This is a genomic window from Halomonas sp. V046 (genome assembly GCF_052645355.1).
Genome location: NZ_JBQXYF010000016.1, coordinates 57,672 through 105,190, shown reverse-complemented (window position 1 = coordinate 105,190; position 47,519 = coordinate 57,672). Strand labels below are relative to the sequence as shown.

Genomic DNA, 47,519 nt, shown 5'->3' with positions numbered 1-47,519 from the left:
GCAGCCTGACCATCACCGGCTTCGATGCCCAGAGCGGCACCTTCCAGTACAGCTACACCGAGACCGGTGGTGCGGCGAGCCACAACGCCGCGGATGACAATGTCGTCGACAGCTTTGCGATCGTGGTCACCGACAACGAAGGTGACACCGCCAGCGACAGCCTGGACATCCAGATCCTGGATACCGCCCCGACGGCAGTCGACGACAGCATCGGCGTTCAGTCTGGACAGACGCTGACGGTCGCAGCCGACGAAGGCTTGCTGGCCAACGATAGCGAGGGGGCCGATGGCGCCACCGTGACGTCTGTCGATGCCAGCGGTATTCAAGGCACCTTCACGTGGAATGCCGACGGCAGCTATAGCTATACCGCCGACCCCAATGCCACCTACAGCGATACGCTGACCTATACCATCACCGACGCCGATGGCGACACAAGCACGGCGACGCTGACGCTGAATGTTGTCGAGGGTGTGCCGACGGCACCGACCGCCCAGCTGCAGGTTCTGGAGTCTGCCCTGGCCGAGGGCAGCAATCCGGACTCCACAGAGGAGGTGGTCAACGGGCAGCTCAATGCCACCGACCCCGACGGGGATGCGTTGACCTACACGGCAGGCACCTATCAGGGCGAGTACGGCACTCTCGATGTTCGCGCCGATGGCAGCTTCACCTACACGCTGACCAAGCCCGTCGATAGTCCCGATGCGAATAACGGCGGCCACTCGGTAACGGATGCAGAGAACTTTACCTACACGGTGACCGATGCCAATGGCAACGTGGCGACAGGGTCGGTGACGGTCAAGATTATCGACGACGTGCCCCAGGCCCAGCATGATTCGGCTTCGCTGGAGTCAGGCGCAACCCTATCGGTCGATGCCGCCACTGGTCTGCTTGCCAATGACATCACCGGGGCCGACGGTGCCACGGTTACTGCAGTCGATAGCAGCGGCCTGCAGGGCACCCTGACCTGGCACGCCGATGGCAGCTATACCTACACCGCCAAGGCCAATGCCAGCTATGAGGAGTCGTTGACCTACACCATCACCGATGGTGACGGTGATGTTAGCCAGGCGACCCTGAAATTCGTCGTGACCGATGGCTCGCCGAGCGCCGAGACCGCGACCGCGAGTGTCAGTGAGGCTGGTCTTGCCAGTGGTAGCGATGCCGCCACCGATAGTGAAGTGACAACCGGCCAATTGGCGGCGACGGACGCCAGTGGCGGCGAACTGACCTACAGTGCCGGTACCTTCCACGGCACGTTTGGCACCTTGGTGGTCAGCGCCGATGGCAGCTTTACCTACACGCTGACGTCGGCTGTCGCGGGGGGCCAAGCCAATGACGGTAACAATACCGTCAACGGTGCGGAGGTCTTCGACTACACGGTGACCGATGCCAACGGCAATACGGCGACGGCTCAGCTGAACATCGACATCGTCGATGACGTCCCGACGGCGGTCGATGACGCCACCGAGACCGCCGAAGACACCGCGGTGACCTATGACGTTCTCGCCAACGACGAAGTCGGTGCCGATGGCGCGAGCCTGACCAGCGCCACCTTACGGGACTCGAGCCAGGGCAGCGTGACGGTCAATGTCGCCACCGGCGAGGTCACCTTCACCCCGGCCCCCGGATTCGAAGGTGCGGCGGTGATCGACTACACCATCACCGATGGCGACGGCGATACCTCGTCCGCGACCTTGACGGTGGAGGTGGCCGCCGATTCGACGCCGACCGTGACCCACCAGAGTGTGGTGGTCGACGAAGATGGCCTCGACGGTGGCATCGCGGGTGGTCCGGGGGATGCCTCGGGCGAAGCCACCGTGGTAACCGGCCAGCTTGGCTACAGCTTTGGCAACGATGGTGCCGGCAGCTTCAGCTGGAGCAGTGCCGGCTTGCCGACGCTGACCGCCAGCGGCGAGGCGGTCAACTACAGCGTTAGCGCCGACGGCCTGACACTGATCGGCAGCGATAGTACCGGTGCGCCGGTCATCACCGTTGCGCTGACCGATGTGGCGACCGGGGCCTACAAGGTGACCTTGAGCCAGGCGCTGGATCACGGTACTGCCGGTACTGAGGACGATATTTCGCTGGAAGTCGGCTACACCATCATCGATGGCGACGGCAGCGAAGCCCAAGGTTCTCTGACGGTCAACGTCGATGACGACAGCCCAGATGGCTTCGTGGCCGATGACTCCGTTCTCGAGCAGGGCGCGACCGGGTCGCTCAACTTCGGCGACGCCTCCGGTGCGGATGGGGTCGAGGATGTCTCCTTCCGTGGTCTCGATGGACAGGGAGCGGTGGACGTCACCGGCAGCCCGCTGTACTTCGATGGTCAGGCGCTGACCTATCGTCAGACCAGCGACGGCAAGGTGCTCGAGGCCGTCACCGAGGGTGGCGAGGTCGCTTTCACCGTGACCCTGGATCCGGCCCACGACAGTTTCCGGGTCGAGGTCTCTGATCAAGGGGAGATCACTAATGGCCGGTCTGGGACGTCGGATGTCTCCGAGGGCACTCAGGGGGCCAAGCTCCAATACTTCGCGGTGAATACCGGCGATGCCGATGCCGGCAACGATGTGTTGTACTCGACGCCAAACGGGTTCGCGATCAATGCACTCGATGGCTCCATCGGCGTGCTCGACTCCGACATCGATACCAACGAATTGCTGCGCATCGACTTCATGAATTCGCTGAGCTTCTCCACGCTCGGTGACCCGTCGTGGGCGGGGCATGAGTCGGTTGGCCTGGTGAGCCAGACGATCAACGTCGCCGGGGTCGATGCGGCGGCTAGCCTGACGGTGCGCGCGGTGAATTACGCCGATAACGCGACAGGCAGTGGTTCTCCGTCGCATACCGCGAATACCTACGTATCTCTGTCGGCTGCGGACGTTCGCGTGCTCGATGGCAACGGCGTCGATGTGACCAACCGGGTTACCATCACAGAGACGAGTGAAGGTGGGCTGTCGCTGGTCGGGGTGAAGGATGGCTGGACCTTCGAGCTGAGCTCTGATGAGAGCTTTGCTGGCGTGGAAATTCTCGGTGGCGTCGGCGCGCCCTTTACCCTCGGGGATATGGACTATCGTCTCGGTGACTCGAACCAGGAGTTCGATGTGCAACTGGGCCTGACGGGTACCGACGGCGACGGAGACACCGCCGAGGGCAGTCTGTCACTGAACCTCGGTGCACCCGGCCAGCTTTATGTCTGTGACAACACCGGCAGCAGTGTGACGGGATCGGACGGTAGCGATGTGATCGTCGGCGATGCCGGTGGCAAGTTCACCGTGATCAACCCGGCGCAGAACTACAACGTGTCGTTGATCCTCGACTCCTCCGGCAGCATGAGCTACGCCTCCGGCACTGGAAATCTGTCGCGCATGGCGCTGGCCAAACAGGCCCTGGTCAATTTGGTCAATCAGTTGTCCGAGTTTGACGGGGTGATCAATTTGCAGGTAGTCGATTTCGACACCGGCGCTCGTTACACCGCGGCGCTCGACCTGGGCTCTTCTGCCAGCGAAGTGGATCGCATCATCGACTATATCAACGGGGTCGACGGTTCGTACTACACCGGTGGTGGCACCAACTACGAGGCGGCCTTCGAGGCGTCCAGGGAGTGGTTGCAGGAGCAGTCGACCAACCAGTACGAGAACCTGACATTCTTCCTGACGGACGGTGATCCGACCTATTACCTCGATGATAATAATGTCGTCCGAGGGAGTGGCAGCAGCACAGGCTTCAACGAGGTCAACAACGCCATCGAGGCTTTCGAGGGGCTCTCCGACATCAGCCGCGTCGAAGCGATCGGCATCGGGTCCGGCATCAACGAGGACGTGCTGAAGTTCTTCGATAATACCGATGTCGTGGACGATAGTGCGGCCATTCCCTACTCGTCGGGCACGCAATCCGGCTCGAGCACTCTGGCGGACTTTACCGGCAGCGACCACACCCTCGATTCGCGACTCGCATGGACCAGGTCGGGTGACTCGAAGGGGATTCTGGATATTTCCGGAGGGACTTTGACCCTGACGGATCGCTCATCGTCCGATGGTCGTGCGGTCGCCACCAGCGATGCCTTTACCCTCGATGTGCCCGATGACGGCTACTCAACGATCGAGTTCCGCTACCAGACCGATGCTTACGGCACCAGCGACAATTTCCGTTGGGATGTGCAGCAAGACGATGGCAAGGGGGGATGGACCAGCATCCGCTCGGGGACAGTAGACAACAGCCAAACGTCCTGGTCGACGATCGAAACCGGTGCACTCCAGAGCGGCACCTACCGCCTGGTGTTCGATGTGATCAATGGTGGTGGTCAACAGGATCTGGTCGAGATCGATAGCATCACGGTCAATGACTACGTCTATCCCACCGCGCCGACGGGGCAGGCGACCATCGTCAACACCGCCGAGGACCTGGAAGCTGCGCTCCAAGGTGGCTCGTCCTTCGACAAGCTGGCCGCGCTGGGTGATGACGTGCTGGAGGGGACCGGTCGAGGCGACCTGATCTTCGGCGACACGGTGAATTCCGATGCGCTGGCCTGGACCAACGGCAAGGGGCAGACCTTCGAGGCCGGCGAGCACGATGGACTTGGGTTCGGTGGTCTGTTCGAGTACCTCAAGTGGTCGGTCAACGGCGGCGAGGATCCCGGTGAGACCCAGGTGCTCGAGTACATCCGCGACAACCAGGAGTCACTGATCGACACCGAGCGTCAGGACGGTGGAACGGATCGTATCGACGGTGGCGCAGGGGACGACACCCTGATCGCCGGTGGTGGCAACGATATCCTGATCGGCGGTGAAGGCAGCGATACCATGCTCGGCGGGTTCGGCGCGGACACCTTCATCTGGAACTTGAATGATGAGGGCACCGTCAATGCGCCGGCTCAGGATGTGGTGAAGGACTTCCACCTCGGAGAGTACGGCGTGGATCTGGAGGCCGATAAGCTCTCCCTCGGGGATTTGCTACAGGGTTACGATCCCGGTAGCGACACGGACCAGCAGGCGCTTGATGGCTTTATCCACGCCGAGCAAGAAGGCGCGGATACGGTGCTTTACATCAAGAGCGATGGTGGCCTCGACGGTGACAACACCAATGCCGATCAGAAGATTACTCTGGAGAACGTGAGCATGGGATCGGATCAGTCTCATGACTTCATCGGGCAGATGATCAGCCAGGGGCAACTCGATGTGGAGTAGGTCTGCCTTGCGTAGGGCAAGGGAGTAACGCGATGAGCGCATCCCCGGGAGGTTTTCCCTTTCGGGGCTACTCCATCAATGATCCATGATTTATGCTGTTCGTTCGACGATTGCGGAGTCTTGACATGTATGTTCAGCGTGATTCACAGGCGAAAATCGTCTGTGTGAGCCGTGAGCCCACCTCGATGTGTGACGAGTTCATGGCCGCCGATGATTCGGAGTTGCTGTTCTTCCTCTCCGATGGCAAGGCCCAGGCGGATGTGTCGCAGTTTCAGGCATCGGACTTGGCCTTCGTGCGCGTACTCGAGGACGTGCTGGACCTGTTGATGGACAAGGGCGTGATCAGCTTCATGGATCTGCCCGATGCCGCCCGCAACAAGATCATGGAGAGGCAGTCGTTGCGGCGTCGCTATAACGACGTCAACCTGGTCGGGGATGATGACGACCTGATCTGATCCGCTCCCAACGCCACCGGCCGCCCTCAGAGGCGGCCGGTGGCGTTAGGAGCGAGTCGGTTCGTGAGTCGGTATGGCGACTGTGCGCCGTGAGCACTCGCTGTTGTCGGGCGAGTGCCGGTGTCCAGTCGCAGGCCTGTCACGGGGCTATCGCAGGCTTGTCACGGGGGTCACGGGACCCCGTTCGACGGTGAATCGGCACCCTTTGTGATGCCGCGTGCCGTGACCGCGGGTCCGGTGACGCCGTCCAGGCCGAGCTCGAACAGGGTGTCGATATCACGCTCATCGACCACACCCTCGGCAATCGCCTGGATCGCGAGCGAATGACACAGCGTCGCCATGCCACGCAGGATCGTCTGCTGTTCTGGCCGGTCGCTGACATTCTGGATCAGGGTGGCATCCAGTTTGACGTAGGACAGCCCGAGATCCTGAAGCGCGCTGAGCTGGCGGAAGGCCGCGCCGACGTGCTCCATGCCGAGATGGCTGCCGTAAGGCTGCAGCACCTTGCACAGATGGCGGAAGCTATCGAGATCGCTGCGCGCCACCGATTCGGGCACCTCCAGCCAGAGCAGGTGGGCAACATCGGCATTCGCGGCCAGGCGCTGTTGCAGTGCCAGGGTCATGTTTGGCTGGGTGACCGCGGCATGAGAGAGGTTGATGCCGACGGGCTCGCCGTGATCACGAATGGCCATGAGCGCCGCCTCGACGACCTTGAGATCGAGGCTGTCGTGGAGCTTGAGGCGTGCGATCCAGGGCAGGAAGACCCCGGCCTGACGCCACTCGCCCCTGAGCAACAGACGCACCGGTGCTTCGTGGTGCAACAAGTGGCCAGCCGCGTCGATGACCGGATATTGGCCCAGCAGCACGCCTTCCGCCATGGCCGAGGTCAGCGCTTCGCGCCACTCGGGGCGGGTCTGGTACAGCGTCTCGCGGCAGCTGCCTTCGCAGACCACCACGGCCTGTTGGCCCTTGCCCTCGGCGGCCGATAGCGCGCCGTCCAGGCCCGCCAGCAGCGCCCCTCGTTCATCGCCTTGCTGGTAGGGCGAAAGGGCCGCCGGCAGACTCAGCAACGGGGCATGATCGGCGACAAGTGCGCCGAGATTGGCATCCAGCCGCTGGCTCAGCCACTGAGGGTCGACCTCGCCGCATAGCAGCAGGGCGAAATCGCTGCCGTTGAGCCGCCCGACCTGGCCCTCGCCGTGGGCGTGCGCGATGTCTGCCAGGCGTTGGCTCAGGGCCTGGAGCAGGGCATCGGTCTGCGGGTGTCCGATTCGCTCATTGAGGCGGGCCAGGCCGTTGGCACGCACCAGTGCCAACGTGCCATAGCTGCTTTCGTCATCCTGGGACAGGTTGTAGCGCAGGCGGTCGAGGAAGGCCTCACGGGTCAGGGCGCCGGTGACCTGGTCTTCGAGCAGCTGGCGGCGCAGGCGATCGATCTGCTCGCTCTCTTTTTCGAGCATGTCCTTGACGCTGGCCGACAGGCGGTTCATCGCCTCGGAAACCGCGCGAAGCTCCCGGGTTCTGGGCAGTGGCGCCGTGGTGAAGCGGCGCTGGCCGATGTCGTGGGCCTGCTGGGTCACCGTGTTCAGTGGCCCGCGGATATGACGCACGATGAGGTAGGCGATCAGCAGGCTGATCATGCCGGCGGCAGCGAACCATGCCGTCATCGTGAGCGTGCTTCGCCACAGCGAGTGATAGGCGAAGGCATGCTGGCTCTGCAGTTCGAGTTGACCGAATTGCCGCCAGCGATCCTGCACCACCGCAGTCCCCGGAGGCACATCGAAGTCGACCAGGTCCACGAACCACCCCGGGACATCGGTGGCGGCTTCGCTATCCTCGCGGCTGACTACCGGCTCGCCGGTCGGTGTCAGAAAGCGGATCACTCGGTAGTGGCCGGTATCGAACTGCGCCGAAAGGAGCAACTCAACGGTGGTGTCGTCCTTCGGCAACTGGGTCATGGCAAGCGCCAGGGCGTTGGCGTTGTCCGCATTCTTGATACGGATCTCCTGCTCGATGTAGGCCCGGCTACTGGTCACGGCCACTGTCAGGCTGCCGACGAAGGCGAGCAACAGGACGGTGATGATGGCCAGCCAGAGTTGCTTGATGAGCGACATGATGGAGTCCCTTGTAGTTGCTCGGCCGTGTGCCGCTGAGTCGGTTGAGGCGTGCTGCAAAGCGGCGGAATCTTTAGCGTATTTGACGATCTTGTCGAGGGCTAGTTGATGCCCTGTTGACGCATGCGTTCGAGCACGCTGCGCCAACGCGAGAGTCGCGCCAGTGGGTCGGCACGCGAGCGCGTCGAGCCACCGGCCCACAGGCCGCTGCCATTGAAGCTGAACAGCGGGTCGAGATCGGTGCGCTGGCTGGCCGGTGAGATGCCGGCGGCAATGTTGTCGAGGATCAGGGGCTCGGCTCCGGGTGTCGCATAGTAGCCGAGGACCATATGGGCCTGGGTGATCTGGCTGCGTCCGAGCCTGGCGCGCACGTAGATCATCCGCAGCCGCTCTACCGGGATGCCGAGCTCCTTGAGCGTGACGTACTTGCCGATGGAATAGTCTTCACAGTCGCCGGCGCCGCGCCCCAATGCCTCGACCGGGGTCGCCCAGTAGTCTTCCTGGCCCCAGATGGTCCGGTCCTCGAGCCAGCGCAGGTGGCGGTTGAAAAAGTCGTTCACGTCACGCAGTTGCGTCGACAGAGGGGCACCGCGCAGGCGATCCACCAGGGTGAGCCACTGGTTGATCACCGAGACGCCGGCGCTGCCGAACTGGCCGTTGGCCGCCGCCCGCAATCGAGACGCGTCGAGGCCGGCGCGGCTGGGCGACGACAGGAGCCCGGCTCCGGCGCCAACCACCAGGCCCGCGGCCAGCGTCAGAAAACGCCGACGCGCGGTATCGGGGGACCTCTGGCTAGCGGAGCGTCGACTCATGGCACCGAACGTCTGGGAAGAGAAGGACACCTCGAACGCGCTACCCCTTGCCAGGGCCCTGCCAGACCCTTAGACGGCCGAGCCAGGGCAGGTGGGCGGCGGCGTCATGCAGCGCCGTCGCGGCGTCACTCAGGTATGCGCATTCAAGACTAGTATCAACGTACAACGACACGTCGATGCGGTCACCTAAATAGTGCAGGTTGAGCGCCAGACGATGCTGCCAGGCCGGGTGACGGGCCCACAGTTGGTTGAGCAAGGCCTCGACGTCTTCCCTCAGCGGTAGTCCTGGACGCAGGCTATGCTCGGTCTCGCCTTCGTCGTCTTCGGGATCGATATGGAAGGTCACGTCGACCAGTCGTGGGAAGGCGTCGCGTAGGCTACGGCTGACCGCATTGCCGATTTCATGAGCCTCGGACACGGTCACCCTCGGCGGCACCACGATGTGAAGATCGAGCACCACGTCGCTGCCGAGCCGCCTTGTGCGCAGGTCGTGGATGCCATGCACGCCGGGAACCTGCTCCCCGAGGCGGCGCATTTCGCGTTGCTCCTCGGCCGGCAGGGCGGTGTCGATCAGCTCGCGAGAGGACTCCCACATCAAGCGACCGCCGACCTGGCCGACCATCAGGCCCACCACGATGGCGGCCGCGGCGTCCATCCAGTCGATGCCGACCTGGGTGCCGGCAAGGCCGATGATCACCACCAGCGTCGACATGGCGTCCGAGCGTGAGTGCCAGGCATTGGCCTCGAGCAGCTTGGAGTTCAGGCGCTTGGCCACGCTCAGGGTGTAGCGGAAGATCCATTCCTTGGCCACCAGCGACACCGCGGCGATACCGATCGCCGCCAGACCCGGGGGCGCGGCGACGTCGTGGTCGAGCAGGCGCTCCACGCTGGACCAGGCGATACCACCGGCGACAAAGATCAGCACGCTGCCGAGCCACAGGGTGGCGAGGGTCTCGATGCGACCATGGCCATAGGGATGATCGCTGTCCGGCGCCTGACGGCCATAATGGGTGGCTGCCAGGACGAAGACGTCGGTCAGAATGTCGGAGAAGGAGTGGATGCCGTCGGCGATCAGGGCCGCGGAGCCGACCATCATGCCGGCGATCATCTTGGCCACGCCGACGATGAAGTCGACCAGGGCGCCGATCAGGGTGACGCGGTTGGCCTCACGCGCCGAATCATCGCGGAGAAACCGGCCGGCGGCGGTACCGGCCGAGGGGGACTCGCCGTCCCGCCGTGGTGGCTGGGGGCGGCTCATCGAGTCAGTCGCTCCTGGCGCAGTGCAGAACGGGGTTGGCGTACTGCCTCAGCCACCAGCTGCGCAGGTCGTCCGGCACCTCCGCCAGACGGGCGCTGAAGCGGGCACGGTCGGCCTCGGTCACTTCGCCAAGATCGAGAAGCTCCGGCGACTCGCCGAGGGCCTCGAGCGCCAGATAGTGGCTCGGGAACAGGTGGTAGCCGCTCAGCACCTGACGATCGATCTCGTCGGCGACCGCGTCCGGGGTGTCGAAGCTGGCGTCCAGCGGTGTGCCGAAGCGCAGGTGGACGCGGCCCTTGTGGCCGGTGATGCCGGCAACGATGGAACTGATGTCCTCGAATTCGCTCTTCTCGTAGCCGCCGTCTTCCTTGAGCGCCTTCAGTTCACGTGCCTTCTGGACATCACACGGATCGTACTCATAGCTGATCGATACCGGCACCAGGCGCAGCTCGGTGATGGCCTCGCCCAGCGGCGCCTTACGGTTCTCCGCGCGGTGGGCCATGGTCATCATCTTGATGATCGCCGGGTCCGTGACGTCGATGCCGTCCTTGGCCCGGCCTTCGCGCTGGGCCATCCAGATCGAATGGTTGTCGCCCTGGATGGAGTGGCGAATGTAGCTCGAGAGGTTCTGGTAGGCCGCCAGCATGGCGCGTTTGCCCCGGGCGCTGCGCGGCACGATGAAGCTCTTGTTGAGGCGCATCAGGTCGGTGACGTAGGGCTTTTTCAGCAGATTGTCGCCGATGGCGATGCGCACCGTATCGCGACCGGACAGATACAGCGCGTAGTTGACGAACGCCGGGTCCAGCGAGATATCCCGGTGGTTGCCGATGAACAGGTACGCGGTGTCCTTGTCCAGCGCATCCAGGCCGTCGACGCGAAAGTCGTCGGTGGAGGTGCGCAGCATGCGTTGCATGTAGGCGGCGATGCGCTGCTGGAAATCGCGCACCGTGGTCACGCCACGGGTTTCGCGCTTGATCACCAGGCTCGCCAGGCTGCGCGACAGCCGCGGCATCAGCCGCGACATGCGTGGCAGCCGGTACCGGGTCAGGGCGCCCAGCAGCTCCTTGTCTTCCGACAGGCGAGCCAGAGTGGCGGCGACCTCATCATCCTGATACGGACGAATGTCATGCCAGGGGTCTTGGCTCGCGGTGTCGCTTGCGGTGTCGATGGTCGGTGTCATGAGGATGTCGCAAAGGCAGCGGTGGCCGGGTCGGAGGCGCTCTGGGCCTCGCCGCCGAGCCATTCGATCAAACGATCAACGCTCTCGCCGAGGCTCTGGGCCATGAGCAGGAAGTCGGTTTCCAGGCGCACGATGGCGTCGTCACCATCCTCGGTCTGGTTGGCTTCCTCAATCAAGGCATCATCGAAGGACAGGGATTTCACGGCGAGATCGTCGTGGAGCACGAACGTGAGGCGGCCCTCGAGGCCGAGGGCCAGCTTGCTCGCCTGGCGTCCACTCTCGAGCAGGCGCTGGATGTCGTCGCTGTCCAGATCAACCTGGCGGGCGCGCAGCACGCCATCGTCGCCCTTGGCCTTGAGCTCGACCTGATCCCCCATCAGCATGTCGGCGGGACGCGAAGCCTCGTCGTTCAACCAGGTGGTCATGGCGCGCATCGGCAGCGTCTGGGCCGCCAATGGCGTCACCTTGAGGCTGCCGAGGGTTTCACGTAGCAGGTCCAGCAGCTCCTCGGCGCGCTTGCGGCTGGAGCTGTTGATGGCGATCAGGTTGCGCCGGCTGTCCCACCACAGATCGGTCTTCTGACTGCGCACGAAAGCGCGCGGCAGCAGCTCCTCGTAGACCTGCTCCTTGATCGCCTGCTTTTCCTGGCGACGCAGCTTGCGGCCTTCCGTGGCTTCGATGGTCTCGGCGCGCTCCTCGACTTCTTCGCGCACCACCGAGGCGGGCAGGATGCGCTCCTGGCGCAACGCCGTCATCAGGCGCTGGCCTTGAAGCTCGTGCAGGTATTGGGTCCCGGCACGCCCGGCCGGCGTCGTCCAGCCGATGCGGCGCGCCTCGGCGCCGCCGAGGGGGCGAAACGCCTGTTCGGCCAGGGCGCTCTCCAGGCTTCCGGCGTCGATGTCACTGCCGCCGTGCAGTCGATAGAGGTGCAAGTGCTTGAACCACATGAAGCATTTCCCGGGTCTGAAAGGACGCACATTATGGACAATGGGCGTCGCAGGTGCCAGTCGGTGCGCGTGGTTTATGACCCTTTCTCAACGCTATATCGGCGGAAAGTGGCATAAGACAAGTTCAAACACTAGTTTGAATGTGGTTGACTGGGTCGGTCAGGATCATCACACCTGGTGTTTTTTGCGACGGACGGCGAGGGCCCGCGGGGCACAATCTGGCGCCTTGTCGGGGCCCGGGGGTTCGCCTTGCGCTGCGCCAGCACGGGGTCTTGTACATAACGATGGGTTATCCGATGGAGGAACGACATGGAACGGCACCAGCACGACGTGAAATCCCATATCACTTGCACCGAGCTGAGGGTGCGCGGCTATCACCTGGATGGCTACGGCCACGTCAACCACGCGCGTTATCTGGAGTTCATGGAGGAGGGGCGCTGGGACTATTTCGACAAGTCGCCATCGCTGATGGCGCAGCTTAGCACTGGCGACGTCGCCTTCGTCGCGGTGAACCTGAATATCGATTACCGCCGGGCGGCCGTGGGTGGCGACGACCTGAAGGTCCACACTCGGCTGTCCGAGCTCGGCTCGCGCAGTGCCAAGATGACCCAGGACGTGGTGCGCGCCCGCGATGGCAAGGCCGTGGCGAGTGCGGTACTGACGTTCGTGCTGCTCGATGTGGCGTCTAACAAGGCCGTCGCCATCGAGGGTCGGCTGCGTGACGAGCTGGCACCGTTGGTCACGCCGTAGACGCTGCCCGTTTGGGTGCATCGGTGGTATGCTATGGCGCTGTATTTGTGCGCCTTGTCACGGCCACGTGACGCGCCTACCTGCTGCTGTGCAAAGGACTTGACGACCCATGGGTGACATCGCCAAAGAGATTCTGCCAGTCAATATCGAGGACGAACTGAAACAGTCGTACCTCGATTACGCGATGAGCGTGATCATCGGCCGTGCGCTGCCGGATGTGCGCGATGGCCTCAAGCCGGTGCATCGGCGCGTACTGTTCGCGATGCACGAGCTGAGCAACGACTGGAACAAGCCATACAAGAAGTCGGCCCGTGTGGTCGGCGATGTCATCGGTAAGTATCACCCCCACGGTGACAGTGCCGTGTATGACACCATCGTTCGCATGGCGCAGCACTTCTCGATGCGCCATGTGCTGGTGGACGGTCAGGGCAACTTCGGCTCGATCGACGGCGACAACGCCGCCGCGATGCGTTACACCGAAGTGCGCATGGCCAGGCTCGCCCACGAGCTGCTGGCGGACCTGGAGAAGGACACCGTCGACTGGGTCGACAACTATGACGGCACCGAGCGCATTCCCGACGTGCTGCCGACCAAGGTGCCCAACCTGCTGATCAATGGCTCGTCCGGCATCGCCGTCGGCATGGCCACCAACATTCCGCCCCATAACATGATCGAGGTGATCAGCGGCTGCCTGGCGCTGATCGACGACTACACCCTGACGGTCGATGACCTGATGGAGTACATTCCGGGGCCCGATTTCCCCACCGGCGCCATCATCAATGGCCGTGCCGGCATTCTCGAGGCCTACCGCACCGGCCGGGGACGCATCTATGTGCGTGCCCAGCACACCATCGAGCACCACGACAAGTCTGGCCGTGACCACATCATCGTCACCGAGCTGCCCTATCAGGTGAACAAGGCGCGCTTGATCGAGAAGATCGCCGAGCTGGTCAAGGACAAGAAGATCGAGGGGATCGCCGAGCTGCGCGACGAGTCCGACAAGGACGGGCTGCGCGTGGTCATCGAGGTCAAGCGCGGGGAAAGCGGTGAGGTGGTGGTGAACAACCTGTTCGCCCAGACCCAGCTGCAGAACGTCTTCGGCATCAATATGGTCGCGCTGGAAGACGGCGAACCGAAGATCATGAACCTCAAGCAGGTGCTTGAGGCCTTCATTCGCCACCGTCGTGAAGTCGTCACCCGGCGTACCCTGTTCGAGCTCAAGAAGGCGCGCGAGCGCGGCCATATCCTCGAAGGCCTGGCCGTCGCCATCTCCAACATCGATGAAATCATCGAGCTGATCAAGGCCTCGCCGAGTGCGGCGGAAGCCAAGGAAAAGCTGCTGGCCAAGCTGTGGCAGCCGGGCCAGGTCACGGGAATGCTGGAGCGTGCCGGCGCGACCTCGTGCAAGCCTGAGGAGCTCGAGGAAGGGTTCGGGCTCGATCAGGCCGGTCGTGAGTACCGTCTGTCGCCGGCCCAGGCCCAGGCCATCCTGGAGCTGCGCCTGCATCGCCTGACCGGTCTCGAGACCGAAAAGTTGCTCGATGAGTACCTGGCGATTCTCGAGAAGATCGCCGAGCTGATGGCGATACTGGCCTCGGCAGAGCGCCTGCTCGAAGTGATTCGCGAGGAGCTGACCGCGGTGCGCGACCAGTTCGGTGACGAACGTCGCACCGTGATTCAGGCCAGCCATCTGGACCTGTCCATGGCCGACCTGATCGCCGAAGAAGACATGGTGGTCACGGTGTCCCGCAGCGGCTATGCCAAGACCCAGCCGCTGTCGGACTACCAGGCTCAACGTCGCGGCGGTCGCGGCAAGTCGGCCACCCAGATGAAAGACGAAGACGTCATCGAGCACCTGCTGGTGGCCTCGACCCACGATACCGTGCTGCTGTTCTCCAATCGCGGCAAGGTCTACTGGCTCAAGGTCTACGAGATGCCGGCGGCGAGCCGTGGCTCGCGGGGCAAGCCGTTGGTCAACCTGCTGCCGCTGGACGAAGGCGAGTCGATCAACGCCATCCTGCCGGTCAACGAGTACGACCCCGAGTGCTACATCTTCTTCGCCACCGCCAGCGGTACGGTGAAACGCACCAGCCTCGAGCAGTTCTCGCGCCCGCGCAGTGTCGGCCTGATCGCCATCGATCTCGATGAAGGCGATCGTCTGATCGGCGCCGCCATCACCAAGGGCGACGATCATGTCATGCTGCTGTCGTCCAACGGCAAGGCGATCCGCTTCGAGGAGACCAACGTGCGCGCCATGGGCCGCACCGCCCGCGGTGTTCGCGGCATGCGCCTGCTCGACAATGCCGAAGTGATCAGCCTGATCATTCCGCAGAGCCAGCAGATCGACGCAGATGCCGAGGGCGGCGAGCAGGGCGAGGCCGAGGGTAGCGAAGTGGTGTCGTCCAGCGACGGCCAGATCTACATTCTTACCGCCAGCGTCAATGGCTACGGCAAACGCACGCGTCTCGAGGAGTTTCCGCTGCGCGGGCGTGGCGGCCAGGGCGTCATCGCCATGCAGACCAGCGAGCGCAACGGTGACCTGGTGGCGGCGATGCAGGTCTACTCCAGCGACGAGATGATGCTGATCACCGACCGCGGCACCCTGGTGCGCACCCGGGTCGAAGAAGTCTCGACCACCTCGCGCAACACCCAGGGCGTGATGCTGATCCGCCTCGGCGAAGCCGAGTCCCTGGTCAAGACCGTGCGCATCGACGAACTCGACGAAGACGAGGTTCTCGAGGGCGAGGCGAGCGAGGTCGAAGGCGAGGCTGGAGAGGCTGGAGAGTCTTCCGGCGAGCAGGCAAGCGGCGCTGAGGCGGACTCTGACGCCGGTTCTGTCGGCGACGCCGATACCCCCGATAACGACGAATAGACGAAAGACTGGACACCGATGACACGTCACTACAACTTCTGCGCGGGCCCCGCCGCGCTGCCGACCGCGGTGCTGGAGCGTGCCCAGCGCGAGATGCTCGACTACCAGGGCCGTGGGCTCTCGGTCATGGAGATGAGTCACCGCTCCGACGAGTACGTGGCGATCGCCGAGAAGGCCGAGGCCGATCTGCGCAGCCTGCTGGCGGTGCCGGACAACTATCGGGTGCTGTTTACCCAGGGCGGGGCGACCCAGCAGTTTGCCGCTGTGCCGTACAACCTGTTGGGGCAGGGCGGCACGGCGAACTTCGTCGAGACCGGGATCTGGGGCAAGAAGGCGATCCAGGAGGCTCGCCATCTGTTCGGTGGCGCCCATGTTGCCGCGTCCAGCGTAGCTAACGGCCATACCGCGGTGCCGAGTCAGGAGGCGATCCTGTTGTCGGACGACGCCGCCTATCTGCACGTGACGCCCAACGAGACGATCGGCGGCCTGGCCTACGACTACACGCCGCGCGGTCTGCGCGCCGATGGTGTCGAGGTGCCGCTGGTGGCCGATCTGTCATCGACGATCCTGTCCGGCCCGCTCGATGTCAGCGACTACGGGATCATCTATGCCGGCGCGCAGAAAAACATCGGGCCGGCCGGGCTGGTGCTGGTGATTGTGCGCGACGACCTGTTGGATCGGGCGCGCGGCGACATGCCGACGCTGTTCAGCTACCGCGAGCTTGCCGCGGCTGGTTCGATGATCAATACCCCGGCGACCTATAGCTGGTATCTGGCGGGGCTCGTATTTGAGTGGCTGAAGGACGACATCGGTGGCCTGGCGGCCATGGATGCCATCAACGCGCGCAAGTCCGAGAAGCTCTATGCGGCGATTGACCAGAGCACTCTGTACAGCAACCCCATCGCGGTGGCCAATCGCTCACGCATGAACGTGCCCTTCGTGCTGGCCGATGAACGGCTGGACAGCGACTTCCTGCGCGAGGCCGACGCGGCGGGGCTGTTGAACCTGAAGGGCCATCGTAGCGTCGGTGGCATGCGTGCAAGCCTCTACAATGCGGTGCCCGAAGCCGCCGTGGATGCGCTGGTGGCCTTCATGGCCGATTTCGAGCAGCGGCGAGGATAAGAGGACAGCGAAGATGAGTGAGTCGGATAAGCCAAACCTGTCGGCGCTGCGCCAACGCATCGACGATATCGACGGCGAGATTCTGCGGCTGATCAGCGAGCGCGCGCAGTGCGCGAGCGACGTCGCCGTGACCAAGACCGCCAGCGACCCCCAGGCGGTGTTCTATCGTCCCGAGCGCGAAGCCCAGGTGCTGCGCCGGGTGATGGAGATGAACAAGGGGCCCCTGGACAGCGAAGAGATGGCGCGCCTGTTCCGCGAGATCATGTCGGCGTGCCTCGCGCTCGAGCAGCCGATCAAGGTGGCCTACCTGGGCCCCGAGGGCACCTTTACCCAGCAGGCGTCCCTGAAGCACTTCGGTGAGAGCGCCATTAGCCTGCCGATGGCGGCCATCGACGAGGTCTTCCGCGAGGTCGAGGCGGGGGCGGTGAACTACGGTGTCGTGCCGGTGGAGAACTCCACCGAGGGCGTAATCAATCACACCCTCGACTCCTTTATCGATTCGGGCCTGCATATCTGTGGCGAGGTGGTGCTGCGCATTCACCACCACCTGCTGGTGGCCGACTCGACGTTGAAAGACAAGGTGTCGCGCATCTATTCGCACCCGCAGTCCTTCGCCCAGTGTCGCAAGTGGCTGGACGCGCACTTTCCCCATGCCGAGCGCGTGCCGGTGTCGTCCAACGCCGAAGCGGCGCGCATGGTCAAGTCCGAGTGGCACAGTGCGGCGATTGCCGGTGATATGGCGGCCAAGCTCTATGGGCTTAGCCATCTGGCCGAGAAGATCGAGGACCGTCCCGACAATTCCACGCGCTTTCTGATTATCGGCAATCAGCAGGTGCCGCTGTCGGGCACCGACAAGACCTCGCTGGTGGTGGCCATGCGCAACCAGCCGGGGGCGCTGCACGATCTGCTCGAGCCGTTCCATCGGCACCAGATCGACCTGACACGCCTCGAGACGCGGCCGTCGCGCACCGGGGTGTGGAACTACGTGTTCTTCATCGATTTCGCCGGCCATGTCGACGAGCCACGCGTCGGTGCGCTACTCGAGGAAGTGCGCCTGCGCGCCTCGGAGGTCAAGGTGCTGGGGTCCTACCCCCAGGGGGTCCTGTAGGCATGTCGGCAAGTGAGTCGACAACACCGTTGGTATCCCAGGGCACGGGTTCCGGCATCCCGCCAGGCTCTCGCGTCGTCATCGTTGGTCTGGGCCTGATCGGCGGGTCGCTGGCCGCGGCCCTGCGCGAGGCCGGTGTCGGGGGCTCGGATGGTAGCGTCATCGTCGCCAGCGATCCCGACGGCGAGGAGATTCGGCGCGGCCAGGACATGGGCCTGATCGACGCCGGCAGCACCTCCCTGGCGGGCGTCATCGACGCTGCCACGTTGGTGGTGCTGGCGGTCCCGGTGATGGCGATGCGCTCCGTCATGGTCGAGCTCAAAGCCCTGTTGCACCGGGCCGATGCGAGGGTCGTGATCACCGACGTCGGCAGTACCAAGGCCGCCGTGCGCGACACCGCCGTCGAGGTGTTCGGCGAGATGCCCTCGCGGCTGGTGCTGGGGCATCCCATCGCCGGCTCCGAGAAGAGCGGTGTCAGGGCGTCCATGGCGAGCCTGTACCACAATCACAAGGTCATTCTGACTCCGTGCGAGAACACCGCGCCGGAGGCTCAGGGGCTGGTCGAAGGCCTATGGCGCGCGGCCGGAGCCGAGGTGTTGATCATGGACGTGGAGCGCCATGATCAAGTCCTGGCCCGGACCAGCCATTTGCCGCACCTGTTGGCCTTTTCCCTGGTCGATACCCTGGCGCGCCAGGACGAGCGATTGGACATCTTTCGCTATGCCGCCGGCGGGTTTCGCGACTTTACGCGCATTGCCGGCAGCGATCCGGTGATGTGGCGTGACGTCTTTCAGGCCAACCAGGGTGCGGTGCTGGAGGCCCTCGATGACTTCGAGGCGGGGCTTTCGCGCCTGCGCCAAGCGGTGACGCAGGGCGATGGCGATGCCATGCTGGGCATCTTTGACCGCGCCAGCCATGCGCGACACTACTTCGATTCTCTGCTCAATCAGACCAGCTATCAGGCGGAATATCAGATGCAAGAGACAGCCAAGCTGCGTTACCGGGTAGCGCCCGGCGGCGGCGTTACCGGGCGTATCCGCGTTCCCGGCGACAAGTCCATCTCCCATCGCTCGATCATGCTCGGCGCGCTCAGCGAGGGCGTCACCGAGGTCTCCGGCTTTCTCGAGGGCGAGGATAGCCTTGCCACGCTGCAGGCCTTCCGCGAGATGGGGGTGACCATCGAAGGCCCGCACCAGGGGCGGGTGGTCATCCACGGCGTCGGCATGCACGGTCTGAAGAAGCCGGCGGGTCCGCTGTATGTCGGCAATGCCGGCACCGCCATGCGCCTGTTCTCGGGTCTTCTGGCGGGCCAGGCCTTCGACACCGAGCTCACCGGTGACGCCTCACTGACGCGCCGCCCGATGGGGCGCGTGGCCGATCCACTGCGCCAGATGGGGGCCGTGATCGACACCGCCGAGGGAGGGCGTCCGCCGCTCAAGATCAAGGGCGGTCAGGCGCTCAAGGGCATTCGCTACGACATGCCCATGGCCAGTGCTCAGGTCAAGTCGTGCCTGCTGCTTGCGGGGCTGTTTGCCGAGGGCGAGACCCGAGTGCGTGAGCCGGCGCCGACCCGCGATCATACCGAGCGCATGCTGACAGGCTTTGGTTACTCGGTGGGTCGCGACGGCGATACCTGCTGGCTTCGTGGCGGGGGCAGCCTTACCGCAGGCCCGATCGACGTGCCTTCCGATATCTCTTCGGCGACCTTCTTTCTGGTGGCGGCGGCGATCACGCCGGGATCCGATCTCGTGCTCGAGCACGTTGGCGTCAACCCGACGCGCATCGGTGTGATCAATATTCTTCAGGCCATGGGGGCCGATCTGAGGCTCCAGAACTCGCGTGAGGTCGGCGGCGAGCCGGTGGCCGATCTGCATATTCGCTATGCACCGCTCAAGGGTATCGACATCCCGGTCGATCAGGTGCCCTTGGCCATTGACGAGTTTCCGGCGCTGTTCATCGCCGCCGCTAACGCCGAGGGCATCACGCGGCTGCGCGGCGCCGATGAGTTGCGGGTCAAGGAGTCCGACCGGCTCCAGGCCATGGCCGATGGCATGACCACGCTTGGTATCGACAACACGCTTTATGACGACGGTATCGACATCGTCGGCCGCGGCGAAGGCGATGGTGGCGTCGGTCCGAGCGGTTCGCCGAGCTATTCCCCGAGCTATTCCCCGAGCTATTCCCCGAGCTATTCCCCGAGCTATTCCCCGAGCTATGGCGGTGGACGCATCGACAGCCGCGAAGACCATCGCATCGCGATGGCCTTTACCATTGCCGGGCTGCGGGCCTCGGCGCCTATCGAGGTGGACGATTGCGCCAACGTGGCGACGTCGTTCCCGACCTTTCTCGATCTGGCGCGTCGCGTCGGGTTGAGCCTGGAAGAAGAGCGACAGGAGGGCGCATGAGTGTCGATTCCCACGCCAGCGCCACCAACGCTGCGCCGGTGCTGACCATCGATGGGCCCGGCGGGGCGGGCAAGGGCACGATCAGCCGGCTGATCGCCGAGCGCCTCGGCTGGCACCTGCTCGATAGCGGCTGTCTGTATCGCCTGACGGCGCTGGCGGCCTTGCGGCGCGATCTGGCCCTCGACGACGAGCCGGCGATCGCCGCCGTGGCGGCGTCGCTGGATGTCGTCTTTCGCATCGAAGGCGCCGAGACCGCCGTCGAGCTCGAGGGCGAGATAGTGACCCGCGAGATTCGCACCGAGCAGGTCGGCGACAGCGCGTCGCGTGTCGCCGCGTTGCCTGCGGTGCGCCAGGCGTTGCTGCAGCGCCAGCGCGACTTTCGCCAGGCCCCCGGGCTGGTGGCAGACGGCCGCGACATGGGGACCGTGGTGTTCACCGATGCGCCGTTGAAGATATTCCTCACCGCCAGCGCCGAAGAGCGAGCCAAGCGGCGCCACTTGCAGTTGCGGGAGGTGGGTGTGGGTGCTAGTCTATCGAGTCTTTTAAACGAGATTCAGGCACGCGACGCTCGTGATACGCAGCGTAGCGTGGCCCCGCTGGTCCCCGCCGATGACGCCATCGAGCTGGATACCACGCGCCTGAGCATACCGGAAGTGGTGGATCGGTTGACGGAGTGGCTGGCCCAGAAGGGCCTGGTTGCCTCGCGCTGAAACCTCCTTGCGGAGTCCCCGGCAAGACGTCATGACGTGCCCGAGCCCATTTTTCACAGCTAGCTCGGTCAGGTCTAACCAGCGCCAACGTCCCCGGGGTATTCGGAAATGGCCCGCACTCGCTGGTGGTGCGGAGAAGCGGCCCTGCCGCACTCAACGTTGATCACGTAGGAACATCATGAGCGAAAGCTTTGCTGAACTGTTTGAACAGTCTCTCCAGGACATCAACATGGAGCCGGGCGCCATCGTCGCGGCGACTGTCGTCGACATCGAAGGTGACTGGGTTACCGTCAATGCCGGCCTGAAGTCCGAAGGTCAGATTCCCGCCGCGCAATTCCGCGACGACAACGGCGAGATGAACATCGCCGTCGGTGACGAGGTCCACGTGGCTCTCGAAGCCGTGGAAGATGGCTTCGGTGAGACGCGCCTGTCCCGCGAGAAGGCCAAGCGTGCCGAAGCGTGGAAGGTGCTGGAAGCTGCCTTCGAGAAAGAAGAAATCGTCAAGGGCGTGATCAACGGCAAGGTCAAGGGCGGCTTCACTGTCGACGTCGACTCCATCCGTGCCTTCCTGCCCGGTTCTCTGGTCGACGTTCGTCCGGTGCGCGACACGACGCACCTGGAAAACAAGGAACTCGACTTCAAGGTCATCAAGCTCGACCCGAAGCGCAACAACGTTGTCGTTTCTCGCCGTGCCGTTCTCGAAGCCGAGAACAGTGCCGAGCGTGAAGCACTGCTGGCGACCCTGCAGGAAGGTCAGCAGATCATCGGTATCGTCAAGAACCTGACCGACTACGGTGCCTTTGTGGACCTGGGCGGCGTCGACGGCCTGCTGCACATCACCGACATGGCTTGGAAGCGTATCAAGCATCCGAGCGAAATCGTTGCCGTTGGCGACGAGATCAACGTCAAGGTGTTGAAGTTCGATCGCGAGCGTAACCGCGTATCGCTGGGCCTGAAGCAGCTGGGCGAAGATCCGTGGGTCAACATCAAGGATCGTTACCCGGAAGGCATGAAGGTTCATGCCCGCGTCACCAACCTCACCGACTACGGCTGCTTCGCCGAGCTGGAAGAGGGCGTCGAGGGTCTGGTTCACGTGTCCGAAATGGACTGGACCAACAAGAACATCCATCCGTCCAAGGTGGTTCAGGTCGGTGACGATGTTGACGTCATGGTGCTGGATATCGACGAAGAGCGTCGTCGTATCTCCCTGGGTATCAAGCAGTGCACCGCCAACCCGTGGGAAACCTTCAACGCCCAGTTCAACAAGGGCGACCGCGTTGCCGGTACCATCAAGTCGATCACCGACTTCGGTATCTTCATCGGTCTGGACGGCGGCATCGACGGCCTGGTTCACCTGTCCGACATCTCCTGGACCGAGACTGGCGAAGAGGCCGTGCGCAACTTCAAGAAGGGCGACGAAGCCGAAGCCGTCATCCTGTCCATCGACCCGGAGCGTGAGCGCATCTCGCTGGGCGTCAAGCAGCTGGACTCCGATCCGGTCGCCGAGTACCTGTCCGTCAATGACAAGGGTACCGTCGTGACTGGTCGCGTCGTCGAAGTCGATGCCAAGGAAGCTCAGGTTGAGCTGGCTACCGACGTCGTCGCCGTGCTCAAGGCGTCCGAGATCAGTGCCGATCGCGTCGAAGACGCGCGTAACGTGCTGAACGAAGGTGACAGCGTCGAGGCCCGCATCATCGGTGTCGATCGCAAGAACCGTCAGATCGCCCTGTCCGTGAAGGCCAAGGACCAGGACGACACCCGTCGCAACATGGGTAAGCTGCGTGAACAGCAGGAATCCGAAGGTGTTGGTGGCCCGACCACCATCGGTGATCTGATCAAGCAGCAGATGGGTCAGGACTGATCGATCGACTGACTCGCGAAGGGGGTGACGTTACCCCTCGCTGAAGACGCCGCCCCTCGGGGCGGCGTTTTTTTTGTCCTGCCTTTGCAGACGCGGGTCGAAGTGCGGGAGACGCTGTCGATAAGATTGCCGTCTCCCACTATTGTTTAGGCGTCGGCCTAGGCGGTGAGAGAGTGGGATGGTGAGTAGAGGAGAGGAGCGGGAAGTCTGGTTGCTGTAGAGAACTGTGCGGTTGTGAAGAGTTGCGTCGTAATGAAATGGAAAAGTCCAAACTTAAGCTATCTTAATAATGGCTGTGTTGCTTAATGGGTTAATTGGCGCAATAATGGCCCGGCATCCTACATTCAATTTCAGGAATAATCCATGTCATCACTGTTGAACGACTACATGCAAATGGAGCAGCAGCTCCAGCAACTTCAGTCAAAGCTCGACCAGCTCCAGAACGATGACCGTCTCAAAGCGGAACTCGAGTTCAAGGATAAGCTTGAAGTGCTGATGCGTGAGTTCGACAAGAGCGCGGCAGACGTGATCGCGTTGCTCGACCCAAAGCCGGCTTCCGGTGCCGCCAAGGTCGCCACCAGCAGCACCGGCGGTAGCCGCCGCAAGCGTAAGCTCAAGATCTACAAGAACCCGAATACCGGTGAAGTCGTCGAGACTCGCGGCGGTAACCAGAAGACCCTCAAGGCGTGGAAAGAAGAGCACGGCTCCGAGACCGTCGAGTCCTGGCTGGTGCGCGTCGAGGAGTGATCGCCTCGGGTTGGGTGCGGGTTGCAAGGCGGGTCGACCGCCATGCGATGTTCGCCTGACCCGGGTTATGGCTGATCCTTGTCGTAGCGGATCGTTGCTGTAGCTGATCGTTGCTGTAGCGGATCGTTGCTGTAGCTGATCGTTGCTGTAGCTGATCGTTGCTGTAGCTGATCGTTGCTGTAGCTGATCGTTGCTGTAGCTGATCGTTGCTGCAGTAGGCCGTTGGTCGACCGCCGGGCAGCCGTCAGGCGCCCGGCGATCATCGGCCACCCCTTGGCGCAGGGCGACGTGTGTGGGCGTTTCTGTGTTTGCTGTCTGAACGTTGTGGCGCTTGGTCCACGGAGCACGTTGGTGAGTCGCTTTCATTGACAGCCTGACTTTGCCGGGTAGACCACGCGCCAGGTATTGTGAGCACAAGGGATTGGGGCGCGAAGAGGCGCCAAGGCGCTTTTCGACCGTTTTCCAGAGCGGTTCGGCCCACGGTTCTGCATTGCCATCGTTCGGTTCCGTCACACTCTCGGACGATTACCGGGAGATGATGTTTTATTATTAGTTTTTACTTATCTTGTAGTCAGATTGCGACAATGATGTCTTCGGCGCACGATGGCTGAGCGTTATCAAGGTTTGTGCGAGTGGGTCTTTTACCACAGGGGTTGCCAAACGGGCTATCTCAGCCCCATCGTTAGGGGTTGTAAGCGGGATCAAATGAGCTAACGCCTGCCCGTCAGCCGTGGTGATTACGCGCACGTGCCGGCAGCTTATCTTCGCCAGAGTGGATGGTCGGCGAGTTCATCGTAAATGAAAAAGTGCCGTGGTCACTCGGGCTCCGGCTATTTATCGGGAGGTCAGGCAGGGCGCGCCGGGTGTATTCGACCGTGTTAAGTCCGTTCCTGACGGTTAAGCCGAGCCTGGAAGATATCTTGCTGGCAGGTGGTCGATACAAGGACATCCGGGAGCTTCGATACATTCTTGTCTGGTAATCTGTCGCAGGACAATGATTGGCGAAATCAGCGGTAAGCCAGATTGGGTTCGGGGCGGGAATAGGGCTCGATGGCGGGTCGTTGTCCGGGCCATCAAACTGCCTGCGAAAGGCAGGCGGGGCTAGGGCGTGAAGCGGAGCTCGCATGGTGTACTGGCTAGCGGCATTCGGTATGCCTTGCCGCCGGGCTATGTAAAGGGCTATGTAACGGGCCATGTAGCGGACCATGTAGGGAGGTTGGACCTGGCCCTGATCCAGGCGTCGGTCGCCGGCGCGAGCATCGACGCCTAGGTTGGGCCCGGCCCGTGCAGGCTAGGCACGGACAGGGCGTTGGCGCGGGGTGTCAGTCGTCTTCCAATAGCGGCAGGCGCAACTCCAGTCCATACTTGCTCTTGACCAGTTGCGGGGCTTCACCGCTGAGGTAGACGCCGTGTTCGGACAGGCCGCGGCAGGCCATGAACAGCATGGCGCTCGTCAGATGAGAGCTGTCCTCGAGCGCGATACAGGCGTGGCGTTGTGCCGGCATCATTACCAGGCGGAAGGGTAGCGGCAAGGCCAGGCGATGGGCGTGTTCCTCGTCAACGTGGACGCCAAGATCGATACGCGGTGCTTCGCTGGCCAGCGGGTGGTCGTGCAGAATCGCGATCGGTGCAGCATTGGTGAGTCGGGCCGGCAGGTCGTAGGCGCCATCGGCGTTGCGCTGCCAGTTGTCCAGGTTCTCGATGATTTCCGGCGGCTGGTACAAGCGGGTCACCGCGGCGCGGCGCAACGGCAGGTCTGCCATCTTGACCGAGAAGTGCGGTAGATTGTGACGCTGGCGGTAGAGCTCCAGGCGCTGGTTCTGGCGGTATTCCCGCGGGGCGACCCGGTAGCGGCGTTGGAAGGCGCGAGTAAAGGCAGAATGATTGCGATAACCGCAGCGACGTGCGATATCATGGACGCCGTGGGGAGTATGGATCAGCAACCGTGCGGCCTTCTCCAGGCGCAGCATGTCGCGATACGCGCTCGGTGAAATACCGAAAGATTGGCGAAACCGACGCCTGACTTGCGAGGACGAGTATCCCATTCGGGTTGCCAGGTCTTCGATGCTGAGCTGACTGTCCAGCGTTTCCTGCAACCAGATTTCTGCGCGCATCATCTCATTGAACATGGTCGTGCCTCCCTGAACCAGTAACAATCTTGTGACCTCAGGATGAGGTCTTGGCCGCTAGAGCCAGGCGATGTTGCCCTTGGTGGCTCTTACAGGCTGTCTCCCTGACGGCCCGGCCAGGCCAGTAGTGATTAGGTTTGTTTCGTACGGATACATCCTGTTACTTAGTTATGCAGTGTAGGGCGTGTTGATGGCAAGTTCAATGTGCCGTTTTGATCGTTTGTGCACAAAGAATCAGCCCTGTAATTCATATGTAGAATATTGTTTTACAAAGAAAAGATGTCGTTTTTCTCACTTTGAGAGGAAAACAGGGACGCAATCATCTATGCTCTCTTTCATTCCGAATGACGTTAACGACCGGTAACAAATGAAATCTCAAAATTCCCAAAAGCCTATGGACGAACGCGAAAAGTTACGTAGATTCCGCGAGTTAGACGATGCCTTCGCCGAGGCATTGCGCGGTCTTGAGAACCCCGAAGCCGCCGCGGAGATCCCTACGGGACCGCCCGTGCGGTCCCTCGAGCGCCAGGAGGAAGACGAGGCCCGCGAACGCCACCAGAACTTCGAGAAGCGTCTCCAGGCCTTGATGCAAGAATATGCTCAGCCCGCCGACGAGGTGTCACGCCTGGTCCAGACGCTGAAATCCTTAGGTCGGATCGCCTGATCGGAATGCCACTCATCGACTTGCCCTTGACCCTCGTCAAGGCTGGAGGGCCTTCCGCCGTGGCTTCAATTCGAGGCGACACAGTCCCTCTCCATTTTTGCTGTAACGAAACAGTATGGGGGCAGGTCGCGCTGTAACTCTGTCGGCTTGTTCGCAGCTTTACTGACGTGATGGCTGCATCGATGTAAGACGCATCCTATCTTCCGTTGGGAGAAAAGCCGCGCCTTGTCGCCGGAGGCGTCATCGTGGACGCGCCGGCGACTGTCGGGGGGCGTGGGGGCGAGTCATTCCGGTCGCGATGGCGCGATCGGTTAGGCGTGGCGTGAGGGTCGAGGCGACGCCGGGCCGCCGGGCCGCCGGGTGCCCGGGCAGTCATCGGCGTGTCGCGATGACGGCGCTACGGCGAGCGGTAACGATAGATGCAGGCTGTGAAAGGCGCGATCGGATAGGCGCGATCGGATACGCGTGTCGCGATGACGGCGCTACGGCGAGCGGTAACGATAGATGCAGGCTGTGAAAGGCGCGATCGGATACGCGTGGCGCGATGGCGGGCGCTACAGCGAGCGGTAGCGGTAGACGCGAAGACTCGGCAAAAATGGCGTCTGCTCAAGGCGTTCGTCGCTGCGCTTGGCGCGTAGGCGCTGAGGCGGAGGGGTAGCCGGTGGTTGGTTGTAGTCAGGGAGACGTCGCGACGTCGTGGGGACGAACAGCGGCAAGGCCACGTTCATGGCTCGGCGCTGACGGCCGTCGCCCAATGGCTCCGTATAGAACAGGTTGGCACGCATCAGGGGGGCCTGGGTCTGTACGCGAGCCAACGGTTCGCTCGAAGGGATACCCGCCAAGCGCTTCAACTGGATGCGGATATGGGGCGCGTCGCTATCCAGCGCCAGCAACCTTTGTTCTGCTTCCTGAACCGATAGCCGCGTGATCGAGCGGCCGCTCGCATACCACGCCATTCTGACCCGCGCGACCGGGGCCTCTGCCACGGGCAGTGCTCGCCAGCACTGTTTCAGGTGCAGCCGGGCGAGCCCCGTGCCCTTGAGATGGGTGTGAAGCTCCGGATGGCGGAAGGGGAGCACTGCCTTGATTTCGGGGATCAGGCCGGGGCTGTCTTGGCGAATGTTGGCGATGATGCCGGCGAACACCTCCTTGTACTGATTGACCCTGCCGGCCTGAGCCAGGGTCGCCTCATCCGCCGCGACGATGCCGATATGGCTGGTGGTCGCACGGCCATCCTGGCCGTCCTGGTACCAGACATCGAGCAAGGCATGGCGTAGCCAGTCGGCGGATGCCTGGCCGTCACCGAACCGCCAGGCGGGTAGTGCGCTTGCCTGCCAGGTGTCAACCAGCGCTGCCACGGCGTCGAGAAGGTCGTCGAAGGCATGCTCCAATTCGGCGAGCAGGCGATAGGATCGGGTGCCTTCAGCCATTGAGGTGGGCGTCCCGCTCGGCCTGGGCCACCCATTCGTCGATGCTCGATTCGTCCATCGCCGGCTCGCCGGCGATGCGGTGGGACTCATCGGCCCAGGCGCCCAGATCCAGCAGGCGGCAGCGATGGCTGCAGAAGGGCCGATGGGGATTGTTCTCGGACCAGGCCACGGCGGTCTTGCACTGGGGGCAGGCTACCTGGAGGGGACGTTGGGCGCCTTGTTGGCTCATGGATATCCTCTTGCGCTCTTCTCGCGCTCATGCGGTCGTTGGGGGCGGACGGATACGAACAAGCATGCCCGATCAGGTGGCGTCGGGCAAAGTTCCGGCGCCGTGAGCGAGGTGCCGATAGTGCCGGTCCAGTGTGACCACCTGGGCCTCGAGCGAGGCCAGGTCACCATCGTTGACAATGATCTCATCGGCACGCTCCAGGCGCTCGTCGCGGGGCATCTGGGCTCGGACGATGGCCGCAGCCTGGGCCTCGTCGACCCCATCCCGCGATGCCGTACGGCTTAGCTGGAGCGGCTCGGGCACATCGATCACCAGACAGCGCTCGACCAGTTGCGACTGGCCGGATTCGAACAGCAAGGGGGAGACCAGCAGCACGTAAGGTGCGTCGCCGCTCTGCAGTTCGTTCAGACGCTCTTGCAGGCGCTGACGTATGCGTGGATGCGTGACGCCTTCCAGCCAGCGGCGCTCGGCCGGATCGGCGAACACGATAGCGCGCAGCGCCGAACGATTCAGGCATCCATGGTCGTCGATGACGGCTTGCCCGTGGCGAGCGATGATCTCAGCAAGGGCAGGCTGCCCCCGGCCGACGACGTCGCGTGCGATGTCGTCGGCATCGACCCAGGGCACGCCCAAGGCACCAAACAGCCGCGCGACGGTGGATTTTCCGGAGGCGATGCCTCCCGTGAGTCCGATGATCATGGGATTCCCTCCTTAGCCGATCAGCGATAGATAGCCTGCCATCAGACCCTCGCCGGCCAGTAGCGCCAACCAACCGGCGATGGCGAGCCAGGGCCCGAACGGCAGCGGTTGCCCGCGAAGCCGCGGCACCAGCGTCTGCAAGGCGAGGCCGCAGAGGGCCCCGGCGCCGGCAGCAATGGCCATGACCAGCGGCAGGGCTTGCCAGCCTAGCCAGGCGCCGAGGGCGGCAAACAGCTTGAAGTCCCCGTAGCCCATGCCATCGCGCCCACTGATCAACCGAAACAGGGTGGCGAAGCCCCAGAGCACGCCGTAGCCCAGCATCGCCCCAATCACCGCAGACGGCAGCATCAAGGGGGAGAAGAGTAGCTGGTAGGCGAGTCCCGCCCACAGCAGCGGCAAGGTCAAGGCGTCCGGCAGCAGTTGGGTGCGCAGGTCGATGATGGCCAAGGCCAGCAGCGTCATGCAGGCAGCGTAGAGCCACAAAGCGGAGAAGGTGATGCCGTGCAGGGCGACGATGGCAAGCGCCAGGACGGCTCCCGTCAGCTCGATCAGCGGGTACTGAACGCTGATGCGGCCGGCGCAGCTGGCACAGCGACCGCGTCGCTTGAGCCAGCCGATCAGCGGCAGATTGTCGTGCCAGGCGATGGTTGTTTCGCAGCGGGGGCAATGCGAGCGCGGCCGAGACAGCGTCATCGGGGCGACGGTGTCGTCGTCGAGCTCGAGGGCGGCTCTCGCCTCGCTTCGCCAGCGCTGCATCAGCATCACCGGAACGCGGACGATGACGACGTTGAGGAAGCTGCCGAAACATAGACCGAGAATGAGGACCAGGACGATGCTGAGCGGGTTGAGGTCGGTGGCCGACAAGAGAAACTCCCGAATTGGCGTAGGGGCGCTATTCTAACGACCATGCTTGACGTTGTCTGGCCCCCTGCCGGCGGTCTGGGCACGGGGTGTCCCGAGCCACGACTTTGGTCTAGAATCGTTCCCCTTTTTCCCGATCAGGTACGCGACATGACCCAGATGCTCGGACCGGTGATGCTGGATCTCGAAGGTCAGGAATTGACGGCCGACGAGCGGACGCTGCTCCGGCATCCCGCAGTGGGCGGGGTAATCCTGTTTGCACGCAATACCCACGACGCGGGCCAGGTCCGTGACCTGTGCCGTTCGATACGTGAGCTGCGCCCGGACTTGCTGCTCGGCATCGATCAGGAAGGCGGGCGGGTGCAGCGCCTGAAGCGCGGCGTCACGCGCCTGCCGTCGATGTCGCGCCTGGCCAGCGGTTACCACGACGCTCCCGAGGTCACGCGCCGTTTGTGTCAGGATGCCGGTTGGTTGCTGGGGATGGAAATGGCCGCCTGCGGGCTCGACCTGAGCTTCGCGCCGGTCCTCGATGTCGACATCGGCCTTTCGTCGGTGATCGGCGATCGCAGCTTTTCCTCGGACCCGGCCGAGGTCGCTGCCCTCGGCGGTGCCTTCGTCGATGGCCTGCACGAGGCCGGGATGGCCGGGATCGGCAAGCACTTCCCCGGGCATGGCGGGGTCGCCGCGGATACTCACCATGGCACGGCAGTGGACGAGCGTGATCTCGCCACATTGCGTGCCAGGGACCTGATCCCCTTTGCCGAGCTGGCGACGCGGCTGGACGGCGTCATGCCTGCCCATGTGGTGTATCCGGCGTTCGATCCGCGTCCAGCGGGTTTCTCGCCGTCCTGGCTTGGCCTGTTGCGTGAGAGCCTGCACTTCAAGGGAGTGATCTTCTCCGACGATCTGAGCATGGCCGGCGCCCACGTCGTCGGCGGCCCCGCCGCACGTGCCCAGGCGGCCCTGGATGCCGGATGCGATATGTTGCTGATCTGCAATGACAGGCCTGCCGCGGAGCAGGTGCTCGAGGTGTGCGCCGAGCGCACCTCGCGACGCCTGTCGCGCCTTCGCTATGGTCGGGCGCGGCCGGACCTCGATGCCCTAGTGGCACTCTCTCGCTGGCGTCGCGTGCATGCGCGCCTCGAGGCCCTGGGGGACGCTTGATATCGCGCTCACCGCGCGGCCGTCACTTGCAGGGGCGGCGCGGTGAGCATGGCCCCCGCACGCCCTGGAACCCACACCCGAGCCCTTTATTCTATGCCTAAACTCGACTCCGTCAGCCAGCCCGACCTCAACCATATGCGCGAGGTGATGGACAGCGCCGACTGTCTGATCTCCCACGATGAGGTGGAGCATGCCCTCGATCGCATGGCCGACGCGATTACCCGTGATCTCGGCGATAAGTTGCCCGTGTTCTATTGCGTGATGAACGGTGGCCTGATCACCACCGGCCATTTGCTGCCACGCCTGGGGTTTCCGCTGGAGGTGGATTACCTGCATGCCACCCGCTATCGTGGCAAGACCCGCGGCGGTGAGCTGTTCTGGCGCGTGTCGCCGGAGATTCCCATGGCCGGGCGTCACGTGGTCATCGTCGATGACATCCTCGACGAAGGGGCGACCCTGGCAGCCATCCTGGCCTATTGCCGCGAGGCCGGCGCCGCAAGCATTTCCACCGCCGTGCTGGTCGACAAGACCCACGACCGCAAGGCGGTGCCGGGGCTCAAGGCCGACTACTGTAGCCTGGAGGTCGCCGACCGGTATGTGTTTGGCTTCGGCATGGACTACAAGGGCTATTGGCGCAACGCGCCAGGGATCTTTGCTCCGAAGGGGATGTAGGGCCGCCGCTTGGGCGGATTCATGCGCACAAGGCCAGGCCTGGGGGCGGGGTAGTGGTCGCCCAGGCTCAATCGCTGTCGGCTCGGGGGATGCCATGGACGTTTCGTCGCAGGTCAATCGGTTTGGTCAGTCCGTCGGGGACGCGATCGATGGGTGGGGAGGCGCGGTTGCGCCTTCGCCGGTTGTGTTATCCGGACGCTTCTGTCGGCTGGAGCCGCTCGATGCCGAACGCCATGCCGATGCGCTGTTTCAGGCCAATGCCGCTTGCGTGGATGATCGCGATTGGACCTACCTGCCGTATGGGCCTTTCGGCGATGCTGGTGAGTATCGGCAGTGGGTCGCAAAGGTGGCTGCGCTGTCGGACCCACTGTTCTTTGCCATCGTGGATGTTCGAGACGGGCATCGGGCCGTGGGGGTCGCGAGCTTTCTGCGTATTGCCGTGGACGCGGGGTCTGTGGAGGTGGGGCACATCAAGTTCTCCCCCTTGCTCCAGGCCAGGCCCGCGGCCACCGAGGCCATGTATCTGCTGATGAGGCATGCCTTCGCGCTCGGCTTTCGGCGCTATGAGTGGAAATGTGATGCGCTGAACGCCGCCTCGAGGCGTGCTGCGGAGCGCCTGGGGTTCGTTTACGAGGGCCTGTTTCGCTGCGCCTCGGTGGTCAAGGGGCGCAATCGCGACACCGCCTGGTACTCGGTGGTGGACACCGAGTGGCCCAGACTCGAAGCGGCCTTCAAGGCGTGGCTCGCTGAGGACAATTTTGCTGCCACAGGCGATCAGCTCCGGCGCCTTGAAGCACTGAGAGGCGTTCAGGACGAGCGGGGCATGGCGCTAGACTGAGGCCTGGCCTCGGCGAGTTCCCCACAACGCATCACGGCCCCAGGCAAGGGGCCGTGATGCGTTGTGGGTCAGGTTCGTGTCGCGTCCGCGGATCGGGGGCAATCAGGCCAGTCCCAGCTCGTGAGTGGCTTCCTCTCGCATCTTGAACTTCTGGATCTTGCCGGTGACGGTCATCGGGAACTCGTCGACGAATTTCACGTACCGGGGGATCTTGTAGTGGGCGATCTTGCCCTTGCAGAAGCCCTTGAGGGTGTCTTCATCGAGACTCTCGCCTTCGCTGAGCTTGACCCAGGCCATGACCTCTTCGCCGTACTTCTTGTCCGGCACGCCGATGACTTGTACGTCGGAGATGGCGGGGTGAGTGTAGAGGAAGTCCTCGATTTCCCGCGGGTAGATGTTCTCGCCGCCGCGGATGATCATGTCCTTGATCCGGCCGACGATGGCCACGTAACCCTCGTCGTCCATGGTGGCAAGGTCGCCGGTATGCATCCAGCCGCCGGCGTCAATTGCCGAGGCCGTCGCGGCTTCATTGTCCCAGTAGCCGAGCATGACGCTGTAGCCCCGGGTACACAACTCGCCGGGTTCGCCGCGGGGAACCACCGCACCACTGTCGGGGCTGACCAGCTTGACTTCGAGATGGGGGTGAATGGTGCCCACCGTGGTGACGCGTTTGTCGAGCGGGGCTTCGGTCGTGGTCTGCAGACTGACCGGGCTGGTTTCGGTCATGCCGTAGCAGATGGTCACATCCTGCATGTTCATCTTGTCGATGACCTTGCGCATGACCTCGATGGGACAGATCGATCCCGCCATGATGCCGGTACGCAGGCTCGAGAGATCGAAGCGCTCGAACTCCGGGTGCTCGAGTTCGGCGATAAACATGGTCGGCACGCCGTAGAGCGTGGTCGCCTTCTCATCGTGGACGGCCTGCAGGGTCGCTTCGGCATCGAAGCCGTCGCCGGGGTAGATCATCGTTGCGCCGTGGGTGACGCAGCCGAGGTTGCCCATGACCATGCCGAAGCAATGGTAGAGGGGCACCGGGATGACCATGCGGTCCTGGTCGGTCAGGTTCATGGCCCGGGCGACGAACAAGCCGTTGTTGAGAATATTATGGTGGGAGAGCGTGGCTCCCTTGGGGGCGCCGGTGGTCCCGGAGGTGTACTGGATGTTAATCGCTTCGTCGAACTGCAGCGTCGACTGGACGTCGGCCAGAGCCTCGGCGCTGACGGCGTCGGCGCGCTCGAGCATGGCGTCCCAGGTGGTCATGCCGGGCAGGGCACGCGTGGGGTCGAGACAGATGACGCGCTTGAGCTCGGGGAGTTCGGCGAGGGCGACACCGCTCGTCGGCGCCTTGTCGGGTTCCGGGGCTGGTGCTTTGTGGAGCTCCGGAGCCAGCTCTGCCAGCGTTGCCACATAGTCAGATGTCTTGAAGGCGCCCTGCAGGACGAGGGTCGAGGCGCCGGAGTGCTTCAAGGCGTAGCCGAGTTCGTGGGTGCGGTAGCTCGGGTTGATGTTGACCAGAATGGCGCCGATCTTGGCGGTGGCGAACTGGGTAATGGCCCACTCCGCGCAGTTGGGTGACCAGATGGCCACGCGGTCACCCTTGCCGACGCCCATGGCCATCAGGCCCCTGGCTGCCTGGTCGACGATCTGCTGGAGGTCCTTCCAGCGATAGCGCAGGCCCTGGTGACGGCTGATCAAGGCATCCTGGTCGGCGTAGCGCGCCGCGGTATCATCGAAGCAGTCACCAATGGTCTGACCTTTGAGCGGCAGATCGCTGACGCCGCTGACGTAGCTTGCGAGAGGGGTTTGGCGTGTCATGGTAGCTCTCATCTTGTTATCGCGGATGGAGAAGTGCCGCCCTGGGCGGAGGCTGCGGTTGTTGTTGTCGCCCTGTGGCAAGGCCATGCTTGCCGGTCATTGTCGGCGCTCGTCGGGAGACGACAATGCGCCGCTATCTGGTGCCATCATCGAACGGCGTCAGACGTCGAGCTTGCCGCGTAGCAGCGCGGCACGCTTAGGTCTCGCTAGGCTGCGGTGCGGCCTGTCCGATCTGATTCAGCACCTCGCGCGCCCGGCGGTCGACGTCATCCATCTCGAGGCGCATCAGGCGAATGTCCTCGAGCTGGCGATCGAGCTCTGCTCGCTTGCCGTCGATGATCTCCAGAAGCCGCTGGAGCTGGCGTGCATTGCCGTCCGGCATGGCGTCATACATCATCACCACTTCACGGATCTCGGCGAGGGAAAACCCTAGCCGCTTGCCACGCAGGGTAAGCTTGAGTCTCACCCGGTCCTTTTCTCGATAGATCCGCTTCTGGCCCTGACGACGGGGGGCCAGCAGGCCTTCCTGCTCGTAGAAGCGAATGGTACGAGGCGTGACCTCGAACATCTTGGCCAACTCGCCGATGGTAAAGGTCCGCAGCTGTGGAGTCGGTGTGTCGCTGACGATGCCGTCGCCGGCGGATGCGTCGGTCATGATGGTACTTCCTTTAGCTGAGAGGCCCCTCGGCAGAGCCCCGCCTCGTCAGAAACACTAGACGAGGTTTACGTTAACGTAAAGTGCTTGTTCGACCATGGGGTGATATGGGATAAACCTAGCAAGTGCTAGGTTGGGCTCCATCAGAGTGCACGGCTCAGCGTGAGTGTCGCGGCCTGGAGGCGGCGCATGGCACTGGGCCGTGACCGGAGCTGCTCCCCGGTTGCATCGTGCCCGGTGCCCACCCATCTACCACCGAGAGCGTCGAGCCACGCTCCGGACTCATCACATCGAGAGAGGTTTGCCCCATGGATTTTGCCCTGACCGATGACCAGAAGGCGCTCGCCGACGCGGCCGCGGATTTCGCCCGCGTCGAACTCAGCGAGCATGCCGCCGAATGGGACGCGACGTCCCACTTCCCCGTGGACGTGATCCGTCGCGCCGGGGAGGCCGGCTTTCTCGGTATCTATACGCCGGAAGCGCACGGGGGCTTGGGCCTGTCTCGGCTCGAGGCCTCATTGATCTTCGAACAGCTGTCCCAGGGCTGCATTTCCACCACGGCCTACCTGACCATCCACAATATGGTCACCTGGATGATCGCCAACTGGGGCAGCGATGCGTCTCGCGAGCGTTTTGTCGGGCCGATGGTCGCCGGTGAACTGCTCGGCTCCTACTGCTTGACCGAGCCCGGTGCCGGCTCGGATGCGGCCAATCTTCGCTCCAAGGCCGTCCGCGATGGCGACGATTATGTCATTGATGGCGCCAAGATGTTCATTTCCGGCGCTGGCGACACCGATGTGCTGGTGGTCATGGCGCGTACCGGGGCTGCGGATAGTGGCGCCGCGGGGGTGTCCGCCTTTGTCGTGCCCGCCGATGCCGAAGGCGTCAGCTACGGCAAGAACGAAGACAAGATGGGCTGGAAAAGCCAGCCGACGCGCTTGATCAGTTTCGATGGCGTTCGCGTGCCGGTGGAGAACCGCCTTGGCGAGGAGGGCGAAGGCTTCAAGTTTGCCATGAAGGGGCTCGACGGCGGGCGCTTGAACATTGCCAGCTGTTCGCTCGGCGCCGCCCAGCACGCCTTGACCCTGGCCCGCAACTACCTGGGCGAGCGCAAGCAGTTTGGCCAGGCGCTGTCGTCCTTTCAGGCCTTGCAGTTCAAGCTTGCCGATATGGCCAGTGAGTTGATGGCCGCGCGGCTGATGGTTCGCCACGCCGCCTGGCGACTGGACCAGGGCGACCCCGAGGCGACGGCCCATTGTGCCATGGCCAAGCGTTTCGCCACCGATGTCGGGTTCAAGGTATGCAACGAAGCGCTGCAGCTGCACGGCGGCTATGGCTACATTCGGGAGTATCCTCTCGAGCGCCTGGTGCGTGATACCCGCGTGCATCAGATCCTCGAAGGCACCAACGAGATCATGCGCGTGATCATTGCCCGTCGACTGCTGGTAGACGGCGTCGTCGAAGCGCTGCAATGATCAGGCTATGACACTTGGGTGAGACAGGCTGGCGACGCACCGAGAGCGACGCTTCACCACCGATTCATTTCAACAGGGAGTGACTCCATGACAGTGCCGGTGACTTTTGAAGAGCATGCTACCCGGGACGGCGGCCGAATCGGTATCGCTACCTTGAGTGCACCGCGTGCGCTCAACGCCTTGTCGCGGGACATGATCGATGCCCTCGATGCGCGGCTCGCGCAGTGGGCCGAAGACGACGCCGTGCACGCGGTGTGGCTCGATGGCGAAGGCGATAAGGCGTTCTGCGCCGGCGGCGACGTGGTGGCACTGGTCGGAGCGCTCAAGCGCGAACAGCAGGGCGAGGGCGCGCCAGGGGACTTCGCCCGGGGCTATTTCGGTGCCGAGTATCGTCTCGACTACCGCATCCATACCTACCCCAAGCCGATTCTGGTGTGGGCCGATGGCATCGTCATGGGCGGTGGACTCGGGTTGATGGCGGGTGCCAGCCACCGCCTGGTGACCGAAACCACGCGCATTGCCATGCCGGAGATCACGATCGGGTTGTACCCCGATATCGGTGCCAGCTGGTTTCTCACCAAGATGGCTCCCGGCGTCGGACGTTATCTGGGCCTGACCGGTGCCAGCATCAATGCCCGCGATGCCCTGGATATTGGCCTTGCCGACCGTTTCGTTCCTCGCGCCGAGCGCCAGGCACTACTCGAACGACTGCTGGATAGCGAGATCATCCCGGGGACCGCCGACGATGCCGAGGCGGCCGTCGTGACGGCGCTGGATGGCGTTGAAGATCGCTCCCAGGCGCCGCTGGGTCAGGTTCAGCCACACCTCGATCACATTCAAGCGCTGACCAATCGCGCCCGCGTGGAGGATGCCGTCGCGTCGATTCTGGCCGACGACAGCGACGATGCCTGGCTGGCGGCCAATCGGTCGCGCCTGGCGGCGGGGTGTCCGCTCAGTGCTCACCTGACCTGGCAGATGCAGGGTCGGCACCGTCATTCGTCGTTGGCCGATGCCTTCCGCGATGAACTGGTGGTGTCGGTGCAGTGCGGCGTGCTCGGTGACTTCGCCGAAGGCGTGAGGGCACTGTTGATCGACAAGGACAAGACGCCCCGGTGGTGCCACCGTGACGTGGCCGCGGTCCCCGAGACAGACTTGGCGGCGATGTTCTCGGCGCCCTGGGCGGGACAGCCGTCGCCGCTGGATGACCTGACCTGAATGCCTGCGGTGTTCGCCTCCGGTGGAACCCCAGCCCGGGTGCCGGCATGGCGAACGTCGCCTGTGTGACACCTTGAACCGACGACTCGTACCGACGATTCATACCGACAATGACAACAGCTAGGAGCTCAGCCATGCATATCGCTTTTATCGGCCTTGGCAACATGGGCGCGCCGATGGCCACCAACCTGGTCAAGGCGGGCCACCAGGTGGTCGTCTTCGACTTGGTGGAAGCCGCCGTCAAGGCGCTGGAGGCTGAAGGGGCCAGCCGCGCCGCCAGTGCCCTGGACGCCGCCGAAGGGGCCGAGGTCGTCGTCTCGATGCTGCCGGCTGGCGCCCACGTGCGCGGACTCTACCTTGGCCGCGATGATCAGCCGGGCCTGCTCGATGCCCTGAGCGGACGCCCGTTGCTTATCGATGCCTCGACGATCTCGCCAGAGGATGCGCGCAGTGTCGGCGCGGCGGCGGCCGAGCGCGGGTTCTGCTATCTGGATGCGCCGGTGTCCGGTGGCATCGGTGGCGCCAAGGCAGGCACCTTGACGTTTATCGTTGGCGGCGATGCCGAGGGCTATGACCAGGCCCGGCCGGTGCTCGACGTCATGGGCAAGAACCTGTTCCACGCTGGCCCCTCGGGCAGTGGCCAGGTCGCCAAGATCTGCAACAACATGCTGCTCGGTATTCTGATGAGCGGTACCGCCGAGGCCCTGGCGCTCGGCGTCAAGAACGGCATGGACCCCGCGGTGCTGTCCGAGATCATGAAGCAGAGCAGTGGCGGCAACTGGGCGTTGAACGTCTATAACCCCTGGCCCGGGGTGATGGAAGGCTCGGCGGCGTCTCGCGACTACCAAGGCGGTTTTCTGACCGATCTGATGGCCAAGGACCTGGGGCTCGCCTGGGAGCTCGCCCTGGGGTCCAAGGCCGCGGTGCCGATGGGCTCCGAGGCGCGCAACCTGTTCGCGCTGCACAGCGCCCAGGGCAGCGGTGGCCTGGATTTCTCGAGCATCCAGTCGCTCTACCGGAGCGTAGAAGACGACCAGCGCTAAGCGGGTTGTCGGCCACGGTCGGACTGCGCCAGCAGTCGCTCACCAAGGCCTTGTACGGGGAACCTCGCGCGGCATGCCGCGCGAGGTTTTTTTGTTGTCGACGACCAAGGTCGGGGTTGGCAGGAGCGCTTAATAGGTCTACATTTAGTAAAAATGTAGACATTATGGAGTGTCCTTGTCATGAGTCAGATCACCCCGATGACCTGGGAAGACCCGTTTCGCCTGGTCGATCAGCTGAGTGAAGAAGAGCGCATGGTCCAGCAGACTGCCGCGGACTATTGTCAGGAGCAGCTGATGCCACGCGTACTCGAGGCCAACCGTCACGAACGCTTCGACCGCGAGATCATGACCGAGATGGGCGATCTGGGGTTGCTTGGCGCCACCATCGACGGCTACGGCTGTGCCGGCATGAACTATGTCAGCTATGGCCTGATCGCCCGTGAAGTGGAGCGGGTCGATTCCGGCTACCGCAGCGCCATGAGCGTGCAGTCCAGTCTGGTCATGTACCCGATTCATGCCTTCGGCAGCGATGCCCAGCGCGAGCGCTACCTGCCCAAGTTGGCCAGCGGCGAATGGGTCGGCTGCTTCGGTTTGACCGAACCCGACCATGGCTCCGACCCGGGCAACATGGCGACCCGCGCGGTACGTACCGATGGCGGCTGGCGCCTCAACGGGACCAAGACCTGGATCACCAACTCCCCGATTGCCGATGTGTTCGTGGTCTGGGCACGAGACGAGCAAGGGGTGGTGCGCGGCTTTATCCTCGATAAGGACATGCCGGGGCTATCGGCGCCGAAGATCGAAGGCAAGTTCTCGCTGCGTGCCTCCATCACCGGTCAGATCGCCATCCAGGACGTGGAAGTCTCCGATGAGCAACGGCTGCCCAATGTCGAGGGGCTCAAGGGGCCGTTTTCGTGTCTGAATCGTGCCCGCTACGGCATCAGTTGGGGCGCCATGGGCGCGGCCGAAGCCTGCTGGCATGCCGCTCGCGAGTACACCATGGAGCGCAAGCAGTTCGGGCGTCCGCTGGCGGCCAACCAGCTGATTCAGAAGAAGCTCGCCGACATGCAGACGGAAATCGCCCTCGGCCTGCAGGCCTCTCTACGCGCCGGTCGGATGATCGATGACGGTCAGATGGTTCCGGAGGTCGTGTCGTTGATCAAGCGCAACAACTGCGGCAAGGCGCTCGATATCGCCCGGGTCGCCCGCGACATGCACGGCGGCAACGGCATTTCCGACGAGTATCATGTGATCCGTCACGTCATGAACCTGGAAGCGGTGAACACCTATGAAGGCACCCATGACGTCCACGCCCTGATTCTTGGCCGTGCTCAGACCGGCCTGCAAGCGTTCTCCGGGTAAGCCGATGAGTGATCGCTCCCAGGCCAAGACGCCAACCTCGACCGGGCCGCTGGCCGGGATTACCGTGCTCGACATGTCCCGGGTGCTGGCCGGACCCTGGTCCGGTCAATTGCTCGCCGACCTCGGCGCACGGGTCATCAAGATCGAGCACCCGGGCCGCGGAGACGACACCCGTGGCTGGGGCCCGCCTTGGCATGCGGCCAGCCCGGATGCCGAGCGTCAGGCGGCCTACTACCTGTGCGCCAATCGCGGCAAGCAGTCACTGGCGCTGGATATCGCGACCCCCGAAGGGCAGCAGCTGGTCAAGGCCTTGGCCCGAGGCGCGGATATCGTGCTGGAGAACTTCAAGGTCGGCGGGTTGAAGCGTTATGGGCTGGATGCCGAGTCGTTGCGGCGCGACAATGCGGCCCTGATCGTGTGCTCGATCACCGGGTTCGGTCAGACGGGGCCCTATGCACACCGCGCCGGTTACGACTTCATGATTCAGGCCATGGGGGGCTTGATGAGTCTCACCGGTGAGCCTGACGGCATGCCGATGAAGACGGGGGTCGCGATCACCGACGTGATGACGGGGCTGTACGCCACTATCGGCGTGCTGGCGGCGCTGAACCGGCGTCGCGAGACGGGAGCCGGCGCCCATATCGACCTGGCCTTGCTCGATGTTCAGGTCGCGACCCTGGCCAACCAGGCGCTCAATGCGCTGGTCAGCGGGGTATCCCCTGAGCGGTTCGGCAATGCCCACCCTAATATCGTGCCTTACCAGGCGTTCGCCTGCGCCGACGGCCACCTGGTGCTGACCGTGGGCAACGACGCTCAGTTTGCTCGGTTCGCTGAGCTGCTGGGCCACCCCGAGTGGACTCGGCCGGCGACGCCGGATGAGAGCGGTGCGGGGGCGAGCTATGCCACCAACGAGGGTCGAATCGCCCATCGCGATGATCTGGTGCCGCTGATACAGGCGATTCTGCGCACCCGAGGCCGCGACGAGTGGCTGGCCGAGTGTGAGGCCAGGGGCATTCCCGCCGGTCCGATTCACACCCTGACGGAGGTGTTCGAGGATCCTCAGGTGCGTCATCGGGGCCTGGCCAAGGTTCTCGACGGCGTGCCCCAGGTGGGCTGCCCGCTGCGCTTCGATGGCGACGACGTGACAGGCCAGCAACCGCCGCCGCGATTAGGAGAGCATAGCGAAAGGGTGCTCACCGAGATGGGCTTGTCGAAGGACGATATCGATCGGCTACGGGCAGAGGGAATAGTGCGCTGAGGGGGGGCGGCGGCGAGGCGCCGCGCGGCGTCTAATACCAGCTGCGAGAAGATCCTCATAAGGCCAAGGGCAACGCTGTCCTTGGCCTTTTTGCGTGGCATGACGGCCTGGCCGGCTGCCATCGCCTTTTTTCAGTTTTCGCTAATTCAGTCCAGCCCAATGATGGCGACCGTGGTGTGTGCTCCTGCGGTCGGCTGCGCGCGCCCCGCTCAGGTCAGATGATTGTCCCAGCGTAGCGGCAGCCGGGCCAGGGTGGTCAGCTCGCCTTGGGCGCTCAGGTGGTGAAAGCCGCCGTCGCCGGAGGTGAGGTAGAAGCCGATGTCCGTTTCCGGCCCGTCGGCGCGATCGTCGCGATCGTCGCGGCGCGCCCCGGCGGCATCGTCCAGGCGAGGGCTGGCGATGATCTTGCCGGTGCCAGGCTCGAGCAGCAGCACGCGACCGCCGCGGGGGGCGGTGATCAGCGCAAGCCGACCGTTGCGCGACAGTGCGACGCTGGCGGTGTATTGCGCCAGTCTCGCCTGGTGGGGGGCCGGCAGGGAGATCTCCTCGAAGTCGCCGTCGGGTGACAGGCGCGCGATCAAGGGGTGCTGAGTTTCCCACTCAGGCCCCTGGAACTGGTAACCGGCGACGATACTGCCGTCGTCGGCGACATCCAGGTGGCGGCAGCTTAACTGGTGGTGCGAGGGGCGGTGGCGTGACAGGATCTTGCCGCTGTGGCGGTCAACCAGCAGCAGCGCCGGGTCCATGGTGTCCAGGTTGAGCTTGACTCGGCCGCTGTCGGGATGGGTGCGAATGCCGCCGAGGGCCACCGCCAGGGTATCTCCATCGGGCATCAGCCGAATCTCGTGGGGGCCGATGCCATCCAGAGCGATGTCGTGTACCAGGCGATAGCCCGCGGTGGCGTCGGCATCGTAGACCCGCACCAACCCCATGGCATCGCTCAGGCGCTGGGCGGTGACGTACAGCCAGCGTCCGCTGGGATCGAACACCCCGTGGCCATAGAAGTGGTAGCCCGCGCCGGCATCGACGCTGACCAGGCATCGCTCGGTGTCGGGGCTGAGGACGTGGAACTGGCGCCCCGGGCGCCGGGCGAACAGGACCGCCTGGGCCTTGCCGGGGCGCAGGCAGCCGCCGTGGCAACGCTCGGGTGCCGGCAGCAGAAAGTGGCCTTCGCCGTCGCGACGAATAGCGGCCAGATGGTGGCTGCCATCCTCGCCGTCGGCGGCGCTGAAGAGCCAAGCGGTGGTGTCCGGGCTCGCCCGGTCGGACGGCGCTGCGGCGGCGTTGGCCATGGCGTGTATGGCGGTCGGCAGGCTGCAGGCCGCCGCGCTGCCAAGCCCTAGCGCCAACAGGCGCCGGCGCAGGTGATCCGTGGCCATGCTCAGTCCCCGTCGCTGGAATTGAAGCCGCGCACGACGCCCAGGGCGGCCCCGATGTCCTGGCTCATCAGCCGCGATAGCTGGGCCACTTCCAGATACAGGGTGCCGAGGGCCTGACGCTGCTGGGCGTCCTCGAGGCCACTGCGGATGCCGCCCTCGATGTCGCGGGCCTGGCCCAGGGTGTCGTCGAGTTGGACGGCGAAAGCCTCGGCCAGCGGTGTCTGGCCGGCTTGCGCCAATGCCACCCGCAGGCCCGGCAGGAAGCTGCGCTTCATACCCTCCAGGCTCGCCGCGGCGAGCGTCACCGAGGCATCGCTGCGCCAGGCTTCGGCGCGGTAGAAGCTGGCATTGGACCCCATCATGCCCAGCGGCTCGCCGAGGCGCTTGTCTTCCAGCGTCTCCAGTGCCTGCATGGCCGCATGAAGGCTGGTCTCGGTGTAGGCGTCGGTCGCCAGATAGTAGGACGCGAAGGCCTGCCAGTCGCTCTCGAGGGCGGCGGCGGTGGTGGCGAGGTGCGCCGCGATGGCGCCGACCAGCGAGCAGGGCACCGGGGCGCTCAGAGCGACATCCTGCATGGCGTCGTCGAACAGCAGATATTCCAGCGCCGGAAAGCCCTGTTCGGCAACGCCGGCCTGGGCGATGTCGTCCTGGGTCAGGGGCGTGTCCTGGCGCAGGCGCGAGGCCATGCGTGTGCCCACGAGGTTCTTGCTGTCGGGCCAGAACTGAATCTGCCAGGCGCGGCTGTCGACTTCGATGGGGCCGAAATCGACGAACCGACCGCGCTGCCAGGCGTCGTAGGCATCCTGCCAGTGCTCCTGCAGATCGCCCTTGGGCGCCTGGCCTGAGCAGAAGGCCTCGGCGGTCTCGCCGAGTGCGTCGCTGGCGGCGACGAACTCGGCGTATTGCGCGCCGATATCCTGGTGCCACTGCTGGCGCGGTGAGCCGTTGCCAGTGCCGCCCTGGCCTTGGTCGGCCGTGGCGACACCGGCCGTCATCGCGAGTGCCAGCGCGGTGCAGGACAGGGTCAAGGGGGAATGGGTCACAATGGGGTTCCTCATGGCCGCGGTCATAGAGAGTTCAAGAAGTCGAGCAGCGACTGGCGCTGTTTCGGAGCGAGCTGGCGGAACTGCGCTTGGCTGGCGTCGGCCTCGCCGCCGTGCCACAGGATCGCTTCTTGTAGTGTGCGAGCGCGGCCGTCGTGGAGGAAACCGGCCAGGGGGTTGACGCTCTGGGCCAGGCCGATGCCCCACAGCGGTGGGGTGCGCCACTCGCTGCCGCTGGCCTGATATTCGGGGCGTCCGTCGGCCAGGGCCGCGCCCATGTCATGCAGCAGCAGGTCGCTGTAGGGCCAGATCGTCTGCCCGGCGAGCTCCTCGCGGGCGGCGTCAGCGGCGGTCTCCAGGCGCGGCGTATGACAGGCGGCGCAGCCGATGGCAGCGAAGGTGTTGGCGCCGGCGATGACCCCGGGGTCGTCCATGTTGCGGCGCTCGGGTACCGCCAGGCTCCCGGCGTAGAAGGTGATGAAGTTGGCGATCTTGTCGGACACCTCCGGCGCGCCGCCGGACGGATAGTCCTCGCAGCCCTGGGCCGGCATGCAGTCGGTGGCCGGGGTCAACGACGAGGTCAGTCCCATGTCGCCGGCGAAGGCGTGCAGGCTCTGCTGCTCGATGCTCGGTTCGCCGGCCTTCCAGCCGAAACGTCCTGGCACGGTCTTGTCCTGGCGTACGTCCCAGACCCGATTGGCGCGCCCGGAGATGCCGTCACCGTCGTCGTCGTCGGGGTCGGCGGCGGCGAGAAGGGTGGACGCTGGCACCGCTTCGAGCAGGCCGAGGCCGATCATCGGCGGGGCGACCCGCGGGGAGATCAGCAGGTCATCCGGCAGCTCGCCATAGGCCGGGTTGTCGATGCGATAGCGGGGCTCGCGCAGAGTCACGCTCTCGCCACCGGCCAGGGCCACCTCGCGTTCGCGGTGGTCAAGGACCATGTCGCCTTCGGGGCTGGCCCCGGGGATGGCGGCGGTCTGTAGCTGGCGTCCGTAGTTCGCTACCGGCACGGCGCCGGTGCGTTCGACCAGCTCGCGGTCATCATCGCCTGCCGGAATCGATAGGCGCAGGAACAGCGACACGGGAGGCTCGCCTTCGGCAGGCGGATGGCCGCGGCCGTCCTTGATGTGGCAACCCTGGCAACTGTTGGTGTTGATCAACGGTCCGAGGCCATCGCGGGCGTCGGTGCTGGCCGGGGCCACCACCCAGGGATTGCGAAAGAAGCTGTTGCCGACGCTGAAGTCGAGGCGCTCGGTCATCGGCAGGTTCCCGAGCGGCAGCGAATAGGCGTTGTGATCGAACTGACTGACCGAGCCGTCACCGCCGGTCATCGGGGTGTCCTGGATCGGTGCGGCGCTGGCCAGTGGGGCGATGGCGGTCAGCAGTGCCAGCAGGGCGAGCCGCTGGCGCTCGACGGTGGAGCGGGAAGTCACCATGGTATAGGGCGTCCTTGTTGACGAAAAACCGCACGCCCGGGGCGGAGGGCCCAGGGCGTGCGGCGGGGGCGGGCTGAATTATCCGGCGTCAATGATTGGCATTGCGATAGCCGCTATTTCAGCACCCGCCCGAGGCTCGAAACCTGATCCATGTCAGGTTTTCGGCCAGGACTCAGAAGGTGTGGCCGGCGTCATCCGGCTGCAGGGAGTCGACGCCGAGATCGCCAGCGGCCTTCTCGATGGAGCCGGTCTGGGTGACGAGGGCCAGGATGGCGTCGTTGACGATGGCCGCACCCTCGTCGTTGCCCGGGGCGATCATCATGTCGAAGGTCATCGGCGACTCGGCGGCCTCGGCGCTGGCCTTGAGCTTGCCCAGTGCACCCATGGACGCGGCGATCTGGCTGTCGAGAGCCTCGGCCAGGGCAGGGTCGTTCTGCTCAAGCAGGTCGGCCACGGATGGGCCGTCGAAGGTAGAGCCGTCCAGGCGCTCGTAGTGACCGGTGTAGACGTTCTGTATGCCGAGCCCGTTGTAGTAGTGCGAGTTGTGGGTGTTGTCGGAGAAGCAGTCGTGCTCGTCTTCATAGGAGTTGGCCTCCAGCGCGACCTTCATGCGCTCACCGGCCAACTCGCCGAGCGACAGCGAGCCCATGCCGAACAGGATCCGGCGCAGGCCTTCTGCCGTGGGAGCCGCGAGCAGTTCGTCGCGATAGGTCTGGTCTGCGGTCGGTGCCCACTGGGCGACCATCCACTCGAGATCGCTGACCAACAGGTCGCTGACGGCATCGAGATAGGCGCCGCGGCGGTCACAGTTGCCGTTGGTGCACTCTTCTCCTGCCAGGTAATCCGACACCGGGCGCTCTCCGGCACCGGATTCATAGCCGTGCAGGTCCTGGCCCCAGAGCAGAAACTCGATGGCATGGTAGCCGCTGGCGACGTTGGCCTCGGAGCCGCCGATCTCGTTGAGGCTGGCGATAAGCTCCGCAGTGATGGTGCTGACGTCCAGCGTCTCGCCGCCCACGGTGATTGAATCGGAGGCGATGATGTTGGCGGTGGCACCGGCGTTACCCAGTTCGTGCTGGTAGCCGTCTTCGGCAACATAGTCGATCAGCCCTTCGTCCAGTGGCCAGGCGTTGAGCTGGCCCTCCCAGTCGTCGACCACCGGGTTGCCGAAGCGGAACACCTCGCTCTGCTGGTAAGGCACGCGGGCCTGGCGCCAGGCGTGACGTGCGGCGGCCAGGGTCTCTTCGGTGGGGTCGGCGAGCAGGGCGTCGATGGCCTCGTCGAGGGTCTTGGCGGCCTTCAGGGCGTCGAGATAGGTGGTGTGGGCGAGGTCGGCGTAGTGAGTCACCACGTCGTCGGCGGCAACGTCATCGGCGTTGACGGACAGGGGCACCGACAGCGCAGTCGTGGCGATGACAAGAGCGAGCGGGTGGTGAGCGAAGCGACGAGCCATGGAAAGATCCTTGTGGGTGGGTGACGCTGTTGTTCTGTGGCGCCATTGGGGCTGCCATTTCCGGCCCGCCACGACGTCCTGGGGCTGTCTCGGGAAGGCTGCGTCCTTCCGCCAGTCGCAGGCCGGTCAGGCGTTTGCCGAAGAAGAGTCGTCGAAGGAACAGGGCAAGGAGGAGCGGCAGCCGTGCTCGCGACGATGATGTAAATAGTAGCGAGATTGACTCTCATTGCAAGATGGCGCCGCGGATGCCTGACGCTCGGCGCCCGGGCTGCGCTCGCCCCGGCGCCTGGCATGACCGCGAGTGTCAAGCGTGAAGCGACCCGCCGAAGGGCTGGTCGGGCCCTGCGTGGTCGGGCTGCGTGGTGGGTACCGGGGTGGCCGTCAGCGTGGTGAAAAGCGACGATTGATGCCTGTCTCGGCGATCATGCGGGTGGAGATTTCTTCCACCGAGAAGCGTGTGGCGTCGATGAAAGGGATGTGCAGCTGACGGTACATCGCCTCTGCCTGGGCGACCTCCTGCATGCACTGGTCCATCGAGCTGTAGCGGCTATTGGGTCGACGCTCATGACGGATCGCCGCCAGCCGACGCGGGTCGATGGTCAGGCCAAACAGCTTGTGACGATGCTTGGCGAGCACGGGCGGAAGCTTGAGGGTGCCGCTTTCGTCCTGATCGTCTTCGGTCAGCGGGTAGTTCGCCGCGCGCACGCCGAACTGCAGTGCCAGGTACAGCGACGTCGGCGTCTTGCCGCAGCGCGAGACGCCCACCAGGATGACATCGGCCTGATCATACTGGTGGGTGCGAGCGCCATCGTCATTGTCGAGGGCGAAGTGCACCGAGTGAATGCGGTCCATGTAGATGTCGTCGCTGGAAATGGCGTGGGTGCGACCGACGCTGTAGGACGAATGGGTCTCGAGTTCACGCTCCAAAGGCTCGAGGAAGGTCGAGAAGATATCGACCTTGAAGCCCGGCGCTTCGCGGATCACGTCGCGAATCTTCTGATCGACGATGGTGTCGATGATGATGGGTTGGACGCCGTCTCTGACCGCCGTGGCGGCGATGATGCTGGCTAGCGAACGTGCCTTTTCCAGGGTGTCGATGTAGGGCTTGGTGAGCTTTCTGATCTCGACGTTTTCGAATTGAGCGAGGAGGCTACGCCCGAGGCTTTCGG

General features: G+C 64.1%; 36 protein-coding genes (1 of these 36 only partly in view). 19 read left to right on the top strand and 17 right to left on the bottom strand.

Annotated features, from left to right (window positions below):
* Together ACUN9Y_RS19285 and ACUN9Y_RS19280 are read left to right on the top strand one after the other, a co-directional pair.
* The coding region (locus ACUN9Y_RS19285; RefSeq protein ID WP_445462357.1) for an Ig-like domain-containing protein at positions 1–5,186 on the top strand (5,186 nt) is incomplete at its 5' end.
* A gap of 125 nt (positions 5,187–5,311) precedes the next feature.
* Positions 5,312–5,641 (top strand): tryptophan synthase subunit beta like protein, encoded by a 330-nt coding sequence (locus ACUN9Y_RS19280; protein ID WP_445462356.1) that lies wholly within the window; start codon positions 5,312–5,314, stop codon positions 5,639–5,641.
* Positions 5,642–5,811: 170 nt separating this feature from the next.
* Here ACUN9Y_RS19280 and ACUN9Y_RS19275 read toward each other — a convergent pair whose 3' ends face one another.
* The 5 genes from ACUN9Y_RS19275 to ACUN9Y_RS19255 all read right to left on the bottom strand — a co-directional run bounded on the left by ACUN9Y_RS19275 (position 5,812) and on the right by ACUN9Y_RS19255 (position 11,952).
* On the bottom strand, positions 5,812–7,755 hold the full coding sequence (locus ACUN9Y_RS19275; RefSeq protein WP_445462355.1) for a bifunctional diguanylate cyclase/phosphodiesterase: 1,944 nt from the start codon (positions 7,753–7,755) through the stop codon (positions 5,812–5,814).
* 101 nt (positions 7,756–7,856) lie between these two features.
* Positions 7,857–8,567, bottom strand: a complete 711-nt coding sequence (locus ACUN9Y_RS19270; protein ID WP_445462354.1) for a transglutaminase-like cysteine peptidase — start codon at positions 8,565–8,567, stop codon at positions 7,857–7,859.
* A gap of 40 nt (positions 8,568–8,607) precedes the next feature.
* Entirely contained in the window at positions 8,608–9,825 is a 1,218-nt protein-coding gene (locus ACUN9Y_RS19265; protein WP_445462353.1) for a cation diffusion facilitator family transporter, read from the bottom strand.
* A gap of 4 nt (positions 9,826–9,829) precedes the next feature.
* A complete protein-coding gene (locus ACUN9Y_RS19260; RefSeq protein ID WP_445462352.1) occupies positions 9,830–11,005 on the bottom strand; it encodes a 1-acyl-sn-glycerol-3-phosphate acyltransferase in 1,176 nt (391 codons plus the stop codon).
* Complete coding sequence (locus ACUN9Y_RS19255) at positions 11,002–11,952, bottom strand: recombination-associated protein RdgC (RefSeq protein ID WP_445462351.1); 951 nt, start codon at positions 11,950–11,952, stop codon at positions 11,002–11,004. Before ACUN9Y_RS19255 ends, ACUN9Y_RS19260 begins: the two co-directional genes overlap by 4 nt.
* Before the next feature lie 309 nt (positions 11,953–12,261).
* Here ACUN9Y_RS19255 and ACUN9Y_RS19250 point away from each other — a divergent pair, with 309 nt between their 5' ends.
* From ACUN9Y_RS19250 to ACUN9Y_RS19215, 8 genes are all read left to right on the top strand, one after another.
* Complete coding sequence (locus ACUN9Y_RS19250) at positions 12,262–12,702, top strand: acyl-CoA thioesterase (RefSeq protein ID WP_445462350.1); 441 nt, start codon at positions 12,262–12,264, stop codon at positions 12,700–12,702.
* A gap of 109 nt (positions 12,703–12,811) precedes the next feature.
* Positions 12,812–15,574 (top strand): DNA gyrase subunit A, encoded by a 2,763-nt coding sequence (gene gyrA / locus ACUN9Y_RS19245; RefSeq protein WP_445462349.1) that lies wholly within the window; start codon positions 12,812–12,814, stop codon positions 15,572–15,574.
* Between the two features lie 18 nt (positions 15,575–15,592).
* Positions 15,593–16,696: a 3-phosphoserine/phosphohydroxythreonine transaminase gene (gene serC / locus ACUN9Y_RS19240; RefSeq protein WP_445462348.1), complete on the top strand. Its 1,104-nt coding sequence runs from the start codon at positions 15,593–15,595 to the stop codon at positions 16,694–16,696.
* Between the two features lie 13 nt (positions 16,697–16,709).
* Entirely contained in the window at positions 16,710–17,804 is a 1,095-nt protein-coding gene (gene pheA / locus ACUN9Y_RS19235; RefSeq protein ID WP_445462347.1) for a prephenate dehydratase, read from the top strand.
* 2 nt (positions 17,805–17,806) lie between these two features.
* Entirely contained in the window at positions 17,807–20,209 is a 2,403-nt protein-coding gene (locus tag ACUN9Y_RS19230; protein ID WP_445462346.1) for a bifunctional prephenate dehydrogenase/3-phosphoshikimate 1-carboxyvinyltransferase, read from the top strand.
* Complete coding sequence (gene cmk, locus ACUN9Y_RS19225) at positions 20,206–20,919, top strand: (d)CMP kinase (RefSeq protein WP_445462345.1); 714 nt, start codon at positions 20,206–20,208, stop codon at positions 20,917–20,919. Before ACUN9Y_RS19230 ends, cmk begins: the two co-directional genes overlap by 4 nt.
* A gap of 178 nt (positions 20,920–21,097) precedes the next feature.
* Positions 21,098–22,780, top strand: coding sequence for a 30S ribosomal protein S1 (rpsA, locus tag ACUN9Y_RS19220; protein WP_445462344.1), 1,683 nt, complete (start codon positions 21,098–21,100; stop codon positions 22,778–22,780).
* A 363-nt stretch (positions 22,781–23,143) separates the two neighbouring features.
* Positions 23,144–23,527: a histone-like nucleoid-structuring protein, MvaT/MvaU family gene (locus tag ACUN9Y_RS19215; RefSeq protein ID WP_445462343.1), complete on the top strand. Its 384-nt coding sequence runs from the start codon at positions 23,144–23,146 to the stop codon at positions 23,525–23,527.
* 1,322 nt (positions 23,528–24,849) lie between these two features.
* Here ACUN9Y_RS19215 and ACUN9Y_RS19210 read toward each other — a convergent pair.
* Positions 24,850–25,656, bottom strand: a complete 807-nt coding sequence (locus tag ACUN9Y_RS19210) for a helix-turn-helix transcriptional regulator (RefSeq protein WP_445462342.1) — start codon at positions 25,654–25,656, stop codon at positions 24,850–24,852.
* 394 nt (positions 25,657–26,050) lie between these two features.
* Here ACUN9Y_RS19210 and ACUN9Y_RS19205 point away from each other — a divergent pair, with 394 nt between their 5' ends.
* Positions 26,051–26,320, top strand: coding sequence for a hypothetical protein (locus ACUN9Y_RS19205; RefSeq protein WP_445462341.1), 270 nt, complete (start codon positions 26,051–26,053; stop codon positions 26,318–26,320).
* 554 nt (positions 26,321–26,874) lie between these two features.
* Here the strand turns inward: ACUN9Y_RS19205 and ACUN9Y_RS19200 are convergent.
* From ACUN9Y_RS19200 to ACUN9Y_RS19185, 4 genes are all read right to left on the bottom strand, one after another.
* On the bottom strand, positions 26,875–27,750 hold the full coding sequence (locus ACUN9Y_RS19200) for a DNA replication terminus site-binding protein (protein ID WP_445462340.1): 876 nt from the start codon (positions 27,748–27,750) through the stop codon (positions 26,875–26,877).
* The gene (gene yacG, locus ACUN9Y_RS19195) at positions 27,743–27,979 is read right to left on the bottom strand and encodes a DNA gyrase inhibitor YacG (RefSeq protein ID WP_445462339.1); all 237 of its coding nucleotides are present in this window, start codon (positions 27,977–27,979) and stop codon (positions 27,743–27,745) included. The genes ACUN9Y_RS19200 and yacG overlap by 8 nt, the downstream gene beginning before the upstream one ends.
* Before the next feature lie 72 nt (positions 27,980–28,051).
* Positions 28,052–28,678 (bottom strand): dephospho-CoA kinase, encoded by a 627-nt coding sequence (coaE, locus tag ACUN9Y_RS19190; protein WP_445462338.1) that lies wholly within the window; start codon positions 28,676–28,678, stop codon positions 28,052–28,054.
* Positions 28,679–28,690: 12 nt separating this feature from the next.
* Positions 28,691–29,542, bottom strand: a complete 852-nt coding sequence (locus ACUN9Y_RS19185) for a prepilin peptidase (protein ID WP_445462337.1) — start codon at positions 29,540–29,542, stop codon at positions 28,691–28,693.
* Positions 29,543–29,689: 147 nt separating this feature from the next.
* On the opposite strand from ACUN9Y_RS19185, the gene nagZ reads away from it, so the two are divergent.
* From nagZ to ACUN9Y_RS19170, 3 genes are all read left to right on the top strand, one after another.
* A complete protein-coding gene (gene nagZ, locus ACUN9Y_RS19180; protein WP_445462336.1) occupies positions 29,690–30,703 on the top strand; it encodes a beta-N-acetylhexosaminidase in 1,014 nt (337 codons plus the stop codon).
* A gap of 93 nt (positions 30,704–30,796) precedes the next feature.
* Positions 30,797–31,375, top strand: a complete 579-nt coding sequence (locus ACUN9Y_RS19175) for a hypoxanthine-guanine phosphoribosyltransferase (RefSeq protein ID WP_445462335.1) — start codon at positions 30,797–30,799, stop codon at positions 31,373–31,375.
* Positions 31,376–31,469: 94 nt separating this feature from the next.
* Entirely contained in the window at positions 31,470–32,213 is a 744-nt protein-coding gene (locus tag ACUN9Y_RS19170; protein WP_445462334.1) for a GNAT family N-acetyltransferase, read from the top strand.
* A gap of 102 nt (positions 32,214–32,315) precedes the next feature.
* Here ACUN9Y_RS19170 and ACUN9Y_RS19165 read toward each other — a convergent pair whose 3' ends face one another.
* Positions 32,316–34,031 carry an AMP-binding protein gene (locus tag ACUN9Y_RS19165; protein WP_445462333.1) on the bottom strand — a complete coding sequence of 572 codons (1,716 nt, stop codon included), beginning with the start codon at positions 34,029–34,031 and terminating at the stop codon, positions 32,316–32,318.
* A gap of 196 nt (positions 34,032–34,227) precedes the next feature.
* Positions 34,228–34,686 carry a MerR family transcriptional regulator gene (locus ACUN9Y_RS19160; protein ID WP_445462332.1) on the bottom strand — a complete coding sequence of 153 codons (459 nt, stop codon included), beginning with the start codon at positions 34,684–34,686 and terminating at the stop codon, positions 34,228–34,230.
* A gap of 308 nt (positions 34,687–34,994) precedes the next feature.
* Between ACUN9Y_RS19160 and ACUN9Y_RS19155 the strand changes: the two genes are divergently transcribed.
* The 5 genes from ACUN9Y_RS19155 to ACUN9Y_RS19135 all read left to right on the top strand — a co-directional run bounded on the left by ACUN9Y_RS19155 (position 34,995) and on the right by ACUN9Y_RS19135 (position 41,039).
* Entirely contained in the window at positions 34,995–36,161 is a 1,167-nt protein-coding gene (locus tag ACUN9Y_RS19155) for an acyl-CoA dehydrogenase family protein (protein WP_445462331.1), read from the top strand.
* Between the two features lie 87 nt (positions 36,162–36,248).
* On the top strand, positions 36,249–37,376 hold the full coding sequence (locus ACUN9Y_RS19150; RefSeq protein WP_445462330.1) for an enoyl-CoA hydratase/isomerase family protein: 1,128 nt from the start codon (positions 36,249–36,251) through the stop codon (positions 37,374–37,376).
* Positions 37,377–37,510: 134 nt separating this feature from the next.
* Positions 37,511–38,419, top strand: a complete 909-nt coding sequence (gene mmsB, locus ACUN9Y_RS19145) for a 3-hydroxyisobutyrate dehydrogenase (protein WP_445462329.1) — start codon at positions 37,511–37,513, stop codon at positions 38,417–38,419.
* 180 nt (positions 38,420–38,599) lie between these two features.
* Positions 38,600–39,781, top strand: a complete 1,182-nt coding sequence (locus ACUN9Y_RS19140) for an acyl-CoA dehydrogenase (RefSeq protein WP_445462328.1) — start codon at positions 38,600–38,602, stop codon at positions 39,779–39,781.
* 4 nt (positions 39,782–39,785) lie between these two features.
* Positions 39,786–41,039, top strand: a complete 1,254-nt coding sequence (locus ACUN9Y_RS19135; protein ID WP_445462327.1) for a CaiB/BaiF CoA transferase family protein — start codon at positions 39,786–39,788, stop codon at positions 41,037–41,039.
* Between the two features lie 209 nt (positions 41,040–41,248).
* On the opposite strand, the gene ACUN9Y_RS19130 is transcribed toward ACUN9Y_RS19135, so the two are convergent.
* The 5 genes from ACUN9Y_RS19130 to ppsR form a co-directional block, all read right to left on the bottom strand.
* Positions 41,249–42,418 carry a DUF1513 domain-containing protein gene (locus ACUN9Y_RS19130; RefSeq protein ID WP_445462326.1) on the bottom strand — a complete coding sequence of 390 codons (1,170 nt, stop codon included), beginning with the start codon at positions 42,416–42,418 and terminating at the stop codon, positions 41,249–41,251.
* Between the two features lie 2 nt (positions 42,419–42,420).
* Complete coding sequence (locus ACUN9Y_RS19125; protein ID WP_445462325.1) at positions 42,421–43,461, bottom strand: imelysin family protein; 1,041 nt, start codon at positions 43,459–43,461, stop codon at positions 42,421–42,423.
* Positions 43,462–43,484: 23 nt separating this feature from the next.
* Positions 43,485–44,897, bottom strand: a complete 1,413-nt coding sequence (locus ACUN9Y_RS19120) for a di-heme oxidoreductase family protein (RefSeq protein WP_445462324.1) — start codon at positions 44,895–44,897, stop codon at positions 43,485–43,487.
* Positions 44,898–45,069: 172 nt separating this feature from the next.
* On the bottom strand, positions 45,070–46,350 hold the full coding sequence (locus ACUN9Y_RS19115) for an imelysin family protein (protein ID WP_445462323.1): 1,281 nt from the start codon (positions 46,348–46,350) through the stop codon (positions 45,070–45,072).
* Between the two features lie 381 nt (positions 46,351–46,731).
* A protein-coding gene (gene ppsR, locus ACUN9Y_RS19110) for a posphoenolpyruvate synthetase regulatory kinase/phosphorylase PpsR (protein ID WP_445462322.1) crosses the window boundary here: on the bottom strand, positions 46,732–47,519 show its 3' portion. 46 nt of this gene lie beyond the right edge of the window; only the last 788 of its 834 coding nucleotides appear in the window; its start codon lies beyond the right edge, outside the window; the stop codon is at positions 46,732–46,734.

Excerpts from the sequence above, each read along its gene's own strand:
- ACUN9Y_RS19280 (WP_445462356.1), top strand. The coding sequence starts at position 5,312 with ATGTATGTTCAGCGTGATTCACAGGCGAAAATCGTCTGTGTGAGCCGT.
- ACUN9Y_RS19275 (WP_445462355.1), bottom strand. The coding sequence starts at position 7,755 with ATGTCGCTCATCAAGCAACTCTGGCTGGCCATCATCACCGTCCTGTTG.
- ACUN9Y_RS19270 (WP_445462354.1), bottom strand. The coding sequence starts at position 8,567 with ATGAGTCGACGCTCCGCTAGCCAGAGGTCCCCCGATACCGCGCGTCGG.
- ACUN9Y_RS19265 (WP_445462353.1), bottom strand. The coding sequence starts at position 9,825 with ATGAGCCGCCCCCAGCCACCACGGCGGGACGGCGAGTCCCCCTCGGCC.
- ACUN9Y_RS19260 (WP_445462352.1), bottom strand. The coding sequence starts at position 11,005 with ATGACACCGACCATCGACACCGCAAGCGACACCGCGAGCCAAGACCCC.
- ACUN9Y_RS19255 (WP_445462351.1), bottom strand. The coding sequence starts at position 11,952 with ATGTGGTTCAAGCACTTGCACCTCTATCGACTGCACGGCGGCAGTGAC.
- ACUN9Y_RS19250 (WP_445462350.1), top strand. The coding sequence starts at position 12,262 with ATGGAACGGCACCAGCACGACGTGAAATCCCATATCACTTGCACCGAG.
- gyrA (WP_445462349.1), top strand. The coding sequence starts at position 12,812 with ATGGGTGACATCGCCAAAGAGATTCTGCCAGTCAATATCGAGGACGAA.
- serC (WP_445462348.1), top strand. The coding sequence starts at position 15,593 with ATGACACGTCACTACAACTTCTGCGCGGGCCCCGCCGCGCTGCCGACC.
- pheA (WP_445462347.1), top strand. The coding sequence starts at position 16,710 with ATGAGTGAGTCGGATAAGCCAAACCTGTCGGCGCTGCGCCAACGCATC.
- ACUN9Y_RS19230 (WP_445462346.1), top strand. The coding sequence starts at position 17,807 with ATGTCGGCAAGTGAGTCGACAACACCGTTGGTATCCCAGGGCACGGGT.
- cmk (WP_445462345.1), top strand. The coding sequence starts at position 20,206 with ATGAGTGTCGATTCCCACGCCAGCGCCACCAACGCTGCGCCGGTGCTG.
- rpsA (WP_445462344.1), top strand. The coding sequence starts at position 21,098 with ATGAGCGAAAGCTTTGCTGAACTGTTTGAACAGTCTCTCCAGGACATC.
- ACUN9Y_RS19215 (WP_445462343.1), top strand. The coding sequence starts at position 23,144 with ATGTCATCACTGTTGAACGACTACATGCAAATGGAGCAGCAGCTCCAG.
- ACUN9Y_RS19210 (WP_445462342.1), bottom strand. The coding sequence starts at position 25,656 with ATGTTCAATGAGATGATGCGCGCAGAAATCTGGTTGCAGGAAACGCTG.
- ACUN9Y_RS19205 (WP_445462341.1), top strand. The coding sequence starts at position 26,051 with ATGGACGAACGCGAAAAGTTACGTAGATTCCGCGAGTTAGACGATGCC.
- ACUN9Y_RS19200 (WP_445462340.1), bottom strand. The coding sequence starts at position 27,750 with ATGGCTGAAGGCACCCGATCCTATCGCCTGCTCGCCGAATTGGAGCAT.
- yacG (WP_445462339.1), bottom strand. The coding sequence starts at position 27,979 with ATGAGCCAACAAGGCGCCCAACGTCCCCTCCAGGTAGCCTGCCCCCAG.
- coaE (WP_445462338.1), bottom strand. The coding sequence starts at position 28,678 with ATGATCATCGGACTCACGGGAGGCATCGCCTCCGGAAAATCCACCGTC.
- nagZ (WP_445462336.1), top strand. The coding sequence starts at position 29,690 with ATGACCCAGATGCTCGGACCGGTGATGCTGGATCTCGAAGGTCAGGAA.
- ACUN9Y_RS19175 (WP_445462335.1), top strand. The coding sequence starts at position 30,797 with ATGCCTAAACTCGACTCCGTCAGCCAGCCCGACCTCAACCATATGCGC.
- ACUN9Y_RS19170 (WP_445462334.1), top strand. The coding sequence starts at position 31,470 with ATGGACGTTTCGTCGCAGGTCAATCGGTTTGGTCAGTCCGTCGGGGAC.
- ACUN9Y_RS19165 (WP_445462333.1), bottom strand. The coding sequence starts at position 34,031 with ATGACACGCCAAACCCCTCTCGCAAGCTACGTCAGCGGCGTCAGCGAT.
- ACUN9Y_RS19160 (WP_445462332.1), bottom strand. The coding sequence starts at position 34,686 with ATGACCGACGCATCCGCCGGCGACGGCATCGTCAGCGACACACCGACT.
- ACUN9Y_RS19155 (WP_445462331.1), top strand. The coding sequence starts at position 34,995 with ATGGATTTTGCCCTGACCGATGACCAGAAGGCGCTCGCCGACGCGGCC.
- ACUN9Y_RS19150 (WP_445462330.1), top strand. The coding sequence starts at position 36,249 with ATGACAGTGCCGGTGACTTTTGAAGAGCATGCTACCCGGGACGGCGGC.
- mmsB (WP_445462329.1), top strand. The coding sequence starts at position 37,511 with ATGCATATCGCTTTTATCGGCCTTGGCAACATGGGCGCGCCGATGGCC.
- ACUN9Y_RS19140 (WP_445462328.1), top strand. The coding sequence starts at position 38,600 with ATGAGTCAGATCACCCCGATGACCTGGGAAGACCCGTTTCGCCTGGTC.
- ACUN9Y_RS19135 (WP_445462327.1), top strand. The coding sequence starts at position 39,786 with ATGAGTGATCGCTCCCAGGCCAAGACGCCAACCTCGACCGGGCCGCTG.
- ACUN9Y_RS19130 (WP_445462326.1), bottom strand. The coding sequence starts at position 42,418 with ATGGCCACGGATCACCTGCGCCGGCGCCTGTTGGCGCTAGGGCTTGGC.
- ACUN9Y_RS19120 (WP_445462324.1), bottom strand. The coding sequence starts at position 44,897 with ATGGTGACTTCCCGCTCCACCGTCGAGCGCCAGCGGCTCGCCCTGCTG.
- ACUN9Y_RS19115 (WP_445462323.1), bottom strand. The coding sequence starts at position 46,350 with ATGGCTCGTCGCTTCGCTCACCACCCGCTCGCTCTTGTCATCGCCACG.